This window comes from Alkanindiges hydrocarboniclasticus, from assembly GCF_001982605.1.
Classification (GTDB): Bacteria; Pseudomonadota; Gammaproteobacteria; order Pseudomonadales; family Moraxellaceae; genus Alkanindiges; species Alkanindiges hydrocarboniclasticus.
Window position 1 is genome coordinate 1 of record NZ_MLCN01000037.1, and the last position, 57,671, is coordinate 57,671.

The following is a 57,671-nucleotide window of genomic DNA, read 5'->3' on the forward strand; positions in this document are numbered from 1 at the left end:
AGCTTGGCTTCGGTATAGCGCATGGCGGCAAAAGACTTGGGATCATCCGGTGAGCCCCAGTTGCCCTGCCCGGATATGAGCGGGTAGCGATAGCTAAATGGCTGCGCCATCAGCACCATGGCTTCATAACAGGCACTGTCACCGTGTGGGTGATATTTGCCCAATACGTCACCCACCGTACGTGCTGATTTTTTGGGCTTGCCACTACTTTTAAGGCCAAGTTCGCTCATGGCATAGACAATGCGGCGCTGCACCGGCTTTAGGCCGTCAGAAATATGCGGTAGCGCGCGATCCATAATCACGTACATGGCATAGTTGAGGTAAGCCTGTTCGGTAAACTCGGCAACCGAACGGTTTTCAGTGGCACTTTGTACAAAACTAGTCATAATTTACTGAGCAATCAAATCGTGAGTATTAAAAAAATTACCAACAACAAAAACGCATGGTTAAGCATGCGTTAGTCCATCAGGATGTGCCCCAAACCTATAAGCAGCCGTCATGCATGCACACCATGGAAATTGAGAATAACAACCTTATTTATAGGGCCACAGGTTAGGGGTGCTACAGGCAATCAACCTGATTTAGCTGGCCAGTTCCTTGGTCATTTTGGCACCGTGACTGCGTAACAGCTCCAGCGTGGCCCGCTCTTCCGGCAGCGCATCAGCCCAGTCAATCTGGTCAAAGTCGCAGTCAAAAAACAGGTCACTGATGGAAGACAAAATGGTCAGGCCTTCATCATCACGGGTATTTGGATCAACCTCATGCGCCAGCAGGATTTTAACCACCGGTTCACAGGCAGCGCTGGCCGCATCCCAGAGCGGGCCATACAACTCTTCGCTGTCCCATAAATGCAGATTGGCACCTGCTGTAATCAGGGCCTGCAGAATATCAATGTAGGGCTGCAACTGGGCGGTCTTTTCAGCTTCGCTTAAGGGATGGCCAGCTTCATGCGCATCACAAATATTTTCCCACCAGCGGAATAGCTGATCGCACAGCTTGGACACAGGCGGGCCAGCTTCTTCATCAATAAAATTGGGATCAACCTGTTGTAATAACTGTTGAACCTGAGCAACGTCCAGCTCATCAATGGCTTGTAATAATGCTTTTTGCTGTGGATTTAACATGATTTCTTCATCTTGATAGCATAACAACAGCTTAACAGGCTCTGGGCACTCTGACAAAAAAGCCCGACATGATTTGACGGGCTTTTGTGCAAATTATTCTTCCTCGGGCACCAGTTCATCCCAGTTTGGCCGGGTTTCATGCCGATGGTCGTTGAGTTTGTCCAGACTGTGCTCAAACATGTGATGTAACTTTTCAATCGCGCCGTCCAGTGCCAGATCAACACTGGATGCCTTGTTGGTCACGGCCATGGGCTTTAAGCCGGCCGCACGCGCTTCAATGGCACAGCGCTTGTCCTGATCACCGCCTTTGTCGGCATTTTCATCACTAAAATGCACTTCAATATGGGTTACTCTTTCACTATAGCGACTAAACTCGCTTTTAAGCTGGTCACGGACATATTCAATCATGCGTGCCGTGCCTTCAATGTGGTTATCTGTACGAACTTCTATATTCATAATCTAAGGTTCCTCACTTGCATTATACGCCTGCTTGTACAGACGCTAATTTTTTGGTCAGGCCTGCCTTGCACCATGACTGGCAATCATTTTACCAGCAAGACCACCAATGGAATGGGCGGTAAGGCACTAAACAGCGCACTCATATAAGGCAGACAGTGACCAAGGCCCTTGTTCGTTTTAGTACGAGAACACTTTGAAGATAGCACGGAAAACCGGGGCCACCAGAGGGATTTAGACTAATTTCACCATTTGAAACAAATTAACGAACATTAAGCACAGCTTTATAAAAACTGTTAATTGTTGGCACTAAACTAAGGAAAATTTAAGAATCAATACCCAACTTAGGTAAAAATTTTATGATTTCTTATTATAAGCAGCCATTGTGACAGCTTGAAGTCCTCTCAATTCCATTGTTGCATGTGGCAAGCAGACACAACAATGGAGTAATTGGATTTTACCGATAGTCTAAAACAACTTATAAGGCTGCTACATCGGCCAGATTGCCTTTTTCTTCCAGCCAGACCTTGCGGTCTGCGGCGCGTTTCTTGGCCAGCAACTTATCCAGCAAGCCAGCGGTATGATGGCTGTCATCCAGATCCAGTTGCACCAGACGCCGGGTATTGGGGTCCATGGTGGTTTCGCGCAATTGCAGCGGGTTCATTTCGCCTAAGCCCTTAAAGCGGGTAATTTGCGGTGTACTACGGCTTTTGATTTTCTTGAGGGTTTGTTCAAGTTCACTATCGTCCAGCGCGTAATGCACGTCCTTGCCAGCATCAATGCGGTACAGTGGCGGCATGGCCACAAACAAATGGCCTTCTTCCACCAGTGCCGGGAAATGACGCACAAACAAGGCACACAGCAGTGTGGCAATGTGCAGGCCATCCGAGTCCGCATCGGCCAGAATGCAAATCTTGCCATAACGTAGCTCGGACAAGTCATCACTGCCCGGATCAACGCCAATGGCAATAGCAATATCATGGACTTCCTGCGAGGCCAGTACCTCGTCGGATGATACTTCCCAGGTGTTTAAAATCTTGCCCCGCAGCGGCATGATCGCCTGAAAATTACGGTTGCGGGCCTGCTTGGCACTGCCCCCGGCTGAATCCCCTTCCACCAAAAACAGCTCGGTTTCCTCACGGGTTGCCCCGGAGCAATCGGCCAGCTTGCCCGGAAGCGCAGGCCCAGAGGCAATTTTCTTGCGTTCCACCTTTTTGGCAGCCTTCAAGCGACGGCCAGCACGGTCAATTGCCAGTTCTGCCAGCTGGGTGGCCACTTCAGGGTTCTGGTTCAGCCACAGTGAAAAAGCATCTTTACTGATATTTTGTACAATCCCGGCGGCTTCACGGCTGGACAGGCGTTCCTTGGTTTGCCCGGAAAACTGCGGTTCCTGAAACTTGAGTGACAAAATAAAGTTCACCCCATCCCACACATCATCAGCCGCCAGCTTTAAGTTACGTGGCAACAGGTTGCGTAGCTCACAAAACTCGCGTAGGGCATCGGCAATACCGGAGCGCAAGCCATTCACATGCGTGCCGCCCTGTGCGGTTGGGATCAGGTTGACATAGCTTTCCTGAACGGTTTCGCCGCCCTCACTATTCCAGCAGATGGCAAATTCACAATGTGCCCGCTCAACACTGGCAACCGCCACAAAAGGCTCAGCTGGAATGATTTCACGGCCATCCAGCTCATCCTTTAAATAATCCAGCAGGCCATTTTCAAACTGCCAGACAATGCTTTCACCACTGTCTTCATCATGGAAACTCACCTTTAAGCCAGCCGACAGCACAGCCTTGGCTTTTAAGGCATGCTTAAGTGCGCGTAGCGAAAACTTTGGGTTGTCAAAATACTTGCTTTCCGGCCAGAAGCGCACGGTAGTTCCTGTCTGGCGCTTGGGCACTGCCTTTTCCTGTACGCTTAAGGCATCCACCGGTTCACCATACGCAAAGTTCATGCTGTACAGGTTGCCCTGCCGCTGTACACGCACCTCTACCCGGGTGGACAGGGCATTTACCACCGAAATTCCTACTCCATGCAAGCCCCCGGAAAACTGGTAGTTATCGGTAGAAAACTTGCCACCGGCATGCAGCCGGGTCATGATGATTTCAATACCACTCTGGCCATATTCCGGGTGAATATCCACCGGCATGCCACGGCCATTGTCCTGCACGGATAGCGAGCCATCCTTGTACACCACCACCGTTACTTCATTGGCATGACCGGCCAGTGCTTCATCGACGGCATTATCGATAACTTCCTGCGCCAGATGGTTAGGGCGTGAGGTATCCGTATACATACCGGGGCGACGACGCACCGGATCGAGGCCGGACAATACCTCTAGCGACTGAGCAGTATATTGACTCACGTTATTCACTTCCCATTGCAAAGTCGTTGATAAATAATAGTGGTAAAATAAGATAAATCTATTGTGGGGCTGCTGTTAAAGATCAGCCCACTTCTTACATTAATGCGATCTGAACACAAGCGGATTTATGTGCTAGGCCAGCTGGCGCAAATCATGGCCGGTTACAAATTCAAGCACACGGTTATGCTGGCGCAGGGCCTGTAGGCTGCCATAGCCCCAGCTGACTGCCCCAAACGCCATATTGGCCTGTGCCGCCGCTTCGGCATCGGTTTCCTGATCACCAATATAAATGGCATGCTGCGCGGCAACACCGGTTTTCTTTAAAATTTTCTTTAAATGAGCGGTCTTGCCAAAAATAGACATGCCGCAATAAACCTGTCCAAACAGGGCAAACAGCTCAGCGCCTAAAATGGCGGCGACGTTTTCGCGCGAGTTGGAAGACACAATGGCCAGTCGCACGCCCGAATTGGCCAGAAACTTCAGGCTATCGCTGATGTGGTCAAACAGCTCAATCTGGTGTGCGTTTTGCCGCATGCGCCGGATAAAGCCGCGTGATACCAGTGGCAGTTTCCAGCTGGCCATGCCCACATGCTGCATGATCTGGCGTGGTGTGGCATGCCTCAGGGTTTCAATCTCATGCAGCTGGATTTGTTTAAAGCGGTACTGCCCGGCCAGCTCGTTAAACACACTGGCAAAAAATGGAAATGAATTGGCCAGCGTGCCATCAAAATCAAAGATTGCCAGTTGGTACTTTAGGTTCTGCACGCAGCTTGCGGTGTGGGAATGGCTCACGTTATTAGCGATCAAATAAAAAATTAATCATCAGCGGTATTTTGCTGTCCATGTCATGCATAAAATGATCACCACCCGGCTCTATAATCAGCGCACTTTGGGCATCATCCTGACTAAAGTAGCTTTCTGCCTCGCGGTAATCCAGTACTTCATCGCCTTGCTTGAGCAATACCAGAATCCGGTCAGGACTGGCTGGGACCGGCTGATACAGTGCTTTGAGGTCTTCCAGCTGGTCTGGGGTGACAACCCAGCCGGTTTCGGTATGATGCGCGGTTTCTCCGTTGGCAAAGAAGCGCTTGAACCGTTCAAATGGTCGCACAGATGGATTGACAAGAACAGCCCGCACCCCATGCTTTGCGACGCAAGCTGTCGCATAAAAACCTCCAAGACTACTGCCTACCACGCCGGTATGGGGATCTGTGGCAATGGTCTCATCCAATAGTTGCATAACCTGCTGTGGTGGCAAATTCAGGTCGGGCCGAACGACCCTGATTTCCGGACGGTGGAGCTTGCACCACTCTTCCAGCATCTGGCCTTTGGCTGAAGCCGAATTGCTGTTGAGTCCATGAATATAAATCAGTTGCATAAAAATGGCCTGTCAGGGCAATCACATCAAATCGGGACTAAATTGTACGCGTGTTAAAGTTATGCGCAAGTCTGATACGTTGTGTGTAACACACATCATCAACTCCTTTTACTACTTAAGTTGCGCTTAAGTTATGTAACAAAATTACTTTTTCGCCACTAAGTACCTTGTGTTTCACACATTTTTTTACTCATTACTCATCTATTTCAGGATATAGGTAGTAGTACGCATTTATGTGTGAAAAAGCGGCAATTGGCTAGACTGCTTGAATAATTGGCCAAATTGAGCAGTTTGGCCAATTCTTGTACTAAAGTAGATATTGACAGCTTAGGTAATCAAGAGTAAACATCATGTAACAGCTTGTAATAGCTATGTCACCTGATTGTGACCCAGTGCCTAATCACCTAGGGATACAGTCGATTTGGCAAATAAACGGAGGATGCCGCATCATGCCCAGCTTAACGCCACTTCATGAAAACTACTGCAAGTTTGACCGGAGTCCTCCCTCACAGGCCGATTTTCTGGAAGGCTTGTCACAGCTGGCAACATCCAGTGTGAGTGGTGTTGCCGAGCTGGTTCAGGAAATTCATCGTGAAATTTTCCTGCAATATTTCTCCCTGACCACCCGGCAGGCCAATTTTATCTGGGATAATGGCATTACCAAGCGTGTGTATGGCCTAAGCCAGCGCATCATGCAGCAATATGGTAAGGGCCTTGCCATCAGCTTGCGTGGCCTGAACCGCCATTTTCCGGTATTACATGAAAAACCGCTAACCCCGCTAATGCATTTTATAGCCAATGCGCTGAATGGCGTGCTGGGTGACTACATGTTTCAAAGTCACAACCCGCTGGCATTGCCCATGGTGCTGTATGACCGTTATGGTCAGTTGCAGCGCGGTGAACTTTCTGGCCGTGTGGTCATTCTGGTGCATGGCCTATGCATGAATCACCTGAGCTGGGCACCCGGCGAAAGCAGCGGTCTGGGCGAACATATTCTTTATCACCAGCAACAGGCCAATGTGCTGTACCTGAACTATAATACTGGCCGCCGTATTTCTTCCAATGGCCGTTCCTTTTCCAATGTGCTGGAAGACCTGATTAGACGAAATCCCCGTATTACCACCATTGACCTGATTGGTCATAGCATGGGTGGACTGGTGTCACGCAGTGCGCTGTTTTATGGCAAGCAAAGTACCTGTAACTGGATTAACTATGTAGAAAATCTGGTCTGCATTGGCTCACCGCATCAGGGTGCCGTACTGGAACGCCTCGGCTTTATGTTTCAGGAAAAAATTGGCAAAGTACCCTTCGCCAGTGTGCTGGCCCAGTTGGCCAATATGCGCAGTGCCGGCATTATCGACTTGCGTCATGGCAGTGTGCGTGACGATGACTGGGAGCATCTGGATGCCAAAATCGGCCAGATGGATGATTGCCGTAAGCCTGCCCCGCTCCCTTCCCGCGTGAATACTTACCTGATTGCCGGGACGCTGGAACGTGAGTCCTCAAGCTCCAAAACGCTAGAAGCCATTGGCGATTATCTGGTTAGTGTAAAAAGTGGACTGGGCGACCATCCGCATCCGCAGTTCCGCTTAAAAGTGCCTGAAGACCATAAAGCGGTATTTTATGGCTTAAACCATTTTGAAATTCAGCATCATCCCCGGGTGCGCGAACAAATTATTGCCTGGCTGTATCCCAATGCCAATCAGGTACGCGATCCAAGCCAGCGCATCGAAACCATTGTGGACTAAGCACCAATTGATGCATGAGTAAAAAATGCCATAAAAAAAGGACGTTCCATGACGTCCTTTTTTGCTTTAAAATCTTGTTGCCTATAACGTTAAGTACAAAGTAACGCTTAACGACGCACCAGTTTCCACAGGTTTAGCAGCAATAATGCGCTAAAAAATACCAGCGCCCATGTCGGTAGGGATTGCCCCAGAAAAGTCCAGTCAATCACTGCACACTCGCCAGAACCATGCAGTACTTTTTGCACCACATCCCTTAACGGAAAAGTATCCATCCAGTAATCAAGGCCCGGCCCGCAGGCAGGCACATCTTCCGGTGGCAGGTGCTGTAGCCACACATGGCGCGCTGCTACTGCAAACGACCAGCTAATGAATAAGGTAGATAACAGTGCATAGCTGCGGCGCACCCAGAGTTTTGCCGGATTATGAATAAAGGCAATCAGTGAAACCAGCCCCATGCCCATCAAGCCCACACGCTGAAAAATACACAGTGGACAAGGATCAAGCATTTGATAATGCTGTAAATACAGGGCAAATGCCATTCCAGCCACACTGGCCAGAAACAGGATCAGACTGACCACACGGTAGGTTAACCTCATTAAACATGCTCCTTGGGGGATGTTGCCAATACTGCATGATTCTGGCGATAAGGTGCAAGATAAGTTTTAAAATCGCCCTGTTGCTGCTGTTCCAGTTGCGCTTGTGCCTGCCACGACTGTTCAGCAATCTGGCTAAAATATTGTTGCTGTTCTGGCTGCAACTGTTGCTCTACCTGCTGGCTGGCATAGCGGCTGGCCAGTGCATGACCAAAGCGCCATGAGCCGCCGGCAGTCACCGTATCGCTGAGTACCTGCGCTGACAGCGTCTGTTCCACATGCTCAAGCCGCTTGCCCATTACCTGTAGCGCGGCCTGATAAACTGGTTGCTGCATACCCTGATCCATTAATTTGGCAATGGCCTGCATGTGCTCCAGTTGCTGGCGCGCCCATGGCTTGAACAGGTATTCTCCTTCTGGAGTGGTTAAGCTCAGGTTAACCTTACGACCCTGATCCACCACTTTAATCAGGTTATGGTCAATGCAGTCCTGCTCACGGTCATCAATGGCCGGGCTGTCCTGTAACAGCGCATACAACGCCACCACTTCCAGAAAACAGGCGCTGGTCAGGTCAATGCCAATGTCGCTGTACGGGTTAATGTCTACGGCACGCAGCTCAATATACGCCACGCCACGCTTTTTAAGTGCCTGCGCCGGTGTCTCGCCGGACTGCGGAATTTGTTTGGGACGAATTGGGCTGTAGTATTCATTTTCAATTTGCAGCACATGATCATTAATTTGCAGCGGCTCACCGTTTTGGTCATCCAGCCCCAGTTCGCTAAACGCCTGATACGGCGTATGAATGGCCTGCTCGATGCCGCGGATATAATCCTGCATATTGTTGTAGTGAATGCCCAGTCCGCGCTGTGCGCTGTTCTGGTAGCCCAAGCGGCCCATGCGCAGGGCGGTGGCTTCCGGCAGGTACATGGTGCCGCTCACCAGCGGTTGCAGGTTATGCTGGCGGCCTGACAAAAAGCAGGCACAGACTGAAGGACTGGCCCCCAGCAAATACACCACCAGTGGGGCTAGCCGCAGGAAATTACGGATCAGGCCAAAATAGCGCTCACTGCGGTAATCCTGCAAGCCAAGCTGCTGTAGATCAACTGGCGTGCTGCTGTGCTGCTGCCAAGCGGCAAACAGTTGATCGGGAAACGATACATTATAGTGTACCCCGGCAATGGTTTGCATGCGGCGGCCATAACGTACCCCAAGGCCACGTCGGTACAGGGTTTTAAACTGGCCCAGATGCGATGCGCCATATCTGGCCAGCGGAATATTGTTTTCATCCTTATCCAGCATGCAGGGCATGGACAGCGGCCACAGGGTTTCACCTTCTGGCAGGTTTTGCTGTACCACCACATGCAACTGGCGCAAGAAATCCAGCGCCTGCTGCGGGTGGGAAAACGGCGGTGTAATCAGTTCAATCAGCGCTTCCGAATAGTCGGTGGTGATATGCGGATGGGTTAATGCCGAACCCAGTGCGCGCGGATGATCGGTTTGTGACAAAAACCCATTGGCCTGCATGCGCAGGGATTCTTTTTCAATGCCGCGCTGCATGCCTGACAAGTGATCAGGTGTTAACCACGCTGGTACATTAAACTGGGTTAACAGGTCCGGGTTACGCATTCATTTTACTCACTTGGCCAGCAACATCACTTTGCATATCAATTTATTGTGCAAAGCAAGAAATAGCGATTTTGCCTTTTATTGGCTTAAAACGCATGATTTTTGATGTGAAAAAAATAGCTTTTTTTCGGCTTTTTTAGCATCAATACGGATTTAAGCTCGTTTTTTGCCATCTTTGTACTTTACAGTAAGGGCTTCATTGACTGAACTGGAATATTCCATGACTCCGCAGCAGGTTTTAAGCTTCTGGTTTGAACAAAGCACCCCGGCTCAATGGTTTGAAAAAGATGAGCGATTTGACCAGCAAATTCAGCAGCAATTTGGTAAATTGCATGACAGCGTTGCTGCTGCTGAAGCGTATGCATGGCGCAGCACCAGCGAGGGGCGTCTGGCTGAAATCATTGTGCTCGACCAGTTTTCCCGCAACCTGTACCGCGATCAGCCAGCAGCCTTTGCCTGTGATGCCATGGCGCTGGTACTGGCGCAGGAAGCCATTGCACAAGGTGCAGACCAGCAATTAACACCAGTGCAGCGTACATTCCTCTATATGCCATTCATGCACAGTGAATCCAGACTCATCCATAAAAAAGCACTAGAGTTGTTTAACCAGCTGGGTATTGAAAACAACCTCAAATTTGAAAAGCTGCATAAGGCCATTATTGACCGTTTTGGACGCTATCCACATCGCAATGCCGTACTGGGCAGAACTTCCACGCCGGAAGAACTTGAGTTTTTACTGCAGCCTAACAGCTCATTTTAATTAAAGTTTCTTCTGGCCAGCCAACCATGAAGCTATTGTGAAGCATGGCCTACATAGCTTATACAGCGTGGTTTTATCTGCCAGTTTGCATTGCTCTATAATGTCCTGATAACGTGATAGTCTGAACCTGCGACACGATTGCCAACTGGCTGGGAGCCTACGCCATGCATGCACTTTCCATTAAACTTGCTGTCACCGGTTTGGCCGCTGCGCTGCTGCTTGGTGGCTGTGCCATGGTACCGCCCAAGCCTCAAAGCTTTGCCAGCCTTGGCCAGTTTGAGCAATACCAGTTGAATACCGCCATTTACCGGGTACGCTTTACCGGTGACCCTGACATGAGTGCCGCCACTGCCGAGGAAATTGCCCTGCTCAAGGCTGCCAAAACCACACTGGATGCTGGCTACCGCTATTTTGTGGTACTTGACCAAAGCAAATCAGCCCCTAGCCGGCGTACCGTGGTTTATCCTGATCATTTGGCAGCACCCAACTGGTACGGCCCCTCCTGGTATGGGCCTTATGGGCTGCATTCACGCTGGCCTTATCATAGACACGGCTGGGGCTGGAATGACCCGTTTTATGAAGGCGTGGTGTATAACCTTGATCCGGTGGAAGTCATCTATACCATCAAATGTTCCAACACCGCCTCGCAAAAAGGCGAAGAATTTGATGCCCGGCTGATTATGAGTTCATTAGGCCCCAAATATTACCTGAATGCCGATGGCACACCGCGCGTCATGGTTCAGCCTATGGCGCAAAAGCCCTAACATGACCATGCGACATTCACCACTTCAGGCACGGTTTGCCGTGCTTTCTGTGAGCTGATCAGTTTAAAATCTACCCTTTATTGCGTGGATCCCATGTATGAACCAGTTTAACCTTGATCATCACCCCTATGTGGCCCTGTGTGACCTGTTAAAAATAGAAGGCTGGTGTGACAGCGGTGGCGCAGCAAAAACTGCGATTGAACAACGTCTGGTTAAAGTAGACGGTCAGATAGAAACCCGTAAGCGTTGTAAAATTACCCGTGGACAAATCGTCAGTTTTGCAGGCCAGCAATTGGTGGTGGTCTAATCCTGCCATCGTTTAAGCCAGTAGCCATTAAGTCATTGCCTATTAGCTTAAAAGCCCACTAGGTCACAGCAATCCAGCCGTCGTGACTAAGCGCCTAACGCTGTAAACTCATTATAAAATAAGTGGGTAATTTCCTTACGTTTTTATCATTACCCATTAATTAACATTAAAACAAGGCTGATGCTCATGCTTAAACAAATATCAGGACTGATTCCTGTGTTGCTATTGCTTACAGCGTGCAAACTGGTCAATACCCATACTGTCAAAGTCACGGCCAGTGCGGAAATTAGCCCAACTGAAGTACGGCTAGTCACTACCAAAGGAACTATTTATCTGGCTGCCCAAAACCTGAGCCAGAAACAGCGTGAACTCCTGCACAGCTTAAGGCCTTACCAATGCCTGAACATTACCACCGCTGAATCATTAAGCATGGACAACCGGGTGGCCCGTTTTAGTGATTTCAAATTGCAAAAGGTGCTGGAGAGTGATAAAAAGTGCCGCCAAATCACATCCAAGCGACAGTCTAGGCCACACCTTGGAATTTCAATAGATCGCTAAACTTTCACCTGATGAGTTAATTTTTGGTTGTTGCTTGCACTGTTAACGCAGTGTGTTACGGGCAGTGCCTATTTGTGCCATTACTACCCCGCCCAGTATCATGATTGCCCCTAGCGTGTGATAACCAAGCCAGTTTTCATTCAAGTAAAAAACGGCAATAGCAGCAGTGAGCAAAGGCGTCAGGTTAATAAAAATACTGGTACGGCTTGGCCCAATCAGCTGGATGGACTTGACCCAGACCAGCGGGGCTACCAGCGACGGCAGCGTGCCGGCATAGAGCACCAGCCAGATATTGTCTGCATTAATGGGTGAAAAACCGTCATGCAGCACAAATGGAATATGAAACAGCATACCAAAGCCAATTTGCAGATAAATATTGGTAAGCAAATCCAGCGGCAATTGCCATAAACGGGTCAATACCCCATAGGCAGCATAGCAAAACACCGCCACTACCATTAGCAGGTCTCCCAGATGAAAACTGCTCACATGACCACCAATGATATCCAGCAAATCGCCTTTGGCAATGAGTACCGTAATCCCGGTGAGCGAAATAATGCCGCCTGTAATGGCAAACAGGGTGGGCTTTTCATTCAGCAACACAGCTGCAATACCAATGGTAAATAGCGGAATCATGGCATTTAAAATACCGATATTGGTGGCCGAAGTGGTATGCGCAGCCTCATAGGACAAGCCCTGATACATCAGCATCCCCAGCAAGCCCAGCACGGCCAGTTTGGGCAAATACGGCCAGATCAACTGGCGTTGCCGCCACACCTTGGGCAACACAAATGGACTCAGTAACACAAACGCCAGTACCCAGCGATAAAAACTGATACTGAGTGCAGAAATTGCTCCGACCGCCAGTTTGGTGACAATCACATTGACTGACCAGATCAGCACCGCAGCCAGCGGCAGCAAGTACACATAGGCAGGCTGGTGGGGCGATTGACTGATGCTGGAATGTGGTAAAGCCATCGTGCTGTTCTCATAATTCATGCATATGCCTAGTTTAGCGAAGGTCGTATTTTCGCCATATCCTTTAAAGCAGACATTTATACTGAATTTCGGACAGCCTACCTTGCAAACGGCTTTTTTAATTCTGGTTTTAATTTGCAGTGGTCAATCAGGTGTATTAAAGCTGGGAATTGCTATTATTGACTACTTATGTTTAAACGGCTTTTGCCATGAGCTATAACCGCCAGCCACCAATCCATATCGATTGTGTGGTTAACCAGTATGCACAAGATGCCGTGATTGAAATGCATTGTGTGCCGTGGGGTGAACTAAATTTTGCCCTGCATGGGGTGATCAACCTGCATGCTGAAAATACCGATTATATATCGCCGCCACAATATGCCATCTGGTTGCCGCCCAACACAGCCCACAGTGCGCATAGTCAGGCCAATACCCTGTATATCACGCTGGTAATTGCGCAGGCCTATTGTAGTGTGTTGCCGCCCAGTATCAAACTCATTGAAATTAGCCCCATACTTCTCAGTATTGTGCATGATTTTATCAGGCGCGGTATCAGGCGGCCTGAAACTCTGACTGATCAACGCCTTGCTCAGGTGCTTATTGACCAGATTCAGCATGCTGCCTGCTATGACCATTACCTGCCATGGTCTTATCATGCCAAACTGGAACCTGTATTACGACAAATCCAGCAACATCCGGCCAGTCTGGTAACCCTGCAACAATGCGCTGAACTGGCAGGGCTTTCCGAGCGCCATTTACTGCGTTTAAGCCAGCAGGAACTTAATATGAGCCTGAACGAATGGCGCAGCCGGGCCAAGCTGCTGGTTGCCATTGACCTGCTGGAAAAACAGCACAGCATAAAAAGCATTGCACACTATCTGGGCTATCAATCATCCTCGGCATTTATTGGCATGTTCCAGCGCATGACTGGAAAAAGCCCCAGCCAATTACGCAGGCATTGCTGATCAAACCAAGTTTTTCACTGCTGTATTTTAAAATTACAAATTAGTTTTTTAAAAATATTGGCCTATTACAAAACAATAAAATTATATTGTGCAAAATTTAATTTTTAGCAATACAATTAATAAAATTTAAAAAGTCTTCCATCATGACTGACTCTATATCGTGTCCTACCGAAGAACTTTCATTACCTAATGAGTTGTCACAGCCTGAGGATATGCTGCTGCTGGATCGACAGGTTTGTTTTCCATTATATGCCGCGTCAAATTTGCTCAATCGTCTTTATCGTCCGGTGCTGGCACAGTTTAACCTGACCTATCCGCAATATCTGGTCATGCTGGTACTGTGGGAAAGCTCGCCCTGTACAGTGGGTGAACTGGGCGAAAAACTGTTTCTGGATAGTGGCACACTCACACCCTTACTTAAACGACTGGCTACTAATGGACTGGTTGACCGTCAGCGTGATCCTCAGGATGAACGCCGGGTATTGATTACGCTCACCACACAAGGTCAGGCGCTTAAACAGCAAGCCGCTATTATTCCCGAAACGCTGGCCAAAAACCTTCAACTATCCACTGAACAACTCGACCAGTTGCGGGCTCAGGTGCAGCACATGGTGGCCCTGATGTCATATGCCTTAAAGCCTGAACAATCCTAATCATTGGTTTAACGTCCCACCCTACCCTCACAAAAGGAACTCCCATGACTCAGTCCATTTATGATATTCCGGTTAAAACCATTGCTGGCGAATCCATCAGCCTGAACCAGTATGCCGGCAAGGTACTGCTGGTTGTCAACACAGCATCCAAATGCGGCTTAACCGCCCAATATGAAGGGCTGGAAAAACTGTATCAGGCCAAAAAAGACCAAGGTCTGGAAATTCTGGGTTTTCCAGCTAATAACTTTAAAGGTCAGGAACCGGGCACTGATGAAGAAATCAGCAGCTTTTGCAGCCTGAACTATGACGTGCACTTTCCGCTGTTTTCCAAAATTTCTGTCACTGGCAACGACCAGCACCCACTATACGCCCAGCTCATCAAAGCCCAGCCGCAAACCACTGGTGAAGGGTCAATGCGTGAACGGCTAAACGGCTTGTCCATTGAAACCACTGAAGCGCCTGAAGTGCTGTGGAACTTTGAGAAATTCTTGGTGAATAAACAAGGTGACGTGGTTGGCCGTTTTGCACCAGATATTACCGCTGATGACCCACGTCTTGTTGAAGCAATTGACGCTGAACTGGCCAAGTAATTTGTTTTTAGCATTACGCTGATAAAAGCCTGACTAGCCAGTGCTCACTTACCGTCCACTGGCTATCCACAGGTTTTTAGCTTTTATTTGTTTTTTAAGAACACGTTTTAACCTTAAATTTTTAATCCAAAATTCGATTACAGTTCACTTCATTAGGCTGCGCACTAACCTTAATCAATCGATCATCAGTTTTCATGACCCATCGAATTAGTTTAGGTATTTTTTTTAAGTTAAAAGTATTATGACATACACTATTATTTTGTGCTAAACCCTTATCATTCAAACTACTGCCAAATGCAAAACCGTTATCTGCATCACAATAGTTCCGATGGCCATTACGTGATGCAAGCCAAATTAGCGGTAACTGGCTACTTACTGATAGCTCAAACTGGTTTTGTATAATTTGATTGTACCCTGACGTTTGATGCCGTACCGTGCCACCTTCGCCACAGTTACGGTATAAATAAATGGCACCATGCGGGGGATCAATAAAAGTGTTGCGGCGAATAATATTATGGGCTGATCCATCAACTGCAATCAGTTCACGTGACTTGGTGTCCACATTAAAACGATTGTTTTCAATAATGTTGTGACTACTTTCAGCGTCCAGATATAAGGCAAGCCCAGCTGTTTTTCCGCTAAAATCACTATTCTTCAATGTTACCTGATGCACACCGGGTGCAAAATACATCATATTGTGCTGCCCGGCCATTAAGCTCAAATTATCCAAAACAATATGGTGCGGCGCTGCTTGCTGCGCACGTTTACTATGGCCAGCCTGATGCGAGGACTGTCTTAGCAGTTCCCCTTCACCATTGGCTGCCATGCCATGAATACGTAGTGATCCCCTAATCTGAACATTTTTAATAGTGATATGATGCGGTACTTGCCAGATTTTTTGATGCGGTGAATCAAGCTTGGAGGTAATCAGTATGGCTGGTTCAGCATGAGTTGCATTAATTTCTGCACCATTGCCATCAAAAATAATATTAGACGCCTGCTCACCTTCAAAAACAAGTTGCTTGCTAATTATGGCATTTTTGGGAATTGTTAATGAGCAGTCGATAGAAACACTGGGCTGTTCTGCGGTGGCAGGTTGTAAAACTTCCTCTAACTTTTGTGTCGCACAGAGACTGGTATTGCCCCTATCTTGTGCTACAGCTACCTGTGAAGAGTTAGTAAACATAATTAGTCCCAGCAATATAATTATAAGCATGCAAACCTGAGAGTTTCAGCTTGGGTATTCCCTAAAGTTTAAAATAAATACTTTGACAGGCAGTAATAGATTTGAACGGTTTATGATAATAAATTGTGAGCATGGGTTATTTTTATCAATATTAATAAGGCTTTATTTAGGGCATAAAAAAACCGCCTTGAATCAAGACGGTTTTTTATTACAAGGGCTAAAACGCGTTATGCACGGTTTTTCAGCTTGCGCAAGGTTTCCAGCTGGGCGGCGGTTTCAGCCAGTGCAGCCATCGCCGCACCAGTATCCAGCTCACCACGCTGGTTTTCCAGCAAGGTTTCAGCCTGTTTGCGTGCGTCCAGAATCGCGGCTTCATCAAGATCACCGGCACGGACAGCGGTATCAGCCAATACAGTTACTACATGCGGTTGTACTTCAAGAACACCACCCGATACATAGATCACTTCTTCTGTACCGTTTTCCAGTTGCACACGAATTGGGCCTGGTTGAAGCAAGGTGACCAGTGGCGCATGGCCGGGTAGAATACCCAGCTCACCACCTGCACCTTTTGCAATAAGCATGGACACCGCACCTGAATAGATAGATTCCTTAACGCTTACCACATCACATTGCATCACTGCCATGAGATCATCTCCTTAACTCAGCGTTACTTAGAGTTTCTCGGCTTTGGCAATTGCTTCGTCAATACCACCAACCATATAGAACGCTTGTTCTGGCAAGTGATCGTATTCGCCAGCCAGAATACCTTTAAAGCCACTGATGGTGTCTTTTAATGGTACGATTTTGCCTTTCTGGCCGGTAAATACTTCAGCCACGTTAAATGGCTGTGACAGGAAGCGTTGAATCTTACGCGCACGGTATACAACCAGCTTGTCTTCTTCTGCCAACTCGTCCATACCCAGAATGGCGATGATGTCTTTAAGCTCTTTATAACGTTGCAGTACGGTTTGTACACCACGGGCAACAGTATAATGCTCTTCACCAACCACGTTTGGATCCAGCTGACGTGAAGTTGAATCCAGTGGATCTACCGCAGGGTAAATACCTAAAGACGCAATATCACGGCTCAGTACCACGGTTGCATCCAAGTGAGCAAAGGTGGTGGCTGGAGACGGATCGGTCAAGTCATCCGCAGGAACGTAAACGGCTTGTACTGAGGTAATAGAACCAGTTTTGGTCGAAGTAATACGCTCTTGCAGAACGCCCATTTCTTCGGCCAGTGTTGGCTGGTAACCTACCGCAGATGGCATACGACCCAGCAGTGCAGATACTTCAGTCCCTGCCAGGGTATAACGGTAAATGTTGTCTACGAACAACAGTACGTCACGGCCCTTGCCATTTTCATCTTTTTCATCACGGAAGTATTCAGCCATGGTCAGGCCAGTCAGCGCAACACGCAGACGGTTGCCCGGTGGCTCATTCATCTGGCCATATACCATTGCAACTTTGTCTACCACGTTAGAATCTTTCATCTCATGGTAGAAGTCGTTACCTTCACGCGTACGCTCACCCACGCCCGCGAATACAGAATAACCACTGTACACTTTGGCGATGTTGTTGATGAGTTCCATCATGTTTACGGTTTTACCAACACCCGCACCACCGAACAAACCAACTTTACCACCTTTAGCAAATGGGCAAAGCAAGTCAATTACCTTGATCCCAGTCGCCAGCAGTTCAGTAGAACCCGCTTGCTCGGCATAGCTTGGTGCTTCACGGTGAATGGCCCAAGTGGTTTGGGTTTCAACCGGACCAGCTTCATCAATTGGACGGCCTAAAACGTCCATGATGCGACCCAGTGTACCTGTACCAACTGGTACAGAGATTGGGCCATTGGTGCTGGTGACAGGCAGACCGCGCTTTAAGCCTTCAGTAGAACCCATGGCGATGGTACGAACAATCCCGTCACCCAGTTGCTGCTGAACTTCCAGCGTTGTTTCAGTATTGTCAACATGCAAAGCGTCATAGATCTTCGGAACGCTGTTGCGCTCGAACTCGACGTCGATTACCGCGCCGATGATCTGAACGATACGACCGCTACTCATTGCTGTCTCCTCAATTCAAATTAAAAATGTTAAACGGCAGCGGCACCACCGACGATCTCGGAAATTTCCCGGGTAATCGCGGCTTGACGCAGCTTGTTATAAATAAGTTGCAAGCTCTTGATCAGCTCGCCCGCATTATCAGTTGCCGCTTTCATGGCAATCATACGGGCAGCCTGCTCGGAAGCAATGTTCTCTACCACGCCCTGATATACCATGGACTCGATGTAACGTACCAACAAGCCATTGAGTAATACATTGGCTTCTGGCTCATACAGATAATCCCAGCCATAGCTGCGATTGAGCTGCTCGCCTTCGTTACTGGTTGCCAAAGGTACCAACTGATCAATCTGGGGCTTTTGGGTCATGGCATTGATAAACTTGTTGGACACCAGATAAACACGGTCAATTTCGCCGCGATCAAAGGCATCCAGCATAACCTGCACAGACCCTGTCAACTGTTCCATGCCTGGCGCATCGCCCACTTGCGTGGTTACACCCAGCACCTTGCCGCCATAATTTTTGAAAAACGTAACCGCTTTTTGACCGATTAATGCAAATTGAACGTCAATCGATTGTTCCTGCTGGGTCTTAACGTGCTGGATCACACGCTTGAACAGGTTGATATTCAAACCACCTGCCAGACCACGATCTGAAGAAACAATAATATAGCCAACGCGTTTTACCGGGCGCTCAACCATATAACGATGTTTATATTCAGGATTTGCTTGCACTAAATGGGCAATCACACGGCGCATATTTTCGGCATAAGGACGGCCCTGCGACATACGCTCCTGCGCACGACGCATTTTACTGGCAGCCACAAGTTGCATCGCACGCGTAATCTTTTGCGTGCTCTTGATACTGGCTACCTTGGCGCGAATTTCTTTTAAACTTGCCATACGCTTAACCTGTTATTTGAAAGATTCAGGCAAAAACCCAAACCTTCCAAATGTGATCCGTGAATCAGGAATTAACCTTCAGGGTAAACCTTAAGGATTAATAAGCCTGAGTTGCTTTGAAGCCTTCAATACCTTGCTTCAAGCCTGCTTCAATGTCGCCATTAAAGTTGGCTGTACGATCAATCTCGTCCATTAATGCACTGTGTTGAGAGCGCATATAGGCCAGCAGGGCTTCTTCAAAGTCACCGATCTTGTTTACCGGAACATCAGCCAGATAGCCTTCGTTAGAGGCATAAATGGAAACCGCCTGATCAGCAATGGAGAATGGCGCATATTGCTTTTGCTTCATCAGCTCAGTGACGCGCTGACCATGCTCCAACTGCTTGCGGGTTGCTTCGTCAAGATCAGAAGCAAACTGGGCAAATGCTGCCAGTTCACGGTACTGTGCCAGTGCGGTACGGATACCACCAGACAGTTTTTTGATAATCTTGGTTTGTGCAGCACCACCCACACGCGATACCGAAATACCGGCGTTTACCGCAGGACGTACGCCCGCGTTAAACAGTGAGGATTCCAGGAAGATCTGACCGTCAGTAATGGAAATGACGTTGGTTGGTACGAATGCAGATACGTCACCGGCTTGGGTTTCAATGATCGGCAATGCCGTCAGGGAACCAGTCTGGCCAGTTACCGCGCCGTTGGTGAATTTTTCAACATAGGCAGCAGATACACGCGATGCACGCTCCAGCAAACGGGAGTGCAGATAGAACACGTCACCTGGGTAGGCTTCACGGCCTGGTGGACGACGCAGCAGCAGGGAAATCTGGCGATACGCCACAGCCTGCTTGGACAGGTCATCATACACAATCAGTGCATCTTCACCACGGTCACGGAAGTACTCACCCATGGTACAACCAGAGTAAGGCGCCAGGAACTGCATGGCAGCAGGCTCAGAGGCAGAGGCAGCCACCACAGTGGTGTAAGCCAGTGCACCGGATTCTTCCAGCTTGCGTACCACGTTAGCAATGGTCGATTGCTTTTGACCAATTGCCACATACACACACTTAATGCCAGAATCTTTTTGCGCGATGATCGCGTCAATGGCCATGGCAGTTTTACCAGTCTGGCGATCACCAATGATCAGCTCACGCTGGCCACGGCCTACCGGAATCATGGTATCGACTGACTTATAACCAGTTTGTACAGGCTGATCAACACTTTGACGCCAGATTACACCAGGTGCAACCTTTTCAACGGCATCATTGACTTGAGCATTAATTGGGCCTTTGCCATCAATCGGGTTACCCAGTGCGTCAACCACACGGCCCAGCAGTTCCGGACCTACTGGAACTTCCAGTACACGGCCGGTACAGCGAACTTTCTGGCCTTCTTGCAGGCTTAAGTAGTTGCCTAATACCACAGCACCGACTGAATCTTGCTCCAGGTTCAGTGCCATTCCGTATAAGCCGCCGTCAAATTCGATCATCTCACCGTACATGGCATCAGCCAGACCGTGAATACGCACGATACCATCGGATACCATGACGATGGTACCTTCATTCCTGGCGGTCGCGCTGGTGTCCAGATCGCTGATACGCTGTTTAATGAGCGCACTGATCTCAGATGGATTCAGTTGTTGCATTTGCGCTATACCTCAATATTTTTTAAGTTCTGCCTAACCGTTGGTATTACACCATTACGCGGTTAAACGAGTTCGCATTTTTTCCAGCTTAGCCTGGGCAGAATCATCAATCACCTGATCACCAGCACGAATCACCACACCTGCAATCAGCGCAGGGTTTACAGTAACGGTCGCATCAATGCTGCTGTTGAAACGTTTTGACAAACGGTCAATCAGCAGTTGCTTTTGCTCATCCGTTAAAGCAAAGGCAGATTCGATGGTGACATCAGTCTGATTCTGGTTTTGTGCCTTTAGCTGCTCAAACTCAAGAGCAATTTCTGGCAACAGGCTTAAACGATCATTTTGCGCCAACAGGGTAATAAAGTTGGACACAGACTGATCCTGTAGCGCCGCATTGGTGTCTACAATAATCTTAACCTGTTGTTCAGGGGTCAGCTCAGGGCGATTCAAATAAGCGGAAAATGCTTCATCTTGAACCATTGCACTTAGCAGTTGCAGCACGGTAGACCAGTGGTCTGCCATACCCTGTTCAGAGGCATAGCCAAAAGCCGCTTTGGCATAAGGCCGTGCTAACGTCAAGAGTTCAGCCATGAGTCTTCTCGCTTATAGTTCTGCAGCCAGTTGATTTAACATGGCAGCATGGGCTTGTTCATCAACCTGGGCTTTAAGAATCTTCTCGGCACCCGCTACTGCCAAGGCAGCAACCTGCCCGCGAAGCTGTTCACGCGCCTGATTGATTTCCTGATCGACTGCTTCACGTGACTGCTGACGAATACGCTCACCTTCGGCGGTTGCCTGGGTACGCGCTTCTTCAACCAGCTGGGCAGCACGACGGTTCGCCTGCTCAATGAGTTGAGCTGCCTGTGCTTTTGCGGCGTCCAGTTCTTGCTTGACTTGCGCTTGTGCATTGGCAAGATCAGCTTTGGCACGCTCAGCCGCATTTAAACCATCAGCAATCTTGCGCTGACGGTCACTAATCGCTGCGATTAGTGGTGGCCAGACAAACTTCATGCAGAATGCGACAAAAATCGCAAATGCAATGGCTTGGCCAATTAATGTGAGGTTGATATTCATTGCAATTCCTCAATGATGAATTTGGGAATTAAGAATTAACCACCAACCGCTGTTCTCAATTGATCGATGAACGGATTAGCAAAAATCAGGAACAGACCAATACCAACACCAATCATTGGAACCGCATCCAGCAGACCAGCAATCAGGAACATGCGAGTTTGTAATTGTGGCGCCAGTTCTGGTTGACGAGCAACAGATTCCAGGAAACGGCCGCCTAGCAGACCAAAGCCAATAGCAGTACCTAAAGCACCAAAAGCGATCAGAAGAGCTGCTGCGATAGCGGTTAGACCAACTACGAGTTCCATATGTAATACCTCAAAGGTTAGGTTTATAACAAAAACAGGTGATTCATTAAACAATATAAACAGCACCCAGCCTGATTAAAGCCGGGTGCTGAACATTAATGCTTTTCGCTTGCCATGCTTAAGTAAACGATGGTCAGCATCATAAAAATAAAGGCTTGCAGGGTAATAACCAGAATGTGGAAAATTGCCCAGGGCACAGACAGCGCCCACTGAATCCAGAATGGCAGCAGGGCGATCAGGATAAAGATCAGCTCGCCGGCATACATGTTACCGAACAGTCGCAGTGCCAGTGATATTGGACGCGCCAGAAAGGTAACCAGTTCCAGAATCAGGTTGATTGGAATAAATAATGCTTTAAGCACCGGATTTTTTGGATTGAACGGGTTTAATGCCAGTTCACTCGCAAAACCGCCAATGCCTTTTTCACGGATGCTATAAAAAATGATCAGCGCAAAGACAGACAATGACATGCCCAGTGTGATGTTCGGGTCAGTGGTGGGTACCACTTTGAAATACACATGGTGCGGATCCATGCCAAACACACTGGAACCTACCATCGCGGCAAGCTGCGGAATGAAATCCACCGGAATTAAGTCCATGGTGTTCATCAGCAGGATCCAGACAAAAATCGTCAGGGCCAGCGGTGCAATCAGGCGGGATTTGCCATGGTAGGTTTCCCTAACACTGGTATCCACAAACTCAATGATCATTTCAATGGCTGACTGGAACTTGCCGGGTACGCCAGTATCGGCACGACGGGCAGCCAGCCAGAACATCAGGCAAAAAATAATTCCAAGAGTAACAGACCACAACATGGAATCCAGATGAATGGCATTAAAGCCCATTTGCTGTGCTTCAGCACCAGTTTCAGCCACTTTCCATGTACCGTCCGGCATTTTGCCATAGGTCCAGTTAGTCAAGTGATGCTTGATGTACTCTGTCGAAGTCAAGGCGTGTTCTTCAGCCATAAATCGCACCCAATTATTAAAAAACGAACCAATACCAAAACCAAATAAAGGAAAGTGATGAATGACGCGTACTGCTTTTCATCTCGTCACAATCCCAAAGAATTTCTTGTTACCTAAATCACAACTCTAAAAAACTCAGCACCCGCATGGTGTTACCTGACATTCTGCATTCAAGAACCAGGCTATTTTTTAGCCTGCCGGCGTGTTGCCCAGAGGGGGTATAGCCACGCTACGGCTTGCACCAGTACAAAACCACCCAGCAGGGCTGGCATTGACAGGGGTGAAACACTGCGAAAAATTACAATAAAACCAACAATAACAATAACAAACTTGCCTATCATTCCTTTATACATTGCGCCTAAAATCTGCTTTGAGGCACGGGCACCTGCCTGACGAAAGGCCTGCCAGGCAAAATAGGCACTGCCTATCCAGCACAGCAAGGCACCCAAGCCTGCACTCTGGGCTGCAACCCATCCGGCAATACAATAGGCCAGCAATGATGAAATGGGTATTACAACTGCCTGAGCAATCGTCAGGCCTCGTGCTAGACGTCGATCAACCAGTACAGTGGGCTGATGCATAATGAATCTTCTGGCTACGGTTGAATACACACTGGCAGGTTCGACCGACACTAAAATTTAAAGCAGAACCTGACAAAATTTGACCACAATACTTTTAAGCGCGAGCATTATAGTGGTGCAAACCCAAACATGCAATCAGTTCCATATCGGCAAGCATTGTATTTTAGTATGAATCCGATAGGCGAAAAGGCCTGCTTTTATTTGCCAATTTAAGTTTAGGTTAAGTTTTGACGCAAACCGCTATATCTTGTGCCAGTTTTTGCCAGCCAACCACAAAATCTTGTTCACCACTCATGATTTCATCAATGGTCTGTACTTTTACCGGGTGCAGCCGCTTGAGTGTGGCCGGATCTGCATGACCTTCAGCCAGCAAACACATGGGGTATATGGTGCCATTTTTTAGCTGTGGCCGCTGTTGTTGCAGCCAGGCCAGTTGTCGGATCGTAGGTGGCAGATCATGTTCAACAGTTAAACTACCCTTAAAATTGAGGTTTAAGCTGCGCTCCAGATACTGGTAGGCATCATGGTAGGCCCAGTATGGTCTGGCCACCGGTGAACGATACTGATTGGCCTGTGCCATCAACCGTTGGCCAAAGGCTTGTGCATTGTGCTGGTAACGGCTGGCATACTGTGGAAACTGGCGCGCCCGTACTGCTGCAATGGCGTGCGCAATGCCCACGGCATTGGCAGGTTCAAGCCATAAGTGGGGATCTAGTGAGTTGGCAAAAATCTTGCCCTGTGCATCACGCAACGGCAGACGCTTAAATGCCTTCAGGTCAAACAGGGCCATTGCATTGGGCTGGCCTTTTAGCACCGATGCCAGGGGGGCTTCATATTGCGCGCCAAACCACAGTACAAAATTGGCTTGCTTTAAGCGCTGGCGGTCCGCAGGGCGTAACTGCACATCATGGCCGGACTGGTTAGGCGGTAGTAGCAGTACCGGTTTTTCAATACCTTGGGTTACTGCCTGTGCAATCAGGTATAACGGATGGGTGGTGACTACCATGCCCGTAACAGGAAGGCCTGAACCCGAGGACGCTGCCGTGCTTTGCCCTGAAGGTGCCCGTGTTGCGGCAAGGCTGCTGTTTAAGCTCAGGGAATTGAAGCTTAACACCAGTAAGGCAATGACTAAAAAGCGCATATCTTCCTCAAGCTACCTGCTGGTTTTACCTCAGCTTAAGGCAGTGAAATCTTAGTGAATTAAAGGGTAGCATGTTATACTATTACGTTTACTAAAAAAGCAACTGCCGTTTTTGTACTACAGCTTTTTTTATCAATAGTATGTGACAGGCAGGCTGGCTTTAATATTAATGGTTGCCCAAGGAGGCGCGCATGAGCACCTGTTCCCATATGCATGATGATGCACTGCATGGCGTTCATCAGGCGGCCGATGACCAGCAGGCTATTGCGCAGCGCTTGCTGGAAGCTGAGCAGGCCTGTAGCAGTACAGGTTCGCGCCTGACTCCCTTGCGCCGTGAGGTGCTGGAACTGATTCTGCTGGCCAATACGCCGATTGGTGCCTATGATCTTTTGGCCAGAATGAAACGGGAGAGTGAACGTCCGGCAGCACCCCCTACAGTTTACCGTACTCTGGAATTTTTGTTGGAACAGGGCTTTATTCACCGGCTGGCTTCCATTAATGCCTATATTCCCTGCTGTCATCCGCGTGCCGGGCATCAGGCGGCTTTCCTGATTTGCCAGAACTGTCATCAGGTACAGGAAACCTCGGCCAGCCCCCTAATGGACAGTCTGGCTGAGGTAGCGGCCAGCGGTGGCTTTACCGCACAGCACAGCATGATTGAAATTGCCGGGCTATGCCAGAATTGCCAATCATGACTGTCCCGCCCCTCATCCAGCTTAATAACATTTCGGTGCAGTTTGAGCAGCGTTCAGTGCTTAAGCAGGTTGACCTTGAAATTGCGCCACAGGAAATCGTGAGCCTGATTGGCCCCAATGGTGCAGGCAAGTCCACACTGGTAAAGGTGATTCTGGGTATTCAGCGTATTGGCGCAGGCCAGCTGATCCGCAAGCCCGCTCTTAAAATTGGCTACGTGCCGCAGCGCTTTAATCCGTCCAGCAGCCTGCCATTACGAGTGATGGATTTGCTGGAAGTTCCCTACTGCAAGCCCGATTTTTTACAGCAGATTGTGGGCGAAACCGGTATTGCGCATTTACTCAAGCGTCAGGTGCAGCAATTGTCCGGTGGTGAGCGTCAACGGGTCTTGCTGGCGCGGGCCCTATTGAAAAATCCACAGTTACTGGTGCTGGATGAACCCATGCAAGGGCTGGATATTCAGTCGGAAACCGAGCTGTATGCCTATGTACGTACCTTGCCTGAGCGTTATGGCTGTGCCGTACTGATGGTATCGCATGATTTGCAATGGGTGATGCAGGGCACCCAGCGCGTGGTCTGCCTGAACCATCATATTTGCTGTAGCGGCTCGCCCAGTGATATTCAGCAGCATCCGGCTTATCAGGAATTGTTTGGCAGCCAGCGCATTATGTATCAGCATCACCATGACCACTGTGTGCATGGTGAAGTCACCCATAACCAGTGTGGTAGCACGCCGCATATTCACCCTGAACCTGAACTGTAAAATGGACAAACTTTAAGATGGATTGGCTGATTTTATTGGCTCCGGCCTGGGTTATGGGGGGCTTGCTGGCGTTTTTAACTGCACCGCTGGGTTGCCTGATGTTGTGGCGACGCATGGCATTTTTTGCCGATACCATGGCGCATGGCACCCTGCTGGGCATTGCCATGGCGGCGTTTCTGGGCCTGCCCTTGTGGCTTGGCGTTGGCTGCCTGTCTGTCTTGCTGGTGGCAATTTTGTGGATATTGCATGATGCCCGCTTGCCCAGTGATGCCCTGCTGGCACTATGTTCCTCGGCCCTGCTCTGTAGTGGCCTCCTGTTCATTCAATACTTGCCAACCCTGCGGCCTGAATTGCTCAGCTACCTGTTTGGTGACTTACTGTCGCTGGACTGGCCGGATATTCCGGGTCTGACTGCGGCAGTTGTGGCTGGGGTACTGGTGCTGCTATATAACTGGCGTCATCAGTTGCGCTTGGTGACTGATGCCGATATTGCTAGCAGTGAAGGGGCTAAAGCGGGCCTGCAACGGCTGGTTTTCATGTTATTACTGGCCTTGTTTACCGTACTGGCCTTACGGGCTGTGGGTTCGCTACTCATGGGCGCGCTGCTGATTATTCCGGCATTAACGGCACGCCTACTGGCACATTCGCCTAGGCAAATGGTGCTATGGGCGTTTGTCTGGGCACAAGTGGGCATTGCCGGAGGGCTTTGGGGTAGCGTGTGGCTAAATAGCTCAACTGGCCTTGCGATTGTCCTGTGTATGGCAGCCTGTTTTGCCCTGATTTTTCTGGGCCAGAAAACCTTGCGCCACTTAAAGCTGATTTAAGCCAAATGCCCTGTATAACATGTCCTTTATTGATAATAGTATTTTGATTAAAAGGGGTTGGTTGCAGAATTTTTCATCGGCACTACCTTAATAGACGGATGATCAAACTACCTTTTCAGATCAAAACTGACCGGCTCAAAACTGCCTAGACCAAGGCTGGCCAGTGTAAGCACTGGTTTGCTTAAAACCTGTTATTTTAAAATTAGGAGTCTTGCCTGCCATGCCAGCACAATCGGTAATCTTGCCCTTACCTTCGGTTCATGCCCGCTTTCTGGTGATTAAAACCCAACAGCTGGAGGTGGCACGCATTAAGGCGCAACTCCAGCATTTTCTGGATACCCGTGACCGCCTGCTGACCCAGCACACCCACCAGAATATCAAGGTCGCGATTGCGTTTGGGCCGGAACTATGGGCACGGCTGCATAACAAAATGCCGCCTAACTTTAGTCCATTGCAGGAAATTACTGGCGCAGCCTTTGATATGCCGGTGGTGCCTGCTGATATTTTCATTCACATTGCCAGTGAGCGTGCCGACATTTGCTTTATTCTGGCGCAGGCTGCTTTGCAGGGTATCCGTAATGATGTCAAGGTAGTGGATGAAATCACCAGCTTCCGTTATATCGATAACCGTGATTTAACCGGCTTTATTGATGGTACGGAAAACCCGCAAATGGCTGATGAGCGCGCCGAAGTGGCTTTACTGCCAGAAGAGAGTGGTGTGTTTTGCGAAGGCAGTTTTATTTTTGCCCAGCGTTTTGTACATGATCTGGATAAATGGAACAAACTGCGCACTACCGCACAGGAAGATGTATTTGGCCGCACCAAGCTGGACAGTGTCGAACTGCCGGATGACATCAAGCCCAAGAATGCGCATATTTCCCGGGTAGTGATTGAAGAAGACGGCGAAGAACTGGAAATTGTGCGTCACAGCCTGCCCTATGGCGATGCCAGTGGTGACATGGGGCTGTTTTTTGTGGCTTATACCAATGACTTAAATATTATTAACCGGATGCTGGCGCGGATGCATGGCAAAACCGAAGATGGTTTGCATGACCGCTTGCTACACTTTACCAAGCCGGTGAATGGCGCCTACTTTTTTGCACCCTCGCAGGAATTGCTGGAACAGATACTGGAAGCTGACTAACTTTAGCGTACTGTTAAGCAAAAAAAGGACAGCAATTGCTGTCCTTTTTATTTAAAGGTTTTTTAAAGCGCAAGTGCTGGCCTTATGGCTGCGGTGACTGCACAAACAACAAGGTAAAGCGCCGCGCAACTGGCAATACAACCAATACGGTGGGAAAGGCCACAATCCATGAAATCAGCCAGGTACCCAGCCAGATTCCCAGCAAGTCAGGCTGTAGGCCCAAACTTTTCAGGGTACTGATCAGGGAAACGATGGCGCTCATCATGCCAGATAAAATCAGCGGCATAATGACCGCCATATAACGGGCAGGCAATTTTTTAAATTTTGACGCTGGTGTGATCATTACTGGTTTTTTTGGGGTTAATGCCATTTTAATGCTCCATAACCGCTTTAATCATTCATACGTTGATTCACGTAAACGTTTACGGCAATTGAGAGATTGCACGCCCACTATAATGTTATTATCCAAAAAAAGATATATCTATTTCTAGAGTAAAGTTAGAGGAGTTTTGCTGCTGTGTCAGACGAGACTGCCCTTTTTTACGCCAGATTTGCTATATTGTGCAGCTTTCCGTTTTTGCATTTTGATCACTTATGAACACTGCGATCCAATCCGCACTTGATACTGCCATCGACAGCCTGAAACAGCAGGGCGTTTTGCCACAGGACTTTCAAAATAACAGCAGCTTGAGCCGAACCCGTGATCGCAGTCATGGTGATTTTGCTTCCAATGTGGCCATGATTGCCGCCAAGGCAGCCGGACAAAAGCCACGCGATCTGGCGACTCAAATTCTGGCTGCCCTGCCGCAGGTGGATGTGATCAGCAAGGCCGAAATTGCAGGCCCCGGTTTTATTAATTTCTTTTTAAATGATGACCAGCGCTTTGCCGTACTGGATCAAATTACCAGCCAGACCAGCCAGTTTGGCCGTAGCCAGCTGGGTACGGGTAAAACAGCACAGGTTGAGTTTGTGTCGGCCAATCCCACCAGTAGCCTGCATGTGGGTCATGGCCGGGGTGCGGCCTATGGCATGACGGTTGCCAACCTGCTGGAAGCCATTGGCTGGACAGTGCAGCGTGAATACTATGTCAATGATGCTGGCCGCCAGATGGACATTCTGGCCACCAGTACTTTTTTGCGCTATCTGGAATTGTGTGGCCAAAGCCCGACTTTTCCCAGCAATGGTTATCGTGGCGCATATGTGACCGATGATATTGCCCAAAAAATCTTTGCACAGTATGGCAACCAGTTTAACCGTCCGGTAGGCGAGCTATTTGCCAATGTGCCAAGCGACGCCGAGTATGCCCCTGAGCTGGACAAGGATGGCAACAAGGTGCTGCTGTCTGGTGACAAGGAAAAGCACATTGATGGCCTGATTGCCAATGCACAGCAATTGCTGGGTCAGGACGACTACTATCTGTTTCACCAGACTGCGCTCAAGGTGATTTTAGATGACATTAAGGATGACCTTGCTGATTTTGGCGTGACCTTTGACCAGTGGTTTAGTGAAGCCACCTTAAAGGATGACATTGCCAAGGCACTGGCAGTGCTGGATCAAAACGGCTTTTTGTATGAACAGGATGGCAACATCTGGTTTAAATCCACCAGCTTCGGCGATGAAAAAGACCGCGTAGTCAAGCGTGCCAACGGCCAGACCACTTACTTTGCGGCTGACATTGCTTACCATTTAAACAAGTTCCAGCGTGGCTTTGATGAAGTCATTAATATCTGGGGTTCAGACCATCATGGCTATATCAGCCGGGTTAAAGCTGCCATTGATGCACTGGGTTTTGACTCTAAAAAGCTGACCGTGTTGCTGGTGCAGTTTGTCAGCCTGTGGCGTGGCAGTGAAATGGTACAAATGTCCTCGCGTTCTGGCCAGTTTGTCAGCCTGCGTGAGCTGCGTGAGGAAGTGGGCAACGATGCAGCACGTTTTTATTATGTAATGCGCAAGAGCGAGCAGCACATTGATTTTGACCTTGACCTGGCAGTGTCGCAAAGCAAGGACAATGCAGTGTATTACATCCAGTATGCGCATGCCCGGATCTGCAGGCTGTTTAATAACTTTAGCAGCCAGCTGGGTGAAATTAACAGGGCTGAACTGAATGGGTATAAAGCCCAACTGGGCAGTGAAGCTGAAAGTGAATTACTCACCAAACTGGCGGCTTATCCTGATGTACTGGCCCGCGCTGCCCAGCAGTATGAGCCGCATCAACTGGGCAATTACCTAAAGGAACTGGCCGGGCAATTACATGGCTGGTATGACACCCACCCCATTATCAAGATTTATGCAGAACAGCCGGAACTGGCCAAAGCACGTCTGTTATTAGCATATTGCGTACAACAAGTGCTTAAAAATGGGTTATCTTTACTGGGTGTCTCCGCCCCTGAGACCATGTAAGCAAGGCACTGCCCTTAGGGAATATATTACTCAGGTCGCAAGACTGAAAGCTACACCTGAGGTGGGTCATGTAATAAGGTGTAAAAAGGCAAGCGATCGCAAAGTACTGCTTTGCATCGCTGCCAGACAAGAAATCCCGCTTTTGGGTCAGAAAAATAGTTGTTCAGTGAGGAATAAACTGTGTTTGGCAAAGCTCCACGGGGCGCGACCCAGCGTCCACCGGTTAAAGAACCCAGCAACCAGAAATTGATCCCTGGATGGCTTTGGATGATTTTCGGCATGCTGTTGGGGCTGTTTATTATGATGCTGCTGTACTTGTGGCAGCCTTGGCGTCCGGCCAACCGCCCGATTGATGCGACGCAGCCCACCAGCACAGAATCCAGCGTGGATGAAACCAACCAGGATTACCAGTTTTATGACTTGCTGCCCAAACAGCAGGTTACGCCGGTGCCTGATGAAGCCGTACCGGCCAACTCAACCAGCGCTGCTGACAATATTATTGTGGCACCTCCCCCTACCCCTGCAATAGAACCCGCGGTGCAGGATACGGTAAATGCAGACAATAGCGATCCGGTAGAAATCACCAGTGCAACCACACCCCAGTATATCCTGCAGGTAAATAGCTACCAGAACCCGGATGATGCTGATGCACGGCGTGCCGAAATCCTGCTGGTAGGGCTGCCCGCCGATGTACGCCAAAGTACACTGGCTGATGGCTCAACCTGGTTTCGGGTGGTTTCCGGGCCATTTGCCAACCGGGCCGAGGCGCTTAATGCCCAAAGCCTGCTGCAAAATACCGGCATTGATTCACTGGTGGTAGAACAGCGCAAGTAAGTCCTACAGGCAGCGTATTAAAAAGCCGGCGCATATTGTCCGGCTTTTTTTATTTTTCCAGATAGCCGGTAATCATTTCTGTGAGTTCCTGCTTGATATCCTGCTCACTGTACTTGCTAATACCCTGCGAGCAATAGTTCATGATGGTTTGTATCGTGCTATTGACCACAATAAATACTTTAAGCTCTAGGCGTTCTGGCGATTGTCCAGTATAAAACTTGCCCAGAATGTACATGCAGAGTTCAGAAAAATGCGCTTGCAGGATTTGAATGGACTTCTGGCCATTTAAGCTATGCCAGTGACGCAGGATTTCAAGATAGTAGCCATTGTTGGCCTGAAGTTGTTCAAAGCCAAAGTTGATACTGGCCGTAATCATGCTTCTTAAATCTGAAAAGCTCTGACACAGCACAAACTGTTTAAAATCCTGACCCAGCTCATGGCTCTTGTATTCCAGCAGGCTCTCAATAATTTCCTGCTTATTGCTAAAGTACTGGTAAATGGAACCGACGCTAATGCCCGAATGTTCAGAAATCTTGGGCGTGGTCAGTTCTTCCAGACCATATAAGCCAATATAGTTTTCTGTCGCCTTTAAAATCCGGTTAACCAGTTCCCTAGCCCGTTTTTGCTGTGGCTGCTTGCGCATCACCCTAACCCTCCCTAGTTATTCATCCCCAATGAACTAATTTCCAAGTATTTGAAATTTGAAGCATTTAATTACTTTACATCTCAACCTGGCACACCCAAAAATGCTTTTTCAAGAAAGCGAATATATATTCGACTTATAATACGGTCATGACAATAGCCTAACCGCTCAATTGCTTAATTTTTCACTTTAATTTAAAAATTTTTGAGATGCTTGAGCAAAACTTAACAGTGGCAGCAAGTTTTTATTATTCAGTGGTTATGTTAACAATAACCTAAAGGTTTTACGCATTAGCCTTTAGTCGTAGATAAAATTTTAACCGGGTCAATTAGACCCATGAAAACTATGGGTTATAGCAATGCAATTCACATTACATCATCATCTGCTTTGCGCATGTGTCTTCATGCTTTATGCGGCCTAAACTTTAAATGGACTGTGGTTTAGGCCATGTAGCGTTATGAGGTTTCGCCTTAGTTTTTAACCCTCATTAAATAATCAGCCAATGCGGCATAGGCAGGCAATGAAATCGGATCATTGGCGCTATTGGCTGCTATGGGATGGGAGGCAAAACGAACAATCACCATTTCAGCTTTGGGATCAATATAAATGGTTTGCCCATGCACACCACGCGCTGCAAAGGCACCATGCGTATTACCCGTATGCCACCACATATCCCGATAAGACCAGTTGGTTAACTCCGGATGATCACCTTTGGCAAAGGCTACTTTGCTGCCACCTGCTGCAATTTCCTTAACGGCCTGCGCAGGGATAACCTGCTTGTCGTGCCAGCGACCATGATTGCGAATTAACTCACCAAACCGTGCCATATCGCGCAAGCCTGCATTAAAACCACCTCCCGCAAACGGTACGCCCAGCTCATCTACTGAATAATAACTGTCCTGTTCCATACCCAGTTTGTTCCAGATACGCTCACTCAGCAACTGATTGACCGACTGTCCACTGGCACGTGCTACCAGCCAGCCAGCCAGATCAGCATTTGGGGTTTTATAACCAAAAGCTTCACCATGCTGACCTGACTTTTTAACTGTTTGTAAGGCTTGATAATACCCAATAGCGCCTTTATACCCTTGAGGTTTTGGCAACGGGTTACCTGCGGCTGAATAACTCCAGATTTCCGCCTCTGGATTGGCGTAATCTTCACTAAATTGCAGTGAAGTAGTCATATCCAGCACTTGCCGCACCGTGGCATCTGCAAAAGCAGAGTTTTTAAGGTCCGGAATATAATCAATGACCGGTTTTTTATCATCAAGCTTGCCTTCTGCCACCAATATGGCAGCCAATGTGCCTGTCAATGATTTGGTGACTGACATGGCCGCATGTTGCTTGTCGGGCGTAAGTGCACCCATATAGCGCTCGTACACAATATGTCCTTGATGCAACACCACAATGCCATCGGTATAATTGAGTGCCAGTGAATCCTGCCAGGTTATATCCTGCTTGCCCTGTAGCGGACGAAATTTAAGCGCATCAATTTTTGGGTCAAGCTGATAAGCCAAGGTAGACGGTGTACCCAATCCGCGTGACACATTCACGGTTGGCATAAAATCACGCATGTGCACCACGCTCCAGCGCATAGCAGGAAATTCAAAAAACGAGCCATCGGCAAATTTCAACTGCTTATCCTTGGGAGGCGGAAAACCCTGCATCCAGCCCATGTTGACAGGATCACTGTCCTGTGCCGATAAATACTGCGGCTTGGTTGGCGCTGCATGGGCATACAGTTGTGTTAATAAACCAGAGGCACCCAGTATTAGTGGTATCGCACATTGCAGCCAGTTCGGGGATTTTATTGTTCTAGTTAGCATGAGTTGCTCCTTACCGTAACTGCATGATGAGAATGCCAGTTGTGTTTTTCATGGATTTGAAATATTCCATAGCAAGCGAATAACTTACTGCAATTTAGTTTTTCTGGTGTAACACTGGCTATGGCGATATCAATGCTCTTAGGTTGATAGCACACTTATATCTTGGGGTTCTTGATTTTTTGTTGGCCGGTTGTTTTCGTTGGCTGAATATTTTTGTTTATACAATCGTTTAGCGCTTATTACGCTTTTAGTATTGAACGTGCTTAGCAAACACCTATATCTGGTTGGCTTAATAATGATTTAGGGTTTATAACTCTTTCAAATATAATTTTATTGAATAGCGATCAGGCAGTGCGCCAGTGGACTTGGTTGCTGTCTTTAGGCTATCGCAGGCTGTGAATTAAAATCATTGCGAAGTTTAATAAATATTAATTTTTATAAGGTAAGTTTATATTTTTAAATGGGTTTTAATAAAATCGCAAAAGCAGCAGGAATTTTCCCACTGCCTTTGCCTGAGTATTACTTAGCACTACGCTGTTGCAACTTGGTACCAAATGCCACCACCCTTTGATAGCCAGCTGGCATGATACGCTGAATCAACTCCAGTACCTTGGCATCATTACCAATCAGCAAACGGCGGTCATTTTTACGTACTGCTTCCAGAATCTGGCGTGCGGCTTCTTCGGGTGGGGTACGCAGCAGCTTGTTAAACTGCTTGCCTGCTTTTTCCGGGTTCATGCCCAAACTGCGGATGCTGTCATTCATGCGTGCTGCATTGGCAATATTGGTACGGATGCCGCCCGGATGCACACAGGTTGCACTCACGCCATTGTTCTGGATGTCCAGTTCCTGACGCAGGGCTTCGGTAAAGCCACGCACTGCAAATTTGCTGGAGTTATACGCACTTTGGGTAGGCTGTGCAGTCAGGCCAAACAAGCTGGAAATATTAATGATATGGCCTTCACCGCTGGCTTTTAAAAGTGGTAAAAATTCCTTGGTGCCATAAACCACACCCCAGAAGTTGATGCCCATCATCCATTCCAGCTCGTCATAGCTCATGCCTTCAACAGTACTGCCCAGTGCGACACCGGCATTGTTAAAGATCAGGTTAACCTTGCCATGATCCTGTACCGTTTGCTCAGCCCATGCCTTGATGGCTTCGCGGTTGGCCACGTCCAGCTTGACAGTGGTTACCTTGACCGGATAGCTGCTCACCAGCTCAACAGTTTTGGCCAAACCCTGCTCGTTAATGTCACTGAGGGACAAATGCGCACCTTGCTTGGCCAGCAATACGGCCAGCTGTTGACCAATACCTGAACCTGCGCCAGTAATGGCAGCCACTTTATTGTTAAAATCTTTCATACTGAACGTTCCTGTTTAAACCGGATCACACGGCGTCTGAGAAAACCTGCTTAATGGTTAAGCACTATAATTTTGACAATAGCTATTGTCAATAAATATTATGCCTGTGTGGTATGCAAGACTAATCCATTGTTAGCGCATGTCGATGGCAGGAATTTTCAAAACCCATTGCCCCTCAATCAGTTTTAACAGTAAGGACACTACCTCCAGCCTAAATTCAGCAAAAAATCAGGGACTTTAAAATATTGCCCCCTTGCCTAGGATTGCCGGGTGATGGTTAAAACCACCGCTGCAATACGCTCGGCTCCGGGATAATCCTGCTCATTGAGTTCTTCGGCAAAAATATCGGGATCAAGCAACTGGTAGTTAACGGAAAATTGTGTCCCAAAGGCCTTTAAATGCTGATGCACAGCCTGTTGCAACAAGTCCTTGCCATGCGCAATGACCACCCCGGTATACAGTAGCAAGCTGCCCTGCAGGCTAAGCCGTGGCAACGATTGCTTGACAATATTCAGCGCCAGCTCCGCACCCAGCAAGTCACCCCCGTGCCGGTATAATCGCTGGTGACGATCCACCAGATAAGGCGGATTGGCAGTAATCAGGTCAAACTCCCCATCCACCTGTTGCAGCAGATTACTGTGTATGGCCTGCACCTGCGCTGCACCATTCAGGCTGGTATTGATCGCACCATAGGTTAAAGCCAGCGGATTAATATCAGCCGCCAGAATCTGGGCTTGCGGGGCATAATGCGCAAGTGAAATGGTGGCTGGCGCTGCACCACTACATAGTTCAATTGCCCGTTGAATATCAGGCTGATACTGGTTGAGGTGGTGTTGCAGTGCATAAATAAAACGGTAGGTATCTGGCCCAAAAAATACTGCATTTTCCTCAGCCGTGGGATAAGCCGAATGCACCAGTAAATGGCCATCCAGACTGGATACCCGAATCTGGCTACACCATAAGTTCTGTTTTTGGGTGAGCAGTTGATTGTTAAGCAATAACTTAAAAATAAAATCGGGCAGCAAGCTGGACTTAAATGGCAATGACCAGCCAAAAATATCTGTAATATTAGCAGCTTGAGTTTTATGGCTACGCTTGAGGTAGGCACTGTGACTGGCTGGACTAATGGTTGTAAAGTGATAAGTCTGGCTTTGTAGCCAGTGTAAAAATTGCCTTACATCCTGTTGTAGTCCCGTGACACTGTGTTGTAAGGCCTGCATCTGGTTCATCTGCTTTTTTTCCTGTTAAGGCATGATTTTTAAAAGGGAAACCGCTAAGTACCATCGAACTGCCGGGCATGCAACGTAACAGCAACGCTCATAATGCCAAGCCTGTACCACAAAACTTTACACCCTATTTTTTAAAATAAAGCTGTAATCATGTTCAGGAATTGTAGTAGGAACAACAAGATGCTAGCTTTGCAAAAGAATATTTTGAATCATTTCTTTTTGGGGAAGTTGCCCAGCAGCATGCCACATGCAGAGGCAGCACCACCTCAAACCTATCGCCAGTTTTACCAGACTTTTTTACAGGCTTATCCCGGGGCGTCTACCATTCGTCAGGCCAAGGATTTTTTACAGCAGCAACTGGGCTGGGTGGCCAAACAGCATTGTGACCTGCCGGAAAACCCGGAAGATTTACCACAATGGATGCAACAGCACACTGAGCGTACTGGTTACGCCTACCAGCAGTATTTAAAGTCACGCAAGCAGGGTGCGCCGCGCCGTTATTTTGCCAATAAGAGTGAAGCACTGCTGTTTTTACAGCACATTGAACCCACCAAACGGGTAGATGGTTCATGGCTATATGGCACTTTGCAATCATGGCATGATGTCAACTGCCACCAGTTAATCCGTACCTATCTGGATGAGCTGGGCAATGGCCTGTCCGCGCAAAACCATGTACTGCTTTACCAGCAGTTGATGTCAAAAGAAGGCATTCCGCTGGCCACCAATCTGCCGGATGAATATTACCATCAGGGTTGTATCCAGCTGGCACTGGGCTTGCTGGGGCAGGATTTTATGCCGGAAGTGATTGGCTTTAATCTGGGCTATGAACAAATGCCACTGCATTTGCTGATTACTACCTATGAGCTGGATGAACTGGGCATTGACCCGTATTACTTTAGCCTGCATGTTACAGTGGATAATGCCCATAATGGACATGCCCAGCAGGCGGTTGAAGCCGTGTATGCCATGCTGCCGCTGTTTAAGGAGCGTGATGAGTTTTACCAGCGGATCCGACGTGGCTACATGCTCAACAATCTGGGCATGAGCACTGAACAAATTATTGAGCGCATTGACCTTAAAGAAGCCATTACCGATGTGTTCAAACACAAGGCCGTCGTGGGCCAGTTTGCCCATGGTAACTATTGCCGTCTGGCAGGCCGTTCGATTAATGAATGGCTGGCCAGCAGTGATGAAATTGGCCGCTTTATAGAAGTACTGGAAGAAACCGGCTGGATCAAGCGCCATGAAAACCCTGAAAACAGTCGTTTCTGGCAACTGATTCATGGTGAAAAAGCCGTGATGTTCGGGGTATTTAGCCATGCCGAGCAGCAAATTATTTATGACTGGATTGCTGGTGACTGGCTGAACAGTAGTGATGCACCGCGCATTCGCCGCTACCGGGCTGTACACCGCCATGTGGAGATTGCGCCCTCACAAACCCTGACAATCCAGCAAGCGCTTAACAGTAAAAATGCTGATCTGGCTGATCTGGCACAAAAACTGGTTGAGCGTGATAATTCTGAACAGGCATTTTACCTGCTAATGCCTTATCTGGCACCCTCGCTACATACCAGTGTGGTGGGCTTATGGGCCACCCAGCAGTTTGTTGGCCTGTTGAATCAGGAAGCCAACTTGCCAGTGCAGTCATAATAGACTGCAACATAACCAGGCCAGTTCTTTCGCCGTAACCCTTTTGATAATGCATCAGCTTATTGATTAAAAGGGTTACGGTTTTTATGTTTTTGGCAGTAGGTACAACGGCAGATATTTAATACCTGCCTCATCAAGTGAACTAACGTGTGCTGTTAAACACCCTTTATTTTCGTCTGTGTTTTATAGGCACTGTTTCATACTGGCGTGTTTTCCAGAAACCAGCTTCATGCAGAAAGATGACAGTCCGGGCAGAATATGGCATGCTGATTTGCCATTAAACTCCGTGTTGCCAGAGACCAGCGCCAAGACAATGACTGATCATCAATCCAAACCGCAAGGCACTCAACCTGTTGTGCCTGTTGCTGCTGAAACCCAGACCACGCCTGCCCCGTCAATTGAGGCATCAGCCACTACTGCGCCCAATGAGCATGAAGCAGTAGCAAAGCCTGCTGCAAAAAAAACTGCAAGCCGCAGTGTCAGCAAGCGCCGTAGCTTTAAGGGCCTGAGTCTGGAACAGCGCCAGAATGAACGGCGTGAAAAACTGATTGAAGCAGGCCTGCAAGTATATGGTACGCAAGGATTTTTTTCAGTGACCGTGCGGGATGTATGTAATGAGGCCAAGCTGACTGAACGTTATTTTTATGAGTCATTCAAGCGCAGTGAGGAGTTGTTTAAGACCATTTACCTGCGCCTGATTGAGCAGCTCCAGCAGAATATTCTGGCGGCAGTGATGCAAAGCAAGGCTGAAGCCAAACTGATGATTGAAGCGGGTTTAACCGCCATGTTCAAGTCCTTGCAGGATGATCCGCGCATGGCGCGTATTTTGTTTATTGATGCGATTTTAGTGCATGAAATGCATGGCAACACCATTAATGAAGCGGTATCACGCTTTGACCGCATGATTCAGGCCTTTATGATGCTGATGTTTCCCAAAAAGCCAGTACCCAAAACCGACCTGTCACTGCTATCTACCGGGCTAAACGGTTTTGTCACCCACATTGCCATGCGCTGGGTAATTGGGGGGTTTCGCGAACCGTTGTCGCAAGTGCTGGCGGCCTGTCAGGTGGCGTATTTGTCCATATTGCAGTGGATGGAAAAAGAGCCACAGGACTGATTTTTGCCTAATTTATGGATTTTTCAGCAAAACTTTGACAAATTCGCGGCAATTTAAGATTTTTGCAATAAAACTGTCATGTTTTGGCTTTGTAATAGGATTGTCATATCGTACAGCCAAAGCCTGTCGGGCTGGCGCGGCATATTGCCTTACGAAAACAGGTGGCTTTACAACAACAGGCTGATCCCATAAAAGGCATAAAGATGAAAGATGATTATATTTTAATAGTCGATGATGAATCGCCAATTCGCGAGATGATCCATACCGCGCTGGAAATGTCCGACTTTAACTGCCAGCAGGCTGGTGATGCCAAACAGGCGCACCAGATGATTGTTGACCAGCGACCCTGTATTATCCTGCTGGACTGGATGCTGCCCGGCGGTACTAGCGGCGTGGACTTGTGTCGCCGCCTCAAGCGTGATGAAACACTGGCAGAAATCCCGGTAATTATGCTGACAGCACGTGGCGAGGAAGACCACAAGGTGCAGGGTTTGGATGCCGGTGCCGATGACTACATGACCAAGCCGTTTTCCACCCGCGAGCTGGTGTCACGCATTAAGGCCGTATTGCGCCGCAGCAATGCACTGAACAATGAAAAACTGATTGAAGCCGAAGACCTGCTGCTTGATCCGGTTAGCCAGCGCGTCAGTTATCAGGAAAAAATCATTGAAATTGGCCCCACTGAATACCGCCTGCTGGCATTTTTTATGACCCATCCGGAACGGGCCTATACCCGCGCGCAATTGCTCGATCAGGTGTGGGGCGGCAATGTGTATATTGAAGACCGTACCATTGACGTGCATATCCGTCGTCTGCGCAAGATTCTGGAACCCTACGGCGTTGACCGTTTTGTGCAAACCGTGCGCGGCACCGGCTACCGTTTTTCAACCCGTACCGATCAATATACCTGAGCCGTTACACCAAATTATATTGGCTTGCGCAACCTTATACCCTTAGGGCCAGAACACATCCTGCATGAATCTTAAAAGCTTTAACCTCAAGCGTTTTAACCTGAAAACCCTGCAACCGCAAAGTCTTAACCTGAAAACCCTGCCTATATGGCGTGATCTGGTCAAAGACCTGCGGCTGTGTCTGGTTGTGCTGCTGGTTGCTGCGGTCATTGGCTTACTGACCCGTGCGCTGTGGCCTTGTCTGGTCATTGCACTGGTGCTGTTTATTGGCTTGCAGTTTCGGGCCTTTTACCAGATTTATTACTGGATTCGTTTTCAGCCCGAGCAAAATCCGCCCGAACTATCCGGGGTGCTGGGTGAAATCCTGTATTTGCTGTACCGTTACCAGCGGCAGGAAAAACAGGCCAAAACCGAGCTGATCAATACCATTGCCCGCGCGCAAACCTCTATTTCGGCGCTACAGGATGCCGTGGTGCTGATTGACAGCAAGCAACATCTGGAATGGTGGAACCCGGCTGCCGAACAGGTACTGGGTTTAAAGGCAGTGGATGTGCAGCGTCCGGTACTCAATATTATCCGCCATCCGGAATTTGCCCATTATTTTGAAAACCTGCATGACTATCCTAATGGCATCAAGCTAGATTCATGGGTCAAGCCACAGCATTTTATCCAGTGTGAAGTCACACCATTTGGTGACCATGAATTCTTGCTGCTGGCCTATGACATTACCCATTTGCATCGGCTGGAACAAATGCGCAAGGACTTTGTGGCTAATGTATCCCATGAGCTGCGCACGCCTTTAACGGTGATTAGTGGCTATCTGGAAATGCTGGGCGAACAGCAGGATGTCAGTTCACGCTGGCAACGTGCGTTCAAGCAAATGCAGCAACAAACCCGGCGCATGAATGCCTTGGTTAATGACTTGCTGTTGTTGTCCCGGCTGGAAAATGAAGAGCTGATCAACAAGGATCAGGTGATTCATATGGCTTCCCTGCTCAACGAGCTGTTTGATGATGCGCAGGCTTATAATAGCGACTACGGCCATACCTTAAACCTGCACATTGAAAGCCATTGCAACCTGCTGGGATCAAAACTGGAAATTGCCAGTGCCTTTAGCAACCTGATTACCAATGCCATCAAGTACACACCAAAAGGCGGCGTCATTCATATTGGCTGGTCATCTGATCAGGAACAGGGTTATTTTTATGTGGAAGACAACGGCATTGGCATTGAGGCCTACCATATTCCACGCCTGACCGAACGTTTTTACCGGGTGGACAGCGCACGTAGCCGTGATTCTGGCGGCACGGGTCTGGGTCTGGCCATTGTCAAGCATGTGCTGGCCCAGCATGAAGGCTATCTGGATATTCAGTCCAGCATTGGTCAGGGCACCACCTTTAAGGCCATCTTTGCCCAGTCAAGGCTGGTTGAATAATGGCTACAAGCTTAAAAAATACCTGGATAACTCAATTTGGGGCAGCCTATAATTTTCTATATTTAAAACAACGAGAACAGCATGCACAACCTTAGAACCACTAGAAATCAATGGCTTGAAGCATATTACTCAGGCAATCATGATGTGCTTGCTGTTTTGGAAGCCGATGATTTTTGTGTGAAGGAAAACAACCGCATAACCAAAAATGACTGGCGTTATCAGCATATTGAACGTCTAGTCAAACAAGGCAAGTGGCAGCCAGAAAAGTTACGGGAAAAAGATATTCAATTTCATCAGGTCAGTGGCACTGAATATCGTGTTACTGCAACCGTTTATTCGGATATTGTCCAGATGAGCATTGAAGAAAAATGGCGGCTTGAAACAGGCCAATGGCGGGTGACTTTTCTTGGAATGGTTGCCTTATGAATTCAGGCTTATAGCTGTCAGGTTTTAAATTAGGCAAAGGCCTATTTTAGGGAAATCAAAAAATTAAGCCTGAATGACCAATTTTTCTAAAAAGAATTTGGATGTTGCCAAGGAAACAGCGTTGCTCTATAACTAAAATCAAGCCTTCAGAATTTTTGCGGTGTCGCCCTGCCATGACCGAATCCAGCCATGCCGTTCCCCAGCTTGCCCGTAGCCGCACACTGGCCCAGATTGCCCTGCTGATTGCGGCAAGCTGCTGGGTTGTTTTGCTGATACTGGTGAAGTTTTTGCCGGATTATGCCTGGCTGCTGCATATTCTCATGCTGGCTGCCGAAGCCGGTGTGGTGGGTGGCCTTGCCGACTGGTATGCCATTACCGTGCTGTTTCGCAATCCATTTGGCAAAATGCCATTACCGCGCCTGCTGCGTGAGCACACCGAAATCATTCCACGCAACAAGGCCCGCATTGCCGAATCCATGGGCCGCTTTGTGCAGGAAAACTTTTTGTCGCCAGACATTGTGCGCCAGTCCTTGCAGCGCAACGATGTCACCCTGATGGCCGGTGACTGGCTGGCCCAGCCTGCCAACGCCCAGCAAATTACCGATTTGTTTCAGCAAACTGCACCGCGCATTCTGGATTTTTTTGGTCAGGACACCATTAGCGAGTTTATGCAAAAGAATATCGTGCAATGGGCCAAAAATACCGACATGCATCACCTGAGCAGCGAGTTGATCCGGGCCGTACTGGAAAATGACTTTCATGAGGATGTACTGCAACGCGGCCTGGATACTGCCCATGTCTGGGTTAAAAACCATCCGGACAAAGCCCGGGCACTGGCCAGCCGCATGTTTAACGAGCTGGGCGTAGGGACACTGGCCTGGGGTGCTGGCCTGATTGGCATTGACGTGCAGCGCCGTATCATCAATGCCTTTATGCAAAAGGTCGAGCAGATTCTGGAAAACCCGGAGCATCCATTGCGTGTAGGATTAGAACAGCAATCACAGCAACTAATGCTGGCCCTGCGTGACCCGGAATCCGCTGCTGCTCAACAGCTCAACACGACCAAGAACGCCCTGCTGGATAGCCCGGCAGTAGTGAATTTTTTAACCGGAGCCATTGTCATTTTGCGGGATGCCATTAAGGGCGACCTGCAAAGTGAGCAGTCTGCCATTGCCCATAACCTGAAATCTGCCATTATCCGGCTGGGTAAAAATATCAGAACCAGTCAGGAGGTGCGGCAAGTGCTTAACCGTGAAATTGAAAAACTGGCCGTTACCTTTAGTACCGATTATGCCGACAAGGTAATTCGTTATATCAGCCAGCGTATCCATGAGTGGGATTCACGGGAAATGATTGCCAAGATTGAAAGTGAAGTGGGTGGCGACCTGCACATGATCCGGGTGAATGGCGTGGTGGTGGGGGCATTTATTGGCCTGATTCTGGGCGTTATTCGGGCGCTGGTTGAAAATATTCCGATGTAGAACCGTCATATTTAGCGTTAAGATGTGACAGTGTTCATCAAAATGATGATAATGCCTGCGCACGCATGGGCAATAATGCGTTCAGGTCAAAGCGGGCCAGCTGTTCTTCAAGCCGTTTTTAATAAAAATCTGCTCATTTTCATGGCAACAATAATCAGGATTCACCTGCATGCTCCAGTCAATCATTGCTGATTTTCAACAGCATTTATGGCTTTACCTGTCCATTCCCTTTATTAGCGGCTTTATTGGTTATGTGACCAAGGTCATTGCCATTCAAATGATGTTTGCCCCCATGGAGTTTAAGGGAATCCGGCTGTTTGGCATTCCGCTGGGCTGGCAGGGCATTGTCCCGCGCAAGGCTGAAAAAATGGCCACCGTGGCTGTGGAGCTGATGACCAGCAAGCTGATCCGGCCTGAGGAAATCTTTGCACGGCTTGATCCCAAGCGCATTGCCAAGGAAATTGAACTGCCCATGATGGCGGCAGCGGCCGAAATTACCCGTGAAGTGGCGCAGGAATACCAGCCGGGCTTATGGGAAGGCATGCCGGAATTTGCCCGCAAGCGCCTGATCCGCCGGGTGCAGGCCAAGGCTCCGGAAATTGTTGAACACATCATGACCGAAGTGCAAAAAGATGTGGTGCATTACTTTGACATCAAGCACATGGTCATCAGCAACCTGCTCAAAGACAAGCGCTTGCTAAATGAAATCTTTAAAAAAGTCGGCAAGCAGGAATTCAAGTTTTTTAGCAATGCCGGTTTTGTGTTTGGCTTTGGCATTGGCGTAATTCAAATGGTGTGCTGGGTGCTGTTCAAGCAACCGTGGATGCTGCCGGCCTTTGGTGGCTTTGTGGGCTTTTTTAGTGACTGGATTGCCCTGCAAATGATGTTTAGGCCCTTGCGCCCGAAAAAAATCATGGGTGTGACCATTCAGGGTTTGTTTATCAAGCGACAAAATGAAGTGGCTGCCGATTATGCGGCGCTGATTTCCAAGCAACTGCTCACCTCGCGCAATATGATGGAAGAACTGTTTTCCGGCACGCATTCGGATCGGGTGATTGAACTGGTCAGCCGCCATGTTAAACAGGAAATTGACTTGCAAGCCGGTATTGTACGTCCGCTGGTGGTGTATGCCATGGGCGGTGAAAAATACCAGCGCCTAAAAGAACAGGTGGCCACCCGCATTCTGGCGCAATTGCCGGAAACCATGAAGCATGTGGAATCCTATGCCGAAGATGCCATGGATATCCGCAACACGCTGGTGACCCGTATGCAGCAGCTGACACCGGAAGAATTTGAAGGCATGTTACGGCCTGCGTTTAAGGAAGATGAATGGTCACTGATCATTGTGGGGGCCGTGCTGGGCTTTTTGGTCGGTGAAATGCAGATTCTCTTTATGCTGTGATGCTGTACCAAAATTGATGAAAGCTTTTGGTTTTGTACGGCTGTGTTAACTCCGTCCGATTCTTGGTTATAAAATAGTGAGTTAGTAATGACTTGAATTGGGCCAGCCTGTTATAAACAACTCAGTCATTCATTAAACTGATTTTAGGCGTAATTATTTCGTGCCCAGCCGTCCTTCATCCATGCAGCATTTCTTATCGGTTTCTACCCTGTGGAAACCATTTTTATTATTTCTGGTGCCGCTGCTGATCACCAACATCCTGCAATCGCTATCTGGCACCATCAACACCATTTTTGTCGGTCAGTTGCTGGGCGTCAATGCCGTGGCTGCTGTTGCAGTATTCTTTCCCATCCTGTTTTTCCTGCTGTCGTTTGTGATTGGTTTGGCAGCGGGTGCCAGTGTATTGATTGGTCAGGCGTGGGGCGCGCATGAACTGGAAAAGGTCAAGCAAATTACCGGTAATACGCTGGCGCTGGTGATGAGCCTGGGTGTGGTAATTGCCATTATTGGGGTTAGTTTTACTACTCAGGCGCTTAACCTGCTGGGTGTACCACCGGAAATCATGCCACTGGCGGTTGACTATTCGCGCCTGATGCTGGTGGCCAGCCCTTTGTATTTTATCTTTATTGTCTATACCTCACTGATGCGTGGCGTGGGTGACTCAATCACCCCCATGATTTCCATGGGCTTATCTATTGTAGTAGGTCTACTTGTAACTCCGGCTTTAATTCAGGGCTGGCTGGGCTTACCGCAGTTAGGTATTCAAGCGCCTGCTGTTGCCACCATTGTGGGATTTTTAGTGGTGCTGGCTTACCTGTTTTTTTATACCCGGCATAAGCAGCACCCACTGGCCCCCGACGCCCGGCTAATTGCGCATATCCGCTTTGATGGCCCGGTAACCAAGCTGATTTTGCGCCTTGGCTTGCCCACTGCCTTGCAAATGGTCACCAGTTCTATTTCCGGGATTGTAATTATTGGGCTGGTGAATCATTACGGTGCACACGCCACTGCGGCCTATGGGGCGATTAATCAGGTATTGAGCTATGTGCAGTTTCCCGCCATGTCCATTGCCATTGCCGGTTCCATTTTTGCCGCGCAAGCCATTGGTGCTGGCAAGGATGAAGCACTTAACTGTGTCACCCGCACGGCATTAATCATGAATCTGGTGTTTACCGGCACGCTCATTTTAATGGCTTATGTGTTTTCACGGCACCTGATGGCGCTATTTATTACCGATGCCAGCGTGATTGAACTGGGCCAGCAACTGCTGCACATTGTGCTGTGGAGCATCTTGCTGTTTGGCGCGGGTTCCATTTTTGCTGGCATCATGCGCGCCAGTGGGACAGTGCTTGTGCCCATGCTGATTAACGTGGGCTGCATTGTGCTGATTGAACTGCCCTGCGCAGTGCTGTTTAGCCACTGGTATGGCTTACAGGGCATCTGGTTTGCCTATGCGCTGGCGTTTACCATGATGTGCATTATCCAGACTGCTTACTACCAGTTTGTCTGGAAGAAAAAAACCGTCCAGCGCTTGATTTAAGCAGCGAATTTTCCCATTTATTCTTCAACCAATGAATTGATTTGGGGATTTTTGCGCTTTGCCATGCTGAAAATTTCAACAAAGCAGGACGAAATGCGCATTTTCTGGCAAACTAGGCGACTTTATTGCGACCGCTTATTTGTGATATGAAGTTGCTTCATTTGCATGCCTTGCCTGCCGATATGCAGTTGCCGCCCACGGCAATTACCATTGGCAACTTTGATGGTGTCCATCTGGGACATCAGGCAATGCTGCACACGCTGAAACAGCGCGCGCAGGCTGATGGCCTTAAAACACTGGTGATGCTGTTTGAACCGCAGCCGCTGGAATTTTTCAAGGGTAGCGATGCCCCGCCCCGCATTACCTCCTCACGTGAAAAAATTGAATTGTTGCGTGCGCAGGGTATTGATTATGTGCTAATTGCCCGTTTTGATCAGGCTTTTCGCTCGCTCACTGCCCGTCAGTTTGCCGACCTGCTGAAATTTCAGTTAAATGGCAAGGCACTGGTACTGGGTGATGATTTCCGCTTTGGTTGTGACCGCGCGGGCGACAGTGATTTTTTGCGTGCTTATGGGTTTCCCATTGATGATCTGGAAACCGTGCTGGTACATGGTGAGCGGGTGAGCTCTACCCGTATCCGCAACTGCCTGTTGCAGGGTGATTTTAATGCCGCCGCACACCTGCTGGGCCGTCCGTACAGCATTACCGGACGGATTCAGTATGGTGACCAGATTGGCCGTACTATTGATTTTCCTACCATTAATGTGGCGCTCAAACGCCTGACACCCTGCCTGCATGGCATTTATGTGGCTGAGGTGCAAACCGTGTATGCGCCGTCGCTCCCTGAACGGGTGGCCCAGCAACACAGCGGCCAGCCATCAGGTTTACAGGGTATTGCCGGTTACCAGCCCCTTAGCATTCTGGGAGCAGCACATGTGGGTACGCGGCCTGCCATTGCACAGGAAAAGCCCGAATGGCGGCTGGAAGTACACTTTCCCGATTTAAGCGCCAACCTGTATGGCCTGCTGGTGCGGGTCACTTTTTTGCATTATTTGCATGGTGAAAAAAACTATTCCTCACTGGAAGCCCTTAAAGCCGGCATTCTGCAGGACGTGAATGACGTGCGTGCCTTTCGCCAGCAATACACTGATAGTAATGCTTTAAGTTTTCTAATGATTTGACCTGTTTTAATCGCCAGTAGGTCGTCCTGCTGGCCTAAAGGATGATGTGATTGATGAGCAACCAGACTAAAGACAGCAGCCAGATGACTGAAGGGGTCGATTATAAAAGCACCCTGAATCTGCCGGATACTGCATTTGCCATGAAAGCCAATCTGGCTACCCGTGAAGCCCAGTGGCTGGGTGAGTGGCAGAGCGATGGCCTGTACCAGCAAATCCGGGCAGCACGCGCCGGCCAGACCAAATACATCCTGCATGATGGCCCCCCATATGCCAATGGTTCTATTCACCTCGGTCATGCGGTGAACAAGGTGCTTAAGGACATTATTGTCAAAAGCCGCACTTTGTCTGGTTTTGATGCGCCTTATGTACCGGGCTGGGACTGTCATGGCTTGCCGATTGAACTCAAAGTCGAAGAAAAAGTAGGTAAGGTTGGCGATAAGGTCGATGCCAAAACTTTCCGCAAACTATGCCGCGATTATGCCGCCAGTCAGGTTGCTATTCAGCGCAAGGACTTTGAGCGTCTGGGCGTGCTGGGTGACTGGGACAATCCCTACCTGACCATGAATTTTAAGCAGGAAGCCGATATTGTTCGCGCACTGGGCAAAATTGTGGCCGCAGGGCATGTGCAAGCCGGTTTAAAGCCAGTCAACTGGTGTCTGGATTGCGGCTCAGCACTGGCCGAAGCCGAAGTAGAATATGAAAATAAAAAATCCGATGCCATTGATGTGGGCTTTGGCGTGGTGGATCTGGCTGATTTAAGCCAGCGCGTTGGTGTTAGTGTCACTGTGCCGACTGATATTGTCATCTGGACAACGACACCGTGGACGCTGCCTGCCAATCAGGCGGTTGCCCTGCATCCAGACATTGACTATCAACTGGTTAAAATCAATAGCGACCGTGGCGAACATGCCTTGGTACTCGCCAGCGAACTGGTGGCATCTGCCTGTGACCGCTATAAACTGGACAATCCGCAAATACTGGCGGAGTTTAAAGGCGCCGTGCTGGAAAAACTGCTGTTGCAGCATCCCCTCATTGCCACGCGTCAGGTGCCGGTCATTTTAGGTGAGCATGTCACGGCTGCCAGTGGTACCGGTGCAGTACATACCGCACCCGGTCATGGTGTGGATGACTACAAGGTAGGCCTGCAATACAATCTGGCCGTAGATAATCCTGTAGCCAGCAATGGGGTGTATTTAGCCACTGCCCCAATTTTTGCCGGGCAGCATATTTACAAAGCCAATCCGCAAATTATTGATAACTTAAAAACCATGGGCAAGCTGATGGCACACCAGCCCATCAGCCACAGCTACCCGCACTGCTGGCGCCACAAAACCCCGATTATTTTCCGGGCCACCCCGCAATGGTTTATCAGCATGGAGCAAGGTGGGCTGCGTGAGCAATCCATGGCGGCCATTCAGGACGTCCAGTGGATTCCCGACTGGGGCAAAAACCGGATTGAAGCCATGGTGGATGGTCGTCCGGACTGGTGTATTTCACGCCAGCGTACCTGGGGCGTGCCCATTCCATTTTTTGTGCATAAAGACAGCAACGAATTGCACCCGCGTACCAGTGAGCTGATTGAGCAGGTGGCGCAACTGATTGAACAGGAAGGTGTGGAAGCGTGGTTCTCTCTGGATAAAGCTACACTGCTGGGTAGTGACAGCGATCAATACAACGCCATCAAGGACACGCTGGATGTGTGGTTTGATTCCGGCACCACCCATTATGCGGTGCTGGAGCAGCGTGATGATTTGCACTCTCCTGCCGACCTGTATCTGGAAGGGTCTGACCAGCATCGTGGCTGGTTCCAGTCGTCCCTGCTGACAGCCATTGCCATTAACCAGCAGGCACCGTTTAAAAACGTGCTCACCCATGGTTTTACCGTGGATGAAAACGGCCGCAAGCTGTCCAAATCGCTAGGCAACTATATTCCGCTGGAAGATATCATCAAGCAGCTCGGCGCGGATGGCCTGCGCCTGTATGTGGCCTCCAGCGATTATCGCTACGAGATTGCCGCCAGTAAGGAAATCTTTAGCCGGGTGAGTGATAGCTATCGCCGTATCCGCAATACGCTGCGCTTCTTACTGGCTAACCTCAATGGCTTTAAACCCAGTACCGATCTGGTGCCGGTGGATCAGCTCATTGCGCTGGACCAATACATTATCCAGCGGGCCGGTGAGGTGCAAAACAATATTATTGCCGCCTATAACGACATGAATTTCCATGTGGTATGCAGTCAGCTAACTGGTTTCTGCATTAATGATCTGGGTGGTTTTTATCTGGATATCATCAAGGATCGCCAGTACACCACCAAAGCCGACTCACATGCCCGCCGTTCGGCGCAAACTGCGCTGTATCATCTGGTGCAGGCCTTTGTGCGCTGGATGAGTCCAATCCTCAGCTTTACCGCACAGGAAGCCTGGCCACTGATTCCAGAACAGTCTGAAAAATATGTATTTACTACCGCATGGTATACCTTGCCACAGGCGACTACGGCCAACGTGATTTCCAATGATCACTGGCACGTGCTGCTTCAGGTCAAATCAGCGGTTAACAAGCAGATTGAAGCCGCGCGCAATGCCAAACTGGTGGGCAGCAATTTATCCGCTCAGGTTGACCTGTGGGCGGATGACAGCCTGTATCCGGTACTGGATCAACTGGGCAACGAACTGCGTTTTGTACTCATTACCAGTCAGGTCAACCTGCATGCGTTTGACGCTGGCCAAAATAGCAATGCTCAGGGCGAAGCCACAGATCTTGACGGCTTACGGGTTAAAATTTCATCGGCAGATGGCATTAAATGTGCGCGCTGCTGGCATGTCTTGCCGGATGTCAGTAGCCATGCCGAACATAGCACCATTTGCGGGCGCTGTATTATCAACGTAAGTGGTTCAGGTGAGGAGCGCCAGTATGCCTAACTCTCAACACAACATCAGCCAGTTCCGGCTACACAACCTATGGTGGCTATTGCTGGCGGTGGTTTCCATTGTGCTGGATCAATACACCAAGCATCTGGCCAGCAGCCAGCTCACCTTTGCCGAACCCGTACCAGTACTGCCATTTTTAAACTGGACCCTGCTGCATAATTATGGCGCCGCATTTAGCTTTCTGTCCGATGCCGGCGGCTGGCAGCGTTATTTTTTCTCGGGCCTGGCCACACTGGTATCCATTGCATTTACGGTCTGGTTAATGCGCATGCCAACCCAGCTTAAAGTCCTGCCACTGGCCATTGCCCTGATTCTGGGGGGTGCAGTGGGCAACCTGATTGACCGGATAACGTTGGGTTATGTGGTGGATTTTATCCATTTGTATTACCAAAACCATCACTTTCCAGCCTTTAATATTGCTGACAGTTCCATCACGCTGGGAACTATCCTGCTGATCATTGACACCTTTTTTCTGGAAAAATACCGGATTCAAAAAGCCGTGGCACAAGCAGCACCTCAAGCAACCAAGCCTCAGGAGTAAAACATGACGGATTCAAACAACCCTGCGGGCAACGCGCAGTTCGTCAATCCCAATGAAGACACCCGCATTGGCGAAGGCAGTAAGGTCGAATTACATTTTTCAGTGGCGCTGGAAAACGGCATTGAACTGGACAACACCCGCATCCGGCCAGAAGCAGTAAGCCTGACTATTGGTGATGGCAACCTGCTGCCCGGTTTTGAAAATGCCCTGCTGGGCCTGCGTGCCGGTGACCGTCGTACCGTACACTTGCCGCCAGAAGATGCCTTTGGCCCGTGGAATCCGGACAATGTGCAAACTTTTGATACCGTCAAGTTTGCCGAGCGCCCACAAGTTGACCAGATGATTGAATTTGAAGACAAAAGTAAGTCGACCTTGCCGGGTGTGGTCAAATCAGTGACTGATGACATTACCGAAATTGACTTTAACCATCCGCTGGCTGGCCGCAATGTGGTCTTTGAAGTTGAAATTATCCGGGTCACACCAGCAGGCCAATCCGGTTTTTCCATTTTGTCCAGTAACGCGGGCAAGCCATCTTAAAACACGTATGGCGTGGCAACTCTAAAAACAGCTGGTGATTCAACAAAAAAGCACCCGTCAATTTGATCAGGTGCTTTTTTGATACCAGATGGTAGGTGAATAAAAATATCTGGTTAAAAATAATAGCCAATGGAAATATACAGCAGCTTTTTCCAGTCAGCATCCTGCCTGCCCTGCGCATAGCTGCTGGCATCATCCCCCACCATGGCATCATTCTTGCCAATCATGTATTCAGCAAAAATACCCATCGGGCCATAATTAAAGCCAATTCCGGAAATCAGCCGTTGCGAAGTAGCAAAGCCTTTTGGCTGCTTGTCCATGGCGCTATAGTTGAGATATGGCTTGATATTACTGAATTTCCCATAGCTTTCTGGCCAGTGGTAAGACAGCTCAGCACTATAATAATCATAGTCATTGGCCAGATTATAGCTATAGTCAAAGGCACCAAATGTACTAATGTCCGGCATTTGCATGTTTTTGTTATCCAGACGGTGCTGTCCGGCCACCAGTGTTGCATTCCACTGGTTCCAGTTACTGCTGCCAAATACATTCCACGCATCGCGGTTACCGGACTGGCCATTTTGCTGGTTTTTCAGGGTTGAATGCCAGTAGGAAACACCCAGCGTATGATTTAATTCTTCACTTTGCACAAACCGATGGCTGGCCCGGCCAACCAGCATGTTTTTTTCTTCAATATGGGTGCCATTATCAGGGTCATCGGCCTGTGCCAGATTAGCGCTAAAACGGCTGGCATCATTAGTTTGACCGACATAATTGCCGCCATCGTGCGGATAAAAGCCCAGTGACAGCTCATTAGCCGACGTCTTGTACTGGTATTTGATACCCGGATTATGCGTGTCTTCCAGCCCCAAGTTATAGGCCGTGCCCTCATAATAAGTGCTGCCCCAGTACTGGGCCGGGCCAAAGGGAACAGGCATCATGCCGACACTAACCTGCTGTACAGGATCAAGCTGATAGCCGACCCACGCATCCACCAGCATGCTCAGGTCACATAATTCTTCGGTACGGTAACAGCGGTAATCAGCATAGGCCAGCCATGTCGGTGAGCTGTAATTCACTACCAGCTTGCTGTCTGCAAACTCCAGTTTGCTTTTATCCGTCTGGGCAAAATCCTTGTACTGGTACTTGGCCCGAATAGCCCCGCCAATCTCCAGCTTGCCCGGCCCATCCACTGCCACCTCAACCGCATAACCATTTTGACTGGCCAGCCACAAGGGCAGGCATCCCAGCAGTGGGAGTAATCTTTGCTTTTGCTTCAACACATGCACCTATCGCGTTATAGGCCGTTGCCAGTCAGATCATGACCGCCACACGGCACCAGAATTGGCAATAAAAAAGGCCTAGAATTTTGTTCCAAGCCTTATTTTTAAAGGGCGCTATGATACGAAAAGTGCAGTAGACAGCCTAGTCTAATAGCTTAGACTTTAGTCTAAGCCCGGCTGACCTGCCAGTCATTCCGGGCTTTCGCTTAGGCAGGCAGGCTATCGAGGAACACCCGGAAATCCTGTGCAATCCGGATAGTGGTTTGCTTGGCAGAAGGATTCAGAAAGGTCAGGTTAATAAAGCCATGGCCATGGCTTTCAACCCGGTCCAGAATCACGCGGTTGCCCAGTTCACGCATGCGATTCGCGTAAGCTTCGCCTTCATCACACAACACATCGTAAGCAGCACTCACCACCAATGCAGGGGGCAGGTTGCTCAAATCACCCAACATGGGCGTCACCAGCGGATCTTGCAACGTCAAGTCACTCAAGCCGACATACGCATAGTTGGCTTCTTCAATATCCATGTCACTCAGGAACAATCCCTGGGTAAAGGCCTTGCGCGACTGGTATTCATTCACCAGATCAACCACCGGATAAAACAGTAACTGGGCGGCTGGCGCATCGGCCGTACCCTTGGTTTGCTGGCTAACCACAGCAGACAGGTTACCCCCGGCACTGTCACCACACACACACACGCGAACTGGGTCAGCGCCCAGTTCAGCCGCATGCGCCTTGGCCCATTTTAAAGCGGCAACGCAATCATCCACCGCAGCCGGCGCTGGATGTTCCGGTGCCAGACGGTAATCCACACTCAGCACCTGCATGCGGCCATAGTGGCACAACAGGCGGCAGGCTTCATCATGAGTATCTAAATCACCTACCACAAAACCACCACCATGATAAAACACCAGCAATGGCACGCTCTTGCTGGCTTGCTGGCCCTGTTCGGTCCGATAATGGCGTACATTTAACTTACCCGCAGGCCCGTCAATCTGGAAATTTTTAATCTCAGCAACCGGGGTTGGCTTGCCAGCGATTGACAGCATTTCACGGCGAAAATTCCGGCGGCTTTTCACGGCATCACGGGTCACCAGACTACCCCCGCCTTCCAGTTGGCGAAATGCCAGTAGCAGGCGAATGTGCGGATCAAGACCGGCATACTCATGCTGATAGCCCATCAGCCGGGCCAGACGCAACTGTAACGGAGCAGGCAAATGTGCCAGCAGGCGTGCCGCATCTCCACGAGCCTTTCCACCTGCCTGAGAAACCTGACGACGAATTGTTTTTGCTAAAGACATTATTGCTTCCTGAAACGTCAATTGCCGTTATATTGAACTGCCGAGTTTAGTTTGACAAGTTTTAGACAATAAATATTGTCAAATTTTTATATAAAAAAGCCGCAGCTCTATCGAACTACGGCTTTTTAGCTGCTTCTACCCAGATCAGATATAAGACAAATACTTAATCAAGGCTTTCGAGCAGTGATTTAACCCGGCATTTAATCAATATCGCTTAAATCCACACCCAGACGCAAGGAGACTTCTTCATAAGCCTCGACCACACTGCCCAGGCCCTGACGGAAACGGTCTTTATCCAGTTTTTTCTTGGTGTCCTTGTCCCACAGGCGGCAACCATCGGGTGAAAACTCATCACCCAGAATCACGCGGTCATGGAATACACCAAATTCCAGCTTGAAATCCACCAGCAGCATGTTACCGGCATCAAACAGCTTTCTTAGTACATCATTAACCTGATAGGTCAGTGCCTTCATTTGTTGCAACTGGTCTTCAGTGGCCCAGCCCATGGTCACTGATAGTGACTCATTCACCATGGGGTCACCCAGCGCATCATCCTTATAAAACAGCTCAAAGGTTGGCGGCGTTAGCGCAGTGCCTTCTTCAATACCCAGACGACGGCACAGGCTACCCGCTGCATAGTTACGAACCACGCATTCTACCGGAATCATTTTTAAGCGCTTAACCAGCACTTCATTGCTGGACAGCAATTTTTCAAAATGGGTTTCAACGCCAGCTTCCTGCAATTTTTGCATGATAAACGCATTAAAGCGGTTGTTGACCTTGCCTTTGCGCGCCAGTTGCTCAACTTTTTTACCGTCAAAAGCAGAGGTATCGTCACGAAACACCAGAATTAAATGATCAGCATCTTCGGTTTCATAAACTGATTTTGCTTTACCCGTATAAAGTAAGGATTGCTTTTCCATTACAGGACCTTTTGAAATAGATTACCGCGTTAGGCCGGCCAATTTTGGTTGAGTTGAACAAGCACGTCAGACGCCAGATTTTTGTCGATCAGCGCATTTTTGTCATCCTGCACGGTAATCGTAGTGATTGTACCGGCACGGTTTAGACGAAGATAAACCGTTTGTTTGTCTGTTTTGATGGCCACCCAGCCCGTACTCTGGTTACGGTCAACCACCTGAATATTGGCGACACTCAGGCTTGCTGCCAGCAGATCCCAGATCCGGTTGGCATCACCTTCAATTTTTAATAATGGATAGCCATTGCCATCGGTTACCAAGGTTGGACGTGACGGCGCACCAATGCCCACATTAGCATTATCTGCATTGCTCACACCACTGTTTTGCGCCCGGGGCATTTCAAAACGGTTGCCTTTTTGATTGGCAAAATTGGGTGCAGCTTCCAGCGCAGCAGGATTAATGGCAGGTGCCGGGTAAATGGCAGTCATCGGACGGGTTTCACCGGCAGGCAACTGTAATGGCGGCAATACTGTCGCCTCTTTGTAGGCCAGTGAATGATTGTCAACGCTAAAGCGGCTACAGCCCGGTGTAACAACCAGAGTCAATAGCGATAAACCCAGTACAAGCCCAACGCGATACAGCATGGTTAATCCTCAAATTAGGACGTTTTAGCGTGCAATAACACCACTGTCCAGCAAGGCCTGATGAATAAGCGGCTGGTAGGACTCGGCTAAAACGGTTAATGGCAGGCGAATTCCGGTTCCGATTAAGCCCATGTCACTTAATGCCCATTTTACCGGAATTGGATTCGACTCGCAGAATAATACCTGATGCAGGACAGCAATGCTGTTATTAAGTTGTTCTGCCTGCTCACGATTTCCTGCTTTTGCAGCTTCACAAACCTGACTCATCACACCCGGTGCCACGTTGGCAGTTACCGAAATATTGCCCTGTGCCCCCAGCAGTATCAGACGGTAAGCAGTGGCATCATCACCGGAATACACGGCAATCTTCTGGTTCAGGCGGTTAATCAGGTCATGGCCACGGTTCAGGTCGCCGGTGGCATCCTTGATACCAACAATACGGTCCACATCAGCCAGACGGATCACAGTGTCGTTGTGCATGTCCACCCCGGTGCGGCCGGGAACATTATACAAAATCTGGGGCAGGTCTACTGCTTCAGCCACAGTCTTGTAATGCTGGTACAGGCCTTCTTGGGTGGGCTTATTATAATATGGGGTCACCAGTAAAGCTGCATCAGCGCCCAGTTTTCTGGCAGTTTCGGTCAGCTCAATGGCTTCACGGGTTGAATTGGCACCGGTTCCTGCAATTACTGGAATACGGCCAGCCACGGCCTTGATTACGGCTTCAATCACCTGTGCATGTTCTTCAACATCCAGTGTTGCTGATTCGCCGGTTGTTCCTACCGCGACAATACTGTGCGTTCCCTGCTCAATGTGCCACTCGACGAGCTTCTTCAACGCGTCCCAGTCCACGCTGCCATCGTGATGCATTGGGGTGACCAATGCGACAATTGAGCCATGAATGGTGGTTGCCTGTTGCGTCATTTTTTTATATATCCTGTATCGCCATCAAGCACTAACACGATAAAAAATAGTGAATGGATGGGGTGATTAAACATGAGTGATCAAACATGCAAATGGTAAAAAACCCACGTGCTAAACACAAGTTAATTTCGCTGAATTTAACCTGTGTTTAGCACTCTCACCATTGGCGTTACCGGGCAAAATACAATACAAAAAGGCCAGAACATCGTCTGGCCTTTATATGTAGCATTTTGGCGCCACATGAAATCTGGAGCGGGAAACGAGACTCGAACTCGCGACCCCAACCTTGGCAAGGTTGTGCTCTACCAACTGAGCTATTCCCGCGTAGGCCGCTATCTTAACCTGTAATTGGGTTGAGTCAAGTATTTTCAGTTTTTTTCAATACAACTGACGCTTTTATAGTCAAAATAACAAGCCTTTTCGTATTTTTTAAAATAATTCGTGATTTACCTACAAAAACCCTATGGAACAGCCTGCTATTTTAGCTTTATGTTAAGTACAGGATTTAAAATAGCAATCTGCTCAGCACTGTGGGTGAAATTCCTCAAAATAACCTATGGTTTCACCAGACGTCTGCCAGATCACACTAAAAACAGCCCATTTAGAGGATTTTTCCCGTGCGTATTCTTCCCGTATTAAGCCTGTCTGCTGCCATGGCCCTGACCGGTTGTGCCAGCTCCACCATGAATAGTGCCACTGGTGTAGACCGTCGCCAGTTGTTGCTGGTATCCAGTGAGGAAATTAACCAGAGCGCAGCACAAGGCTACCAGCAAGTACTGGCTGAAGCGCGTCAAAAAGGCGTGCTTAACCCCAATGCAGCACAGTTACAACGGGTACAGCGTATTGCCAACCGCCTGATCCCGCAGGTCAACGTCTATCGGCCAGATGCCCGCACCTGGAACTGGCAGGTTAATACCATCAAGAGCAACGAGCTAAATGCCTATTGCGCACCCGGTGGCAAAATCATGTTCTATACCGGCATCATTGACCGCCTTAAGCTGACTGATGAT

The 57,671-nt window shown here is 48.8% G+C and carries 56 protein-coding genes, 1 tRNA gene and 1 pseudogene (1 of these 58 running past the window's edge); 27 read left to right on the forward strand and 31 right to left on the reverse strand.

What is annotated here, in order from left to right; all coding sequences use genetic code 11:
• The 6 genes from BKE30_RS13050 to BKE30_RS13075 all read right to left on the reverse strand — a co-directional run.
• Window positions 1-386, reverse strand: a 386-nt coding sequence (locus BKE30_RS13050) for a DNA gyrase subunit A (RefSeq protein WP_319822929.1), incomplete at its 3' end; no start/stop codon positions are given.
• Between the two features lie 195 nt (window positions 387-581).
• The gene (locus BKE30_RS13055) at window positions 582-1,124 is read right to left on the reverse strand and encodes an ankyrin repeat domain-containing protein (protein ID WP_076879073.1); all 543 of its coding nucleotides are present in this window, start codon (window positions 1,122-1,124) and stop codon (window positions 582-584) included.
• A 93-nt stretch (window positions 1,125-1,217) separates the two neighbouring features.
• A complete protein-coding gene (locus BKE30_RS13060; RefSeq protein WP_076879024.1) occupies window positions 1,218-1,580 on the reverse strand; it encodes an HPF/RaiA family ribosome-associated protein in 363 nt (120 codons plus the stop codon).
• A 478-nt stretch (window positions 1,581-2,058) separates the two neighbouring features.
• On the reverse strand, window positions 2,059-3,945 hold the full coding sequence (gene parE / locus BKE30_RS13065) for a DNA topoisomerase IV subunit B (RefSeq protein WP_076879074.1): 1,887 nt from the start codon (window positions 3,943-3,945) through the stop codon (window positions 2,059-2,061).
• A gap of 132 nt (window positions 3,946-4,077) precedes the next feature.
• The gene (locus tag BKE30_RS13070; RefSeq protein ID WP_076879025.1) at window positions 4,078-4,710 is read right to left on the reverse strand and encodes an HAD hydrolase-like protein; all 633 of its coding nucleotides are present in this window, start codon (window positions 4,708-4,710) and stop codon (window positions 4,078-4,080) included.
• Window positions 4,711-4,741: 31 nt separating this feature from the next.
• A complete protein-coding gene (locus tag BKE30_RS13075) occupies window positions 4,742-5,323 on the reverse strand; it encodes a YqiA/YcfP family alpha/beta fold hydrolase (RefSeq protein ID WP_076879026.1) in 582 nt (193 codons plus the stop codon).
• Window positions 5,324-5,772: 449 nt separating this feature from the next.
• On the opposite strand from BKE30_RS13075, the pseudogene BKE30_RS13080 reads away from it, so the two are divergent.
• Window positions 5,773-7,026: pseudogene (locus BKE30_RS13080) on the forward strand (alpha/beta fold hydrolase); the annotation flags it as partial.
• A 152-nt stretch (window positions 7,027-7,178) separates the two neighbouring features.
• Here BKE30_RS13080 and BKE30_RS13085 read toward each other — a convergent pair.
• Both BKE30_RS13085 and gshA read right to left on the reverse strand, forming a co-directional pair.
• Complete coding sequence (locus BKE30_RS13085) at window positions 7,179-7,667, reverse strand: disulfide bond formation protein B (protein ID WP_076879028.1); 489 nt, start codon at window positions 7,665-7,667, stop codon at window positions 7,179-7,181.
• On the reverse strand, window positions 7,667-9,289 hold the full coding sequence (gshA, locus tag BKE30_RS13090; protein WP_076879029.1) for a glutamate--cysteine ligase: 1,623 nt from the start codon (window positions 9,287-9,289) through the stop codon (window positions 7,667-7,669). Before gshA ends, BKE30_RS13085 begins: the two co-directional genes overlap by 1 nt.
• Before the next feature lie 220 nt (window positions 9,290-9,509).
• Here gshA and BKE30_RS13095 point away from each other — a divergent pair, with 220 nt between their 5' ends.
• The 4 genes from BKE30_RS13095 to BKE30_RS13110 all read left to right on the forward strand — a co-directional run bounded on the left by BKE30_RS13095 (window position 9,510) and on the right by BKE30_RS13110 (window position 11,678).
• Window positions 9,510-10,049, forward strand: a complete 540-nt coding sequence (locus BKE30_RS13095; protein ID WP_076879030.1) for a DUF924 family protein — start codon at window positions 9,510-9,512, stop codon at window positions 10,047-10,049.
• 164 nt (window positions 10,050-10,213) lie between these two features.
• A complete protein-coding gene (locus BKE30_RS13100; protein WP_076879031.1) occupies window positions 10,214-10,813 on the forward strand; it encodes a CC0125/CC1285 family lipoprotein in 600 nt (199 codons plus the stop codon).
• A 97-nt stretch (window positions 10,814-10,910) separates the two neighbouring features.
• Window positions 10,911-11,120, forward strand: coding sequence for a ribosome-associated protein YbcJ (ybcJ, locus tag BKE30_RS13105; RefSeq protein WP_076879032.1), 210 nt, complete (start codon window positions 10,911-10,913; stop codon window positions 11,118-11,120).
• 186 nt (window positions 11,121-11,306) lie between these two features.
• Complete coding sequence (locus BKE30_RS13110; RefSeq protein ID WP_143253736.1) at window positions 11,307-11,678, forward strand: hypothetical protein; 372 nt, start codon at window positions 11,307-11,309, stop codon at window positions 11,676-11,678.
• Window positions 11,679-11,720: 42 nt separating this feature from the next.
• Here BKE30_RS13110 and BKE30_RS13115 read toward each other — a convergent pair whose 3' ends face one another.
• Window positions 11,721-12,653 carry a DMT family transporter gene (locus BKE30_RS13115; protein WP_076879075.1) on the reverse strand — a complete coding sequence of 311 codons (933 nt, stop codon included), beginning with the start codon at window positions 12,651-12,653 and terminating at the stop codon, window positions 11,721-11,723.
• 209 nt (window positions 12,654-12,862) lie between these two features.
• On the opposite strand from BKE30_RS13115, the gene BKE30_RS13125 reads away from it, so the two are divergent.
• From BKE30_RS13125 to BKE30_RS13135, 3 genes are all read left to right on the forward strand, one after another.
• Complete coding sequence (locus BKE30_RS13125; protein ID WP_076879035.1) at window positions 12,863-13,618, forward strand: AraC family transcriptional regulator; 756 nt, start codon at window positions 12,863-12,865, stop codon at window positions 13,616-13,618.
• 212 nt (window positions 13,619-13,830) lie between these two features.
• The gene (locus tag BKE30_RS13130) at window positions 13,831-14,271 is read left to right on the forward strand and encodes a MarR family winged helix-turn-helix transcriptional regulator (protein WP_076879036.1); all 441 of its coding nucleotides are present in this window, start codon (window positions 13,831-13,833) and stop codon (window positions 14,269-14,271) included.
• A gap of 44 nt (window positions 14,272-14,315) precedes the next feature.
• Window positions 14,316-14,861, forward strand: a complete 546-nt coding sequence (locus BKE30_RS13135) for a glutathione peroxidase (protein WP_076879037.1) — start codon at window positions 14,316-14,318, stop codon at window positions 14,859-14,861.
• Between the two features lie 121 nt (window positions 14,862-14,982).
• Here the strand turns inward: BKE30_RS13135 and BKE30_RS13140 are convergent, their stop codons facing one another.
• From BKE30_RS13140 to BKE30_RS13190, 11 genes are all read right to left on the reverse strand, one after another.
• Window positions 14,983-16,047 carry a right-handed parallel beta-helix repeat-containing protein gene (locus BKE30_RS13140; protein ID WP_076879038.1) on the reverse strand — a complete coding sequence of 355 codons (1,065 nt, stop codon included), beginning with the start codon at window positions 16,045-16,047 and terminating at the stop codon, window positions 14,983-14,985.
• 227 nt (window positions 16,048-16,274) lie between these two features.
• Window positions 16,275-16,691, reverse strand: a complete 417-nt coding sequence (locus tag BKE30_RS13145; RefSeq protein WP_076879039.1) for a F0F1 ATP synthase subunit epsilon — start codon at window positions 16,689-16,691, stop codon at window positions 16,275-16,277.
• Between the two features lie 27 nt (window positions 16,692-16,718).
• Window positions 16,719-18,113 carry a F0F1 ATP synthase subunit beta gene (gene atpD, locus BKE30_RS13150; protein ID WP_076879040.1) on the reverse strand — a complete coding sequence of 465 codons (1,395 nt, stop codon included), beginning with the start codon at window positions 18,111-18,113 and terminating at the stop codon, window positions 16,719-16,721.
• 29 nt (window positions 18,114-18,142) lie between these two features.
• On the reverse strand, window positions 18,143-19,012 hold the full coding sequence (gene atpG / locus BKE30_RS13155; RefSeq protein WP_076879041.1) for a F0F1 ATP synthase subunit gamma: 870 nt from the start codon (window positions 19,010-19,012) through the stop codon (window positions 18,143-18,145).
• A gap of 97 nt (window positions 19,013-19,109) precedes the next feature.
• A complete protein-coding gene (atpA, locus tag BKE30_RS13160) occupies window positions 19,110-20,654 on the reverse strand; it encodes a F0F1 ATP synthase subunit alpha (RefSeq protein ID WP_076879042.1) in 1,545 nt (514 codons plus the stop codon).
• Window positions 20,655-20,708: 54 nt separating this feature from the next.
• Window positions 20,709-21,245 (reverse strand): F0F1 ATP synthase subunit delta, encoded by a 537-nt coding sequence (locus BKE30_RS13165; RefSeq protein ID WP_076879043.1) that lies wholly within the window; start codon window positions 21,243-21,245, stop codon window positions 20,709-20,711.
• Between the two features lie 12 nt (window positions 21,246-21,257).
• Entirely contained in the window at window positions 21,258-21,728 is a 471-nt protein-coding gene (locus BKE30_RS13170; RefSeq protein ID WP_076879044.1) for a F0F1 ATP synthase subunit B, read from the reverse strand.
• A 35-nt stretch (window positions 21,729-21,763) separates the two neighbouring features.
• Window positions 21,764-22,033, reverse strand: coding sequence for a F0F1 ATP synthase subunit C (atpE, locus tag BKE30_RS13175; RefSeq protein WP_026471668.1), 270 nt, complete (start codon window positions 22,031-22,033; stop codon window positions 21,764-21,766).
• A gap of 95 nt (window positions 22,034-22,128) precedes the next feature.
• Entirely contained in the window at window positions 22,129-23,001 is an 873-nt protein-coding gene (gene atpB, locus BKE30_RS13180) for a F0F1 ATP synthase subunit A (RefSeq protein ID WP_076879045.1), read from the reverse strand.
• Between the two features lie 182 nt (window positions 23,002-23,183).
• The gene (locus BKE30_RS13185; RefSeq protein ID WP_076879046.1) at window positions 23,184-23,582 is read right to left on the reverse strand and encodes an ATP synthase subunit I; all 399 of its coding nucleotides are present in this window, start codon (window positions 23,580-23,582) and stop codon (window positions 23,184-23,186) included.
• Window positions 23,583-23,802: 220 nt separating this feature from the next.
• On the reverse strand, window positions 23,803-24,723 hold the full coding sequence (locus tag BKE30_RS13190; protein ID WP_076879047.1) for a metal ABC transporter solute-binding protein, Zn/Mn family: 921 nt from the start codon (window positions 24,721-24,723) through the stop codon (window positions 23,803-23,805).
• Between the two features lie 191 nt (window positions 24,724-24,914).
• On the opposite strand from BKE30_RS13190, the gene BKE30_RS13195 reads away from it, so the two are divergent.
• The 4 genes from BKE30_RS13195 (at window position 24,915) to BKE30_RS13210 (ending at window position 28,147) form a co-directional block, all read left to right on the forward strand.
• Window positions 24,915-25,418 carry a transcriptional repressor gene (locus tag BKE30_RS13195; protein ID WP_076879048.1) on the forward strand — a complete coding sequence of 168 codons (504 nt, stop codon included), beginning with the start codon at window positions 24,915-24,917 and terminating at the stop codon, window positions 25,416-25,418.
• Window positions 25,397-26,179, forward strand: a complete 783-nt coding sequence (locus BKE30_RS13200; RefSeq protein ID WP_076879049.1) for a metal ABC transporter ATP-binding protein — start codon at window positions 25,397-25,399, stop codon at window positions 26,177-26,179. The genes BKE30_RS13195 and BKE30_RS13200 overlap by 22 nt, the downstream gene beginning before the upstream one ends.
• Before the next feature lie 17 nt (window positions 26,180-26,196).
• Window positions 26,197-27,003: a metal ABC transporter permease gene (locus tag BKE30_RS13205; protein WP_076879050.1), complete on the forward strand. Its 807-nt coding sequence runs from the start codon at window positions 26,197-26,199 to the stop codon at window positions 27,001-27,003.
• Window positions 27,004-27,223: 220 nt separating this feature from the next.
• Window positions 27,224-28,147, forward strand: coding sequence for a Dyp-type peroxidase (locus tag BKE30_RS13210; protein WP_076879051.1), 924 nt, complete (start codon window positions 27,224-27,226; stop codon window positions 28,145-28,147).
• Between the two features lie 82 nt (window positions 28,148-28,229).
• Here BKE30_RS13210 and BKE30_RS13215 read toward each other — a convergent pair whose 3' ends face one another.
• Window positions 28,230-28,517, reverse strand: a complete 288-nt coding sequence (locus BKE30_RS13215) for a DUF2798 domain-containing protein (protein WP_227518409.1) — start codon at window positions 28,515-28,517, stop codon at window positions 28,230-28,232.
• A gap of 224 nt (window positions 28,518-28,741) precedes the next feature.
• Between BKE30_RS13215 and argS the strand changes: the two genes are divergently transcribed.
• Together argS and BKE30_RS13225 are read left to right on the forward strand one after the other, a co-directional pair.
• A complete protein-coding gene (gene argS, locus BKE30_RS13220) occupies window positions 28,742-30,547 on the forward strand; it encodes an arginine--tRNA ligase (RefSeq protein WP_076879052.1) in 1,806 nt (601 codons plus the stop codon).
• Window positions 30,548-30,727: 180 nt separating this feature from the next.
• Complete coding sequence (locus BKE30_RS13225) at window positions 30,728-31,381, forward strand: SPOR domain-containing protein (protein ID WP_076879053.1); 654 nt, start codon at window positions 30,728-30,730, stop codon at window positions 31,379-31,381.
• A gap of 49 nt (window positions 31,382-31,430) precedes the next feature.
• Here the strand turns inward: BKE30_RS13225 and BKE30_RS13230 are convergent, their stop codons facing one another.
• The 4 genes from BKE30_RS13230 to BKE30_RS13245 all read right to left on the reverse strand — a co-directional run bounded on the left by BKE30_RS13230 (window position 31,431) and on the right by BKE30_RS13245 (window position 36,441).
• A complete protein-coding gene (locus BKE30_RS13230; RefSeq protein ID WP_076879054.1) occupies window positions 31,431-32,024 on the reverse strand; it encodes a TetR/AcrR family transcriptional regulator in 594 nt (197 codons plus the stop codon).
• 470 nt (window positions 32,025-32,494) lie between these two features.
• Complete coding sequence (locus BKE30_RS13235) at window positions 32,495-33,850, reverse strand: serine hydrolase domain-containing protein (RefSeq protein WP_083698582.1); 1,356 nt, start codon at window positions 33,848-33,850, stop codon at window positions 32,495-32,497.
• Between the two features lie 519 nt (window positions 33,851-34,369).
• Entirely contained in the window at window positions 34,370-35,212 is an 843-nt protein-coding gene (locus BKE30_RS13240; protein ID WP_076879055.1) for an SDR family NAD(P)-dependent oxidoreductase, read from the reverse strand.
• A 257-nt stretch (window positions 35,213-35,469) separates the two neighbouring features.
• Complete coding sequence (locus BKE30_RS13245; RefSeq protein ID WP_076879056.1) at window positions 35,470-36,441, reverse strand: methyltransferase; 972 nt, start codon at window positions 36,439-36,441, stop codon at window positions 35,470-35,472.
• 180 nt (window positions 36,442-36,621) lie between these two features.
• Between BKE30_RS13245 and BKE30_RS13250 the strand changes: the two genes are divergently transcribed.
• The 12 genes from BKE30_RS13250 (at window position 36,622) to BKE30_RS13305 (ending at window position 51,589) form a co-directional block, all read left to right on the forward strand.
• A complete protein-coding gene (locus tag BKE30_RS13250) occupies window positions 36,622-38,091 on the forward strand; it encodes an iron-containing redox enzyme family protein (protein ID WP_083698583.1) in 1,470 nt (489 codons plus the stop codon).
• 397 nt (window positions 38,092-38,488) lie between these two features.
• A complete protein-coding gene (locus BKE30_RS13255; RefSeq protein ID WP_076879079.1) occupies window positions 38,489-39,208 on the forward strand; it encodes a TetR/AcrR family transcriptional regulator in 720 nt (239 codons plus the stop codon).
• A gap of 203 nt (window positions 39,209-39,411) precedes the next feature.
• Window positions 39,412-40,119 (forward strand): phosphate regulon transcriptional regulator PhoB, encoded by a 708-nt coding sequence (gene phoB, locus BKE30_RS13260; protein WP_076879057.1) that lies wholly within the window; start codon window positions 39,412-39,414, stop codon window positions 40,117-40,119.
• Window positions 40,120-40,183: 64 nt separating this feature from the next.
• Window positions 40,184-41,554, forward strand: a complete 1,371-nt coding sequence (phoR, locus tag BKE30_RS13265; protein WP_076879058.1) for a phosphate regulon sensor histidine kinase PhoR — start codon at window positions 40,184-40,186, stop codon at window positions 41,552-41,554.
• A 144-nt stretch (window positions 41,555-41,698) separates the two neighbouring features.
• Window positions 41,699-41,980 carry a hypothetical protein gene (locus tag BKE30_RS13270; RefSeq protein ID WP_076879059.1) on the forward strand — a complete coding sequence of 94 codons (282 nt, stop codon included), beginning with the start codon at window positions 41,699-41,701 and terminating at the stop codon, window positions 41,978-41,980.
• Window positions 41,981-42,153: 173 nt separating this feature from the next.
• Complete coding sequence (locus BKE30_RS13275) at window positions 42,154-43,461, forward strand: DUF445 domain-containing protein (protein WP_076879060.1); 1,308 nt, start codon at window positions 42,154-42,156, stop codon at window positions 43,459-43,461.
• A 181-nt stretch (window positions 43,462-43,642) separates the two neighbouring features.
• Complete coding sequence (locus BKE30_RS13280) at window positions 43,643-44,863, forward strand: DUF445 domain-containing protein (protein ID WP_198938087.1); 1,221 nt, start codon at window positions 43,643-43,645, stop codon at window positions 44,861-44,863.
• Between the two features lie 181 nt (window positions 44,864-45,044).
• Window positions 45,045-46,403 (forward strand): MATE family efflux transporter, encoded by a 1,359-nt coding sequence (locus BKE30_RS13285; protein ID WP_076879062.1) that lies wholly within the window; start codon window positions 45,045-45,047, stop codon window positions 46,401-46,403.
• 146 nt (window positions 46,404-46,549) lie between these two features.
• Window positions 46,550-47,584 (forward strand): riboflavin biosynthesis protein RibF, encoded by a 1,035-nt coding sequence (gene ribF, locus BKE30_RS13290; RefSeq protein WP_076879063.1) that lies wholly within the window; start codon window positions 46,550-46,552, stop codon window positions 47,582-47,584.
• A gap of 83 nt (window positions 47,585-47,667) precedes the next feature.
• Window positions 47,668-50,502: an isoleucine--tRNA ligase gene (ileS, locus tag BKE30_RS13295; RefSeq protein WP_076879080.1), complete on the forward strand. Its 2,835-nt coding sequence runs from the start codon at window positions 47,668-47,670 to the stop codon at window positions 50,500-50,502.
• Entirely contained in the window at window positions 50,495-51,052 is a 558-nt protein-coding gene (gene lspA, locus BKE30_RS13300; RefSeq protein ID WP_076879064.1) for a signal peptidase II, read from the forward strand. Before ileS ends, lspA begins: the two co-directional genes overlap by 8 nt.
• Window positions 51,053-51,055: 3 nt before the next feature.
• Window positions 51,056-51,589, forward strand: coding sequence for an FKBP-type peptidyl-prolyl cis-trans isomerase (locus BKE30_RS13305; RefSeq protein WP_076879065.1), 534 nt, complete (start codon window positions 51,056-51,058; stop codon window positions 51,587-51,589).
• Between the two features lie 113 nt (window positions 51,590-51,702).
• On the opposite strand, the gene BKE30_RS13310 is transcribed toward BKE30_RS13305, so the two are convergent.
• The 6 genes from BKE30_RS13310 to BKE30_RS13335 all read right to left on the reverse strand — a co-directional run bounded on the left by BKE30_RS13310 (window position 51,703) and on the right by BKE30_RS13335 (window position 56,985).
• On the reverse strand, window positions 51,703-52,869 hold the full coding sequence (locus tag BKE30_RS13310; protein ID WP_143253738.1) for a hypothetical protein: 1,167 nt from the start codon (window positions 52,867-52,869) through the stop codon (window positions 51,703-51,705).
• 209 nt (window positions 52,870-53,078) lie between these two features.
• Entirely contained in the window at window positions 53,079-54,173 is a 1,095-nt protein-coding gene (locus BKE30_RS13315; protein ID WP_076879066.1) for an alpha/beta hydrolase, read from the reverse strand.
• A gap of 200 nt (window positions 54,174-54,373) precedes the next feature.
• The gene (gene purC, locus BKE30_RS13320) at window positions 54,374-55,096 is read right to left on the reverse strand and encodes a phosphoribosylaminoimidazolesuccinocarboxamide synthase (protein ID WP_076879067.1); all 723 of its coding nucleotides are present in this window, start codon (window positions 55,094-55,096) and stop codon (window positions 54,374-54,376) included.
• 29 nt (window positions 55,097-55,125) lie between these two features.
• Window positions 55,126-55,737 carry an outer membrane protein assembly factor BamC gene (bamC, locus tag BKE30_RS13325; RefSeq protein WP_076879068.1) on the reverse strand — a complete coding sequence of 204 codons (612 nt, stop codon included), beginning with the start codon at window positions 55,735-55,737 and terminating at the stop codon, window positions 55,126-55,128.
• A gap of 24 nt (window positions 55,738-55,761) precedes the next feature.
• Window positions 55,762-56,661 carry a 4-hydroxy-tetrahydrodipicolinate synthase gene (dapA, locus tag BKE30_RS13330; protein WP_076879069.1) on the reverse strand — a complete coding sequence of 300 codons (900 nt, stop codon included), beginning with the start codon at window positions 56,659-56,661 and terminating at the stop codon, window positions 55,762-55,764.
• A 248-nt stretch (window positions 56,662-56,909) separates the two neighbouring features.
• Window positions 56,910-56,985 (reverse strand) — tRNA-Gly (locus BKE30_RS13335).
• 329 nt (window positions 56,986-57,314) lie between these two features.
• Here BKE30_RS13335 and BKE30_RS13340 point away from each other — a divergent pair.
• Window positions 57,315-57,671, forward strand: the beginning of a protein-coding gene (locus BKE30_RS13340; protein WP_076879082.1) for a M48 family metallopeptidase. Its footprint extends 408 nt past the window's final position; only the first 357 of its 765 coding nucleotides appear in the window; it begins with the start codon at window positions 57,315-57,317; the stop codon falls past the right edge of the window.

Coding starts and splice junctions, on each gene's coding strand:
- BKE30_RS13315 (WP_076879066.1), bottom strand. CDS start 54,173: ATGTCTTTAGCAAAAACAATTCGTCGTCAGGTTTCTCAGGCAGGTGGA.
- ybcJ (WP_076879032.1), top strand. CDS start 10,911: ATGAACCAGTTTAACCTTGATCATCACCCCTATGTGGCCCTGTGTGAC.
- BKE30_RS13305 (WP_076879065.1), top strand. CDS start 51,056: ATGACGGATTCAAACAACCCTGCGGGCAACGCGCAGTTCGTCAATCCC.
- phoB (WP_076879057.1), top strand. CDS start 39,412: ATGAAAGATGATTATATTTTAATAGTCGATGATGAATCGCCAATTCGC.
- BKE30_RS13135 (WP_076879037.1), top strand. CDS start 14,316: ATGACTCAGTCCATTTATGATATTCCGGTTAAAACCATTGCTGGCGAA.
- BKE30_RS13285 (WP_076879062.1), top strand. CDS start 45,045: ATGCAGCATTTCTTATCGGTTTCTACCCTGTGGAAACCATTTTTATTA.
- atpD (WP_076879040.1), bottom strand. CDS start 18,113: ATGAGTAGCGGTCGTATCGTTCAGATCATCGGCGCGGTAATCGACGTC.
- BKE30_RS13205 (WP_076879050.1), top strand. CDS start 26,197: ATGGATTGGCTGATTTTATTGGCTCCGGCCTGGGTTATGGGGGGCTTG.
- BKE30_RS13190 (WP_076879047.1), bottom strand. CDS start 24,723: ATGCGCTTTTTAGTCATTGCCTTACTGGTGTTAAGCTTCAATTCCCTG.
- BKE30_RS13145 (WP_076879039.1), bottom strand. CDS start 16,691: ATGGCAGTGATGCAATGTGATGTGGTAAGCGTTAAGGAATCTATCTAT.
- atpE (WP_026471668.1), bottom strand. CDS start 22,033: ATGGAACTCGTAGTTGGTCTAACCGCTATCGCAGCAGCTCTTCTGATC.
- BKE30_RS13130 (WP_076879036.1), top strand. CDS start 13,831: ATGCTGCTGCTGGATCGACAGGTTTGTTTTCCATTATATGCCGCGTCA.
- BKE30_RS13140 (WP_076879038.1), bottom strand. CDS start 16,047: ATGTTTACTAACTCTTCACAGGTAGCTGTAGCACAAGATAGGGGCAAT.
- lspA (WP_076879064.1), top strand. CDS start 50,495: ATGCCTAACTCTCAACACAACATCAGCCAGTTCCGGCTACACAACCTA.
- BKE30_RS13055 (WP_076879073.1), bottom strand. CDS start 1,124: ATGTTAAATCCACAGCAAAAAGCATTATTACAAGCCATTGATGAGCTG.
- BKE30_RS13195 (WP_076879048.1), top strand. CDS start 24,915: ATGAGCACCTGTTCCCATATGCATGATGATGCACTGCATGGCGTTCAT.
- ribF (WP_076879063.1), top strand. CDS start 46,550: ATGAAGTTGCTTCATTTGCATGCCTTGCCTGCCGATATGCAGTTGCCG.
- atpG (WP_076879041.1), bottom strand. CDS start 19,012: ATGGCAAGTTTAAAAGAAATTCGCGCCAAGGTAGCCAGTATCAAGAGC.
- BKE30_RS13240 (WP_076879055.1), bottom strand. CDS start 35,212: ATGAAAGATTTTAACAATAAAGTGGCTGCCATTACTGGCGCAGGTTCA.
- BKE30_RS13060 (WP_076879024.1), bottom strand. CDS start 1,580: ATGAATATAGAAGTTCGTACAGATAACCACATTGAAGGCACGGCACGC.
- atpA (WP_076879042.1), bottom strand. CDS start 20,654: ATGCAACAACTGAATCCATCTGAGATCAGTGCGCTCATTAAACAGCGT.
- BKE30_RS13210 (WP_076879051.1), top strand. CDS start 27,224: ATGCCAGCACAATCGGTAATCTTGCCCTTACCTTCGGTTCATGCCCGC.
- BKE30_RS13100 (WP_076879031.1), top strand. CDS start 10,214: ATGCATGCACTTTCCATTAAACTTGCTGTCACCGGTTTGGCCGCTGCG.
- BKE30_RS13245 (WP_076879056.1), bottom strand. CDS start 36,441: ATGAACCAGATGCAGGCCTTACAACACAGTGTCACGGGACTACAACAG.
- BKE30_RS13170 (WP_076879044.1), bottom strand. CDS start 21,728: ATGAATATCAACCTCACATTAATTGGCCAAGCCATTGCATTTGCGATT.
- BKE30_RS13215 (WP_227518409.1), bottom strand. CDS start 28,517: ATGGCATTAACCCCAAAAAAACCAGTAATGATCACACCAGCGTCAAAA.
- ileS (WP_076879080.1), top strand. CDS start 47,668: ATGACTGAAGGGGTCGATTATAAAAGCACCCTGAATCTGCCGGATACT.
- BKE30_RS13200 (WP_076879049.1), top strand. CDS start 25,397: ATGCCAGAATTGCCAATCATGACTGTCCCGCCCCTCATCCAGCTTAAT.
- BKE30_RS13235 (WP_083698582.1), bottom strand. CDS start 33,850: ATGCTAACTAGAACAATAAAATCCCCGAACTGGCTGCAATGTGCGATA.
- atpB (WP_076879045.1), bottom strand. CDS start 23,001: ATGGCTGAAGAACACGCCTTGACTTCGACAGAGTACATCAAGCATCAC.
- BKE30_RS13275 (WP_076879060.1), top strand. CDS start 42,154: ATGACCGAATCCAGCCATGCCGTTCCCCAGCTTGCCCGTAGCCGCACA.
- purC (WP_076879067.1), bottom strand. CDS start 55,096: ATGGAAAAGCAATCCTTACTTTATACGGGTAAAGCAAAATCAGTTTAT.
- BKE30_RS13115 (WP_076879075.1), bottom strand. CDS start 12,653: ATGGCTTTACCACATTCCAGCATCAGTCAATCGCCCCACCAGCCTGCC.
- BKE30_RS13085 (WP_076879028.1), bottom strand. CDS start 7,667: ATGAGGTTAACCTACCGTGTGGTCAGTCTGATCCTGTTTCTGGCCAGT.
- BKE30_RS13075 (WP_076879026.1), bottom strand. CDS start 5,323: ATGCAACTGATTTATATTCATGGACTCAACAGCAATTCGGCTTCAGCC.
- BKE30_RS13095 (WP_076879030.1), top strand. CDS start 9,510: ATGACTCCGCAGCAGGTTTTAAGCTTCTGGTTTGAACAAAGCACCCCG.
- BKE30_RS13250 (WP_083698583.1), top strand. CDS start 36,622: ATGCTAGCTTTGCAAAAGAATATTTTGAATCATTTCTTTTTGGGGAAG.
- gshA (WP_076879029.1), bottom strand. CDS start 9,289: ATGCGTAACCCGGACCTGTTAACCCAGTTTAATGTACCAGCGTGGTTA.
- argS (WP_076879052.1), top strand. CDS start 28,742: ATGAACACTGCGATCCAATCCGCACTTGATACTGCCATCGACAGCCTG.
- phoR (WP_076879058.1), top strand. CDS start 40,184: ATGAATCTTAAAAGCTTTAACCTCAAGCGTTTTAACCTGAAAACCCTG.
- dapA (WP_076879069.1), bottom strand. CDS start 56,661: ATGACGCAACAGGCAACCACCATTCATGGCTCAATTGTCGCATTGGTC.
- BKE30_RS13125 (WP_076879035.1), top strand. CDS start 12,863: ATGAGCTATAACCGCCAGCCACCAATCCATATCGATTGTGTGGTTAAC.
- bamC (WP_076879068.1), bottom strand. CDS start 55,737: ATGCTGTATCGCGTTGGGCTTGTACTGGGTTTATCGCTATTGACTCTG.
- BKE30_RS13230 (WP_076879054.1), bottom strand. CDS start 32,024: ATGCGCAAGCAGCCACAGCAAAAACGGGCTAGGGAACTGGTTAACCGG.
- BKE30_RS13110 (WP_143253736.1), top strand. CDS start 11,307: ATGCTTAAACAAATATCAGGACTGATTCCTGTGTTGCTATTGCTTACA.
- BKE30_RS13165 (WP_076879043.1), bottom strand. CDS start 21,245: ATGGCTGAACTCTTGACGTTAGCACGGCCTTATGCCAAAGCGGCTTTT.
- BKE30_RS13185 (WP_076879046.1), bottom strand. CDS start 23,582: ATGCATCAGCCCACTGTACTGGTTGATCGACGTCTAGCACGAGGCCTG.